At 62.7% G+C, this 57671-nt stretch carries 60 protein-coding genes and 1 other annotated feature (2 of these 61 only partly in view); of the genes, 8 read left to right on the forward strand and 52 right to left on the reverse strand.

The window, feature by feature from the left end:
- The 11 genes from mtaB to TC41_RS09735 form a co-directional block, all read right to left on the reverse strand.
- Positions 1-313: the 5' end (the start) of a tRNA (N(6)-L-threonylcarbamoyladenosine(37)-C(2))-methylthiotransferase MtaB gene (gene mtaB, locus TC41_RS09685; protein ID WP_014464859.1), read on the reverse strand. The gene continues 1103 nt to the left of window position 1, outside the view; the window shows 313 of its 1416 coding nt (coding positions 1-313); the start codon lies at positions 311-313; the stop codon falls past the left edge of the window.
- A 4-nt stretch (positions 314-317) separates the two neighbouring features.
- The gene (locus TC41_RS09690) at positions 318-1070 is read right to left on the reverse strand and encodes an RsmE family RNA methyltransferase (RefSeq protein ID WP_014464860.1); all 753 of its coding nucleotides are present in this window, start codon (positions 1068-1070) and stop codon (positions 318-320) included.
- A complete protein-coding gene (gene prmA / locus TC41_RS09695; protein ID WP_041695296.1) occupies positions 1070-2020 on the reverse strand; it encodes a 50S ribosomal protein L11 methyltransferase in 951 nt (316 codons plus the stop codon). The genes TC41_RS09690 and prmA overlap by 1 nt, the downstream gene beginning before the upstream one ends.
- Positions 2021-2065: 45 nt before the next feature.
- On the reverse strand, positions 2066-3202 hold the full coding sequence (gene dnaJ, locus TC41_RS09700; protein WP_014464862.1) for a molecular chaperone DnaJ: 1137 nt from the start codon (positions 3200-3202) through the stop codon (positions 2066-2068).
- A gap of 114 nt (positions 3203-3316) precedes the next feature.
- The gene (gene dnaK, locus TC41_RS09705; protein WP_014464863.1) at positions 3317-5167 is read right to left on the reverse strand and encodes a molecular chaperone DnaK; all 1851 of its coding nucleotides are present in this window, start codon (positions 5165-5167) and stop codon (positions 3317-3319) included.
- A 59-nt stretch (positions 5168-5226) separates the two neighbouring features.
- Positions 5227-5859, reverse strand: coding sequence for a nucleotide exchange factor GrpE (gene grpE, locus TC41_RS09710; RefSeq protein WP_014464864.1), 633 nt, complete (start codon positions 5857-5859; stop codon positions 5227-5229).
- 38 nt (positions 5860-5897) lie between these two features.
- The gene (hrcA, locus tag TC41_RS09715; protein WP_041695297.1) at positions 5898-6908 is read right to left on the reverse strand and encodes a heat-inducible transcriptional repressor HrcA; all 1011 of its coding nucleotides are present in this window, start codon (positions 6906-6908) and stop codon (positions 5898-5900) included.
- An 80-nt stretch (positions 6909-6988) separates the two neighbouring features.
- Positions 6989-8161 carry a radical SAM family heme chaperone HemW gene (gene hemW / locus TC41_RS09720; protein ID WP_014464866.1) on the reverse strand — a complete coding sequence of 391 codons (1173 nt, stop codon included), beginning with the start codon at positions 8159-8161 and terminating at the stop codon, positions 6989-6991.
- Positions 8161-9975, reverse strand: a complete 1815-nt coding sequence (lepA, locus tag TC41_RS09725) for a translation elongation factor 4 (protein WP_014464867.1) — start codon at positions 9973-9975, stop codon at positions 8161-8163. Before lepA ends, hemW begins: the two co-directional genes overlap by 1 nt.
- 147 nt (positions 9976-10122) lie before the next feature.
- Positions 10123-10770, reverse strand: a complete 648-nt coding sequence (locus TC41_RS09730) for a cation transporter (RefSeq protein WP_014464869.1) — start codon at positions 10768-10770, stop codon at positions 10123-10125.
- A gap of 12 nt (positions 10771-10782) precedes the next feature.
- Entirely contained in the window at positions 10783-11232 is a 450-nt protein-coding gene (locus TC41_RS09735; protein ID WP_014464870.1) for a hypothetical protein, read from the reverse strand.
- A 203-nt stretch (positions 11233-11435) separates the two neighbouring features.
- On the opposite strand from TC41_RS09735, the gene TC41_RS09740 reads away from it, so the two are divergent.
- The gene (locus TC41_RS09740; protein WP_014464871.1) at positions 11436-12089 is read left to right on the forward strand and encodes a lytic transglycosylase domain-containing protein; all 654 of its coding nucleotides are present in this window, start codon (positions 11436-11438) and stop codon (positions 12087-12089) included.
- A gap of 2 nt (positions 12090-12091) precedes the next feature.
- On the opposite strand, the gene gpr is transcribed toward TC41_RS09740, so the two are convergent.
- Complete coding sequence (gpr, locus tag TC41_RS09745) at positions 12092-13123, reverse strand: GPR endopeptidase (RefSeq protein WP_014464872.1); 1032 nt, start codon at positions 13121-13123, stop codon at positions 12092-12094.
- Between the two features lie 127 nt (positions 13124-13250).
- Here gpr and rpsT point away from each other — a divergent pair, with 127 nt between their 5' ends.
- Positions 13251-13538 (forward strand): 30S ribosomal protein S20, encoded by a 288-nt coding sequence (gene rpsT, locus TC41_RS09750; RefSeq protein ID WP_014464873.1) that lies wholly within the window; start codon positions 13251-13253, stop codon positions 13536-13538.
- Positions 13539-13551: 13 nt separating this feature from the next.
- Here the strand turns inward: rpsT and TC41_RS09755 are convergent, their stop codons facing one another.
- The 5 genes from TC41_RS09755 to TC41_RS09775 form a co-directional block, all read right to left on the reverse strand.
- Positions 13552-13854: a small, acid-soluble spore protein, alpha/beta type gene (locus TC41_RS09755; protein ID WP_041695298.1), complete on the reverse strand. Its 303-nt coding sequence runs from the start codon at positions 13852-13854 to the stop codon at positions 13552-13554.
- 38 nt (positions 13855-13892) lie between these two features.
- Positions 13893-14903: a DNA polymerase III subunit delta gene (gene holA, locus TC41_RS09760; protein ID WP_014464875.1), complete on the reverse strand. Its 1011-nt coding sequence runs from the start codon at positions 14901-14903 to the stop codon at positions 13893-13895.
- Between the two features lie 62 nt (positions 14904-14965).
- Positions 14966-16147, reverse strand: coding sequence for an NAD(P)/FAD-dependent oxidoreductase (locus tag TC41_RS09765; RefSeq protein WP_237699895.1), 1182 nt, complete (start codon positions 16145-16147; stop codon positions 14966-14968).
- 114 nt (positions 16148-16261) lie between these two features.
- Positions 16262-17785: a ComEC/Rec2 family competence protein gene (locus TC41_RS09770; protein WP_014464877.1), complete on the reverse strand. Its 1524-nt coding sequence runs from the start codon at positions 17783-17785 to the stop codon at positions 16262-16264.
- Positions 17782-18735, reverse strand: a complete 954-nt coding sequence (locus TC41_RS09775; RefSeq protein ID WP_237699896.1) for a ComEA family DNA-binding protein — start codon at positions 18733-18735, stop codon at positions 17782-17784. The genes TC41_RS09770 and TC41_RS09775 overlap by 4 nt, the downstream gene beginning before the upstream one ends.
- A 223-nt stretch (positions 18736-18958) precedes the next feature.
- Here TC41_RS09775 and mntR point away from each other — a divergent pair, with 223 nt between their 5' ends.
- On the forward strand, positions 18959-19375 hold the full coding sequence (gene mntR, locus TC41_RS09780) for a transcriptional regulator MntR (protein WP_014464879.1): 417 nt from the start codon (positions 18959-18961) through the stop codon (positions 19373-19375).
- Between the two features lie 20 nt (positions 19376-19395).
- Here the strand turns inward: mntR and TC41_RS09785 are convergent, their stop codons facing one another.
- The 30 genes from TC41_RS09785 to TC41_RS16565 all read right to left on the reverse strand — a co-directional run bounded on the left by TC41_RS09785 (position 19396) and on the right by TC41_RS16565 (position 45946).
- Complete coding sequence (locus TC41_RS09785) at positions 19396-20118, reverse strand: class I SAM-dependent DNA methyltransferase (protein WP_041695300.1); 723 nt, start codon at positions 20116-20118, stop codon at positions 19396-19398.
- 2 nt (positions 20119-20120) lie between these two features.
- Positions 20121-20474: a ribosome silencing factor gene (gene rsfS / locus TC41_RS09790; protein ID WP_014464881.1), complete on the reverse strand. Its 354-nt coding sequence runs from the start codon at positions 20472-20474 to the stop codon at positions 20121-20123.
- Positions 20475-20503: 29 nt separating this feature from the next.
- Entirely contained in the window at positions 20504-21091 is a 588-nt protein-coding gene (gene yqeK, locus TC41_RS09795; RefSeq protein ID WP_041695301.1) for a bis(5'-nucleosyl)-tetraphosphatase (symmetrical) YqeK, read from the reverse strand.
- Positions 21037-21756 (reverse strand): nicotinate (nicotinamide) nucleotide adenylyltransferase, encoded by a 720-nt coding sequence (gene nadD / locus TC41_RS09800; RefSeq protein ID WP_014464883.1) that lies wholly within the window; start codon positions 21754-21756, stop codon positions 21037-21039. The genes yqeK and nadD overlap by 55 nt, the downstream gene beginning before the upstream one ends.
- The gene (gene aroE, locus TC41_RS09805) at positions 21749-22600 is read right to left on the reverse strand and encodes a shikimate dehydrogenase (protein WP_014464884.1); all 852 of its coding nucleotides are present in this window, start codon (positions 22598-22600) and stop codon (positions 21749-21751) included. Before aroE ends, nadD begins: the two co-directional genes overlap by 8 nt.
- Positions 22597-23787, reverse strand: a complete 1191-nt coding sequence (gene yqeH, locus TC41_RS09810) for a ribosome biogenesis GTPase YqeH (protein ID WP_041695302.1) — start codon at positions 23785-23787, stop codon at positions 22597-22599. The genes aroE and yqeH overlap by 4 nt, the downstream gene beginning before the upstream one ends.
- On the reverse strand, positions 23780-24337 hold the full coding sequence (locus TC41_RS09815; RefSeq protein ID WP_148260270.1) for a YqeG family HAD IIIA-type phosphatase: 558 nt from the start codon (positions 24335-24337) through the stop codon (positions 23780-23782). The genes yqeH and TC41_RS09815 overlap by 8 nt, the downstream gene beginning before the upstream one ends.
- Before the next feature lie 211 nt (positions 24338-24548).
- The gene (locus TC41_RS09820; RefSeq protein WP_148260176.1) at positions 24549-24746 is read right to left on the reverse strand and encodes a hypothetical protein; all 198 of its coding nucleotides are present in this window, start codon (positions 24744-24746) and stop codon (positions 24549-24551) included.
- 85 nt (positions 24747-24831) lie between these two features.
- On the reverse strand, positions 24832-25551 hold the full coding sequence (sigK, locus tag TC41_RS09825) for an RNA polymerase sporulation sigma factor SigK (RefSeq protein ID WP_041695304.1): 720 nt from the start codon (positions 25549-25551) through the stop codon (positions 24832-24834).
- 138 nt (positions 25552-25689) lie between these two features.
- Complete coding sequence (locus tag TC41_RS09830) at positions 25690-26067, reverse strand: type 11 methyltransferase (RefSeq protein WP_014464888.1); 378 nt, start codon at positions 26065-26067, stop codon at positions 25690-25692.
- Between the two features lie 24 nt (positions 26068-26091).
- Positions 26092-27072 carry a hypothetical protein gene (locus TC41_RS09835; protein WP_014464889.1) on the reverse strand — a complete coding sequence of 327 codons (981 nt, stop codon included), beginning with the start codon at positions 27070-27072 and terminating at the stop codon, positions 26092-26094.
- 83 nt (positions 27073-27155) lie between these two features.
- Positions 27156-28247, reverse strand: a complete 1092-nt coding sequence (gene mltG / locus TC41_RS09840; RefSeq protein ID WP_014464890.1) for an endolytic transglycosylase MltG — start codon at positions 28245-28247, stop codon at positions 27156-27158.
- A gap of 18 nt (positions 28248-28265) precedes the next feature.
- On the reverse strand, positions 28266-28700 hold the full coding sequence (gene ruvX, locus TC41_RS09845) for a Holliday junction resolvase RuvX (protein ID WP_014464891.1): 435 nt from the start codon (positions 28698-28700) through the stop codon (positions 28266-28268).
- Entirely contained in the window at positions 28690-28965 is a 276-nt protein-coding gene (locus tag TC41_RS09850; protein ID WP_012811309.1) for an IreB family regulatory phosphoprotein, read from the reverse strand. Before TC41_RS09850 ends, ruvX begins: the two co-directional genes overlap by 11 nt.
- A 62-nt stretch (positions 28966-29027) precedes the next feature.
- The gene (gene alaS / locus TC41_RS09855; RefSeq protein ID WP_014464893.1) at positions 29028-31667 is read right to left on the reverse strand and encodes an alanine--tRNA ligase; all 2640 of its coding nucleotides are present in this window, start codon (positions 31665-31667) and stop codon (positions 29028-29030) included.
- Between the two features lie 69 nt (positions 31668-31736).
- Positions 31737-31946, reverse strand: a binding site (T-box leader).
- A gap of 36 nt (positions 31947-31982) precedes the next feature.
- Positions 31983-33041 (reverse strand): AI-2E family transporter, encoded by a 1059-nt coding sequence (locus TC41_RS09860; RefSeq protein ID WP_014464894.1) that lies wholly within the window; start codon positions 33039-33041, stop codon positions 31983-31985.
- Between the two features lie 207 nt (positions 33042-33248).
- Positions 33249-33440 carry a hypothetical protein gene (locus tag TC41_RS09865; protein WP_008341386.1) on the reverse strand — a complete coding sequence of 64 codons (192 nt, stop codon included), beginning with the start codon at positions 33438-33440 and terminating at the stop codon, positions 33249-33251.
- Positions 33441-33668: 228 nt separating this feature from the next.
- Positions 33669-34814: a cysteine desulfurase family protein gene (locus TC41_RS09870; RefSeq protein ID WP_014464896.1), complete on the reverse strand. Its 1146-nt coding sequence runs from the start codon at positions 34812-34814 to the stop codon at positions 33669-33671.
- Between the two features lie 17 nt (positions 34815-34831).
- Positions 34832-35242 (reverse strand): cysteine metabolism transcriptional regulator CymR, encoded by a 411-nt coding sequence (cymR, locus tag TC41_RS09875; protein WP_041695306.1) that lies wholly within the window; start codon positions 35240-35242, stop codon positions 34832-34834.
- On the reverse strand, positions 35175-36518 hold the full coding sequence (locus TC41_RS09880; RefSeq protein WP_014464898.1) for a replication-associated recombination protein A: 1344 nt from the start codon (positions 36516-36518) through the stop codon (positions 35175-35177). Before TC41_RS09880 ends, cymR begins: the two co-directional genes overlap by 68 nt.
- A 423-nt stretch (positions 36519-36941) precedes the next feature.
- Positions 36942-37112: a transposase gene (locus tag TC41_RS16880; protein WP_237699897.1), complete on the reverse strand. Its 171-nt coding sequence runs from the start codon at positions 37110-37112 to the stop codon at positions 36942-36944.
- Positions 37048-37452, reverse strand: a complete 405-nt coding sequence (locus TC41_RS09885; RefSeq protein ID WP_237699898.1) for an RNA-guided endonuclease InsQ/TnpB family protein — start codon at positions 37450-37452, stop codon at positions 37048-37050. The genes TC41_RS16880 and TC41_RS09885 overlap by 65 nt, the downstream gene beginning before the upstream one ends.
- A gap of 5 nt (positions 37453-37457) precedes the next feature.
- A complete protein-coding gene (locus tag TC41_RS17065; RefSeq protein ID WP_258165034.1) occupies positions 37458-37580 on the reverse strand; it encodes a hypothetical protein in 123 nt (40 codons plus the stop codon).
- A 123-nt stretch (positions 37581-37703) separates the two neighbouring features.
- Positions 37704-38126, reverse strand: a complete 423-nt coding sequence (gene arsC / locus TC41_RS09890) for an arsenate reductase (thioredoxin) (RefSeq protein ID WP_041695307.1) — start codon at positions 38124-38126, stop codon at positions 37704-37706.
- Positions 38127-38164: 38 nt separating this feature from the next.
- The gene (locus TC41_RS09895; RefSeq protein ID WP_014464903.1) at positions 38165-39652 is read right to left on the reverse strand and encodes an arsenic transporter; all 1488 of its coding nucleotides are present in this window, start codon (positions 39650-39652) and stop codon (positions 38165-38167) included.
- 102 nt (positions 39653-39754) lie between these two features.
- Positions 39755-40258 (reverse strand): ArsR/SmtB family transcription factor, encoded by a 504-nt coding sequence (locus TC41_RS17305; RefSeq protein WP_374952851.1) that lies wholly within the window; start codon positions 40256-40258, stop codon positions 39755-39757.
- Positions 40259-40575: 317 nt separating this feature from the next.
- Positions 40576-42171 (reverse strand): class I adenylate-forming enzyme family protein, encoded by a 1596-nt coding sequence (locus tag TC41_RS09900; RefSeq protein WP_014464906.1) that lies wholly within the window; start codon positions 42169-42171, stop codon positions 40576-40578.
- Positions 42172-42320: 149 nt separating this feature from the next.
- Positions 42321-44123 carry an aspartate--tRNA ligase gene (gene aspS, locus TC41_RS09905; RefSeq protein ID WP_014464907.1) on the reverse strand — a complete coding sequence of 601 codons (1803 nt, stop codon included), beginning with the start codon at positions 44121-44123 and terminating at the stop codon, positions 42321-42323.
- The gene (gene hisS, locus TC41_RS09910; protein ID WP_041695829.1) at positions 44124-45386 is read right to left on the reverse strand and encodes a histidine--tRNA ligase; all 1263 of its coding nucleotides are present in this window, start codon (positions 45384-45386) and stop codon (positions 44124-44126) included.
- Between the two features lie 413 nt (positions 45387-45799).
- Positions 45800-45946: a hypothetical protein gene (locus TC41_RS16565; protein ID WP_014464909.1), complete on the reverse strand. Its 147-nt coding sequence runs from the start codon at positions 45944-45946 to the stop codon at positions 45800-45802.
- A 124-nt stretch (positions 45947-46070) separates the two neighbouring features.
- Between TC41_RS16565 and TC41_RS09915 the strand changes: the two genes are divergently transcribed.
- The gene (locus TC41_RS09915) at positions 46071-47372 is read left to right on the forward strand and encodes a glutamate-1-semialdehyde 2,1-aminomutase (RefSeq protein ID WP_014464911.1); all 1302 of its coding nucleotides are present in this window, start codon (positions 46071-46073) and stop codon (positions 47370-47372) included.
- A gap of 3 nt (positions 47373-47375) precedes the next feature.
- On the opposite strand, the gene TC41_RS09920 is transcribed toward TC41_RS09915, so the two are convergent.
- The 4 genes from TC41_RS09920 to TC41_RS09935 form a co-directional block, all read right to left on the reverse strand.
- Positions 47376-48494, reverse strand: a complete 1119-nt coding sequence (locus TC41_RS09920; protein WP_014464912.1) for a sodium:calcium antiporter — start codon at positions 48492-48494, stop codon at positions 47376-47378.
- A gap of 66 nt (positions 48495-48560) precedes the next feature.
- Positions 48561-49403: an ABC transporter permease gene (locus tag TC41_RS09925; protein WP_049784357.1), complete on the reverse strand. Its 843-nt coding sequence runs from the start codon at positions 49401-49403 to the stop codon at positions 48561-48563.
- Positions 49400-50335 carry an ABC transporter ATP-binding protein gene (locus tag TC41_RS09930; RefSeq protein ID WP_014464914.1) on the reverse strand — a complete coding sequence of 312 codons (936 nt, stop codon included), beginning with the start codon at positions 50333-50335 and terminating at the stop codon, positions 49400-49402. Before TC41_RS09930 ends, TC41_RS09925 begins: the two co-directional genes overlap by 4 nt.
- Positions 50332-52302, reverse strand: coding sequence for a hypothetical protein (locus TC41_RS09935; protein WP_237699899.1), 1971 nt, complete (start codon positions 52300-52302; stop codon positions 50332-50334). The genes TC41_RS09930 and TC41_RS09935 overlap by 4 nt, the downstream gene beginning before the upstream one ends.
- Before the next feature lie 167 nt (positions 52303-52469).
- On the opposite strand from TC41_RS09935, the gene TC41_RS09940 reads away from it, so the two are divergent.
- Positions 52470-53684, forward strand: coding sequence for an MFS transporter (locus TC41_RS09940; protein ID WP_014464916.1), 1215 nt, complete (start codon positions 52470-52472; stop codon positions 53682-53684).
- Positions 53685-53717: 33 nt separating this feature from the next.
- On the opposite strand, the gene TC41_RS09945 is transcribed toward TC41_RS09940, so the two are convergent.
- A complete protein-coding gene (locus TC41_RS09945; RefSeq protein WP_374952873.1) occupies positions 53718-55037 on the reverse strand; it encodes an MBL fold metallo-hydrolase in 1320 nt (439 codons plus the stop codon).
- 197 nt (positions 55038-55234) lie between these two features.
- Between TC41_RS09945 and TC41_RS09950 the strand changes: the two genes are divergently transcribed.
- The 3 genes in view from TC41_RS09950 to TC41_RS09960 are tightly spaced (at most 29 nt apart) and all read left to right on the forward strand, a layout consistent with a single transcriptional unit that may run on beyond the window.
- Positions 55235-56119 carry a carbohydrate ABC transporter permease gene (locus tag TC41_RS09950; protein WP_014464918.1) on the forward strand — a complete coding sequence of 295 codons (885 nt, stop codon included), beginning with the start codon at positions 55235-55237 and terminating at the stop codon, positions 56117-56119.
- Between the two features lie 13 nt (positions 56120-56132).
- On the forward strand, positions 56133-56939 hold the full coding sequence (locus TC41_RS09955) for a carbohydrate ABC transporter permease (protein WP_014464919.1): 807 nt from the start codon (positions 56133-56135) through the stop codon (positions 56937-56939).
- Positions 56940-56968: 29 nt separating this feature from the next.
- On the forward strand, positions 56969-57671 hold the beginning of the coding sequence (locus TC41_RS09960) for an ABC transporter substrate-binding protein (RefSeq protein ID WP_014464920.1). It continues 713 nt past the right edge of the window; 703 of the gene's 1416 nt are visible here — the first part of the coding sequence; its start codon is at positions 56969-56971; its stop codon lies beyond the right edge, outside the window.

A 57671-nucleotide genomic window follows, 5' to 3' on the forward strand; every position in this document is an offset into this window, starting at 1 on the left:
TCTTCGACTTCTGGTCGTTCCCCACGACCAGATCCACGCCCTGAATGCGCGCGATCTCGTCAGGCGCAATCTGCGCGTAACAGCCCGTAACCACCACGACCGCGTCCGGATTCGTGCGCACGGCGCGCCGGATCATCTGCCGACTCTTCCGATCGCCCATGTGCGTGACAGTGCACGTGTTGACCACGTACACGTCTGCCACGCTGTCAAACGGCACCTGCGTATAGCCGCGCCGCTTGAACGTCTGCCATATCCCTTCGGTGTCATAGAAGTTCACCTTGCAGCCCAAGGTGTGAAATGCCACCGTCGGCACGTTTTCAACCTCCCATGTCGCCGCATTCGGCGAGCGCAATCGCGAGCGCCACCGCGCCCGCGGTCTCCGTGCGCAGGATGCGCGGACCGAGCGTGACCGTCTGGCAACGCGCGTCCTGCTTTGCATGCCGCCTTTCGCCGCTGGCAAGCCCGCCCTCCGGCCCAACCACCACGGCCGTTCGATTTCCAGCCCCGTGGGCCCGCATGGCTGAACGAATGCCGCATTCGCGCTCTTCCTCGTCGAGCACGAGGACGTGATCGACCTCGTGCTCCGCGAGCACGGCAAGGGACGCGGGAAAGTTCGGCGCCCAGACCACAAACGGCACCACGTCGCGCTGGGCCTGCATCGCCGCTTCGCGCACGACCTTGCGCCAGCGCGCGAGCTTCTGCTCCACCTTCGCGGCGCCCGAGAGCTTGACCACCGAACGCTCGGCTTCAAACACGACAAAGCCCCAGGCGCCGATTTCCGTGCACTTCTGCAGGATGGTGTCCATCTTCTCGCCTTTGGCCAGTCCTTGGACCAGGACAAAGCGCCGCTTCGGTTCACTCGAAGGCGCGCGCTCGCGCAAGTGCAGGCAGATCTCGCCCGGGCGCACATCCGCGATCTCGGCCCAGAACGGCCCGTTGACTGCGGACGCCACGAGCACCTCGCCGGGTCGGGCGCGCAGCACGCGCGAAAAGTGATGCCCGTCTTCGCCGCGCACCCACACGCGAGAGCCTTCATCCACGTGGACGTCCAAAAACAGGCGCGGCAACATCAGCGCTTCACCGCCAACACGCTGACCCAGTCGTCCTTGTGCGCCCTGCGCACCACTGAAAACCCGTGATCCGCGAGCGCCTGCTCCACCTGCTCGCGCTGGGACTCGATGTAGCCGGATGTCAACAGGAGTCCGCCAGAAACAAGGCGCGGGCGCACCTGCGGCAGGAGCGCAATGACCACGTCGCGCAGAATGTTGGCCACCGCGAGGTCAAACATCTCGTCCGGGCGAAGCGCGGCCAAAAGGTCGCCTTCGCGCACATCAACGCGATCCTCGACCCTGTTCTTGCGCGCGTTGTCTCTTGCGGCCGATACAGCGACGGGATCGAGGTCGATGGCCACCACACGGTCGGCGCCAACGAGCGCCGCGGCGATGGCGAGCACGCCTGTGCCCGTTCCGACGTCCACCACGCGCATCCCAGGGCGGACCACCTCGGCCAGAATCTCGGCACACATCTGCGTCGTCTGGTGATGGCCCGTGCCAAAAGCCATGCCGGGCTCGATGGCGATGACGCGCCGGTCGCGGTACGGTTCGAGATCCGCCGACTCGGCCCAGACAGGGGCAATAACTAGCGAATTCCCGACCGGAATGGGATGATATTCTTCCTTCCAGGCGTCCTTCCAGTCGGATTCATCCACGAGTTCCACGTGAACCTCCGAAGCCCGCGGGCCCGGATCCAGCCCCGCCTCTCGGACCCGACGAACCGCATCGCACACGCGGCGCTCAACCTCGCCTCGGTCATGCGCCTCTGGAACGTACACCGAGACCTCGACGTCCGGCGTAGGCGTCAGCTGCTCGTCAAACCACTCGCCGAACCGCGGCGGCCTCACTTCCGCCGGAGAAATGCCCTCCATTTGTACCCCCTGCACGTCCGGATAACTCTCCAGCACAGCGGACAACGCATCCGCCGCTTCGTGCGCCACGCGCACGCGCACGTGCCACCAACGCAATGCGACGCCTCCTCACGACACCATGTTCATCTCGCCTCACAGCCATCAGCCGAGAAACGCGTCCTTGACGCGCTCCATAAAGGTCCGCTGCTGCTCGTGCGTCTGCTCGCCGAGCTCCTTGGCAAGCTGGCGGAACAATTCCTTTTGCCGCTCCGTCAGGTTCGTCGGCGTGACCACGTGGACGCGAATGTGCTGATCCCCGCGCACGAGGGGCGACCCGAGCTTCGGAATCCCCTTGCCGCGCAGGCGGAACGTCGTGCCCGTCTGGGTGCCTTCCGGAATCCGCAGCTTCACCTTGCCCTCGAGCGTCGGCACCTCAATCTCGTCGCCCAGCGCCGCCTGCACAAACGAGATTGGCACGTCGACGTAAATGTTCGTGCCTTCGCGCTCGAACACCTCGTGCGGTTGGACGCGGATTACCACAAACAGATCGCCCGGCGGCCCTCCGTTCGGGCTCGGCTCGCCGTAGCCCGCCATGCGCAGACGCGTCCCAGTGTCGACACCCGGCGGAACTTTCACGTCCACACTGCGCCGCACCCGCCGCCTGCCCTGACCGCGGCAGTCCGGACACGGCTGATCGATGACCTGACCTCGCCCGTGACACACGGGACACGGGCGCCGGTTGATCATGCGGCCGAACGGCGTGTTCGTGACGGTCTGCTGCTCACCGGTGCCGTTACACGCTTGACAGACGCGCGGCTTCGTTCCCGGCCTTGCGCCGGACCCGCACGTCGAGCAGGTCTCGGTGCGGGGCACCTGGATCTCGCGGTTGGTCCCGAAGGCGGCCTCCTCGAACGAGATCTCCATCTCGTACTCAAGATCGTGCCCGCGCACAGGTCCGCGCCGCGTGCCGCCGCCAAAAAACATATCGAAGATGTCGCCAAAGCCGCCCAGGTCGAAATCCGCAAATCCAGCTCCCGGGCCCCCGGCCTGGCCCTGGAACCCGCCGAAGCCTTGCGCGGGATCTTCGTGGCCAAACTGGTCATAGCGCGCCCGTTTCTCCGGATCCGAGAGGACGGCGTACGCCTCCGCGATCTCGGCGAACTTCTGCTGCGCATTCGGGTCGTTCTTGTTGACATCCGGGTGATACTGGCGCGCGAGCTTCCGATACGCTTTTTTGATTTCTTCCTGCGTGGCGGACCGGCTGACACCGAGAACCTCGTAGTAATCTCGCTTGCTCACCGGTATCCCTCCAAACGACCACCGTCACTCCACACCATCTTACAACGAGGGCAGGGCGACGTCACGCGCATCACCCTGCCTGATTCATCCGCTCTCGCATCCTATGCGCTTGCGTTATTTCTTGTCCGGGTCCACTTCGCGGAAGTCCGCGTCCACCACGGTATCGGAAGCCTGCCCCGTGGTACCCGTGGCACCAGCAGCGCCGGCCTGCTGCCCTGCGCCCGCCGACTGAGCCGCCTGTTCGTAAAGCTTCGTCGACAACTTGTGCAGCGTCTCCTGCAGGGCCTGGGACTTCGACTTGATGGCCTCGATATCCGATCCGGCCATCGCGTCGCGCAGTTCCTTCTGCTTCGATTCCGCCTCGCTCTTGAGGGACGCGTCGACTTTATCGCCGAGATCGCGCAGCAGCTTGTCGGTCTGATACAAGAGTTGGTCTGCCTGGTTGCGCACCTCCGCCTGCTCGCGCCGCTTCTTGTCTTCCTCGGCGTACATCTGCGCTTCCTTCATCATCCGCTCGACCTCTTCCTTGGACAGGCCGCTCGACGCGGTGATGGTAATGCGCTGAGACTTGCCGGTGGCGAGATCCTTCGCCGAGACGTGCACAATGCCGTTCGCGTCGATGTCGAAGGTGACCTCGATCTGCGGGACGCCGCGCGGCGCGGGCGGGATGTCGTTCAGCGTGAAGCGGCCGAGCGTCTTGTTGTCCGCGGCCATCTCGCGCTCGCCCTGCAGCACATGGATTTCGACAGACGTCTGGTTGTCGGCCGCCGTGGTGAAGATCTGGCTCTTCGACGTCGGAATGGTCGTATTGCGCGGGATGATCCTCGTGAACACGCCGCCCATCGTCTCGATGCCAAGCGAAAGCGGCGTGACGTCGAGCAACACGATGTCCTTGACCTCGCCCGTCAAGACACCCGCCTGAATCGCGGCGCCGATGGCGACGACCTCGTCCGGGTTGACGCCCTTCGACGGCTCCTTGCCAATAAGGCGCTTGACCGCCTCCTGAACGGCCGGAATGCGCGTCGAGCCGCCCACCAGAATGACCTTGTCAATGTCAGCCGGCGTGAGTCCCGCGTCCTCCAGCGCCTGGCGGGTCGGCCCCATCGTCGCCTCGACGAGATCCGCCGTCAACTCCTCGAACTTCGCCCGCGTGAGGTTGACCTCGAGGTGCTTCGGTCCCGTCGCGTCCGCCGAGATGAACGGCAGGGAGATGGTGGTCGTCAAGGTGGACGACAACTCCTTCTTCGCCTTTTCCGCCGCGTCCTTCAGGCGCTGCATGGCCATCCGGTCGTTCGACAGATCGATGCCGGTGTCCTTCTTGAAGAGGTCAATCAAGTACTGAATGATGCGGTTATCGAAGTCGTCGCCGCCGAGGTGGTTGTTGCCGCTCGTCGCCTTGACTTCGAACACGCCATCGCCGAGCTCCAGGATGGACACGTCGAACGTGCCACCGCCGAGGTCGAACACCAGGATGGTCTGGTCTTCCTCCTTGTCCAACCCGTACGCGAGCGCGGCCGCCGTCGGCTCGTTGATGATGCGGAGCACCTCAAGGCCTGCAATCCGGCCCGCGTCGCGCGTTGCCTGGCGCTGGCTGTCGCTGAAATACGCAGGGACGGTGATGACCGCCTGTGTGACCGGCTCGCCGAGGAACGCCTCTGCATCTGCCTTCAGTTTCTGCAGAATCATGGCGGAGATCTCCGGCGGCGTGTACGACTTGCCGTCGATGGTCACCTTGTAGTCGGTGCCCATATGGCGCTTGATGGAGATGATGGTTCTGTCCGGGTTCGTGATGGCTTGGCGCTTCGCGACGTCGCCCACGAGGCGCTCTCCGTCTTTCGTGAACGCCACGACCGATGGTGTCGTGCGATTGCCTTCGGCGTTTGGGATGACGACGGGTTCGCCGCCTTCCAACACCGCGACACAAGAGTTGGTGGTACCGAGGTCAATGCCGATGACTTTCCCCACTTCGCGTCCCTCCCCAGATCATAGACGATATTTCGTCTTCCATTGCGGATTCTCGCGGCTCAGACGCTAACCTTCACCATGGCCGGGCGCAGCACCTTTCCGTGCAGCAAATACCCCTTCTGCAGCACCTCGATTACGCGCCCGGGCTCCTGGCCTTCGACCTGCTCCTGCATGACCGCTTCGTGTTGCGACGGATCGAACGGTGCGCCGATGGCGTCCATCTCGGTCACGCCGTATTGATGCATCACTTGAATGAGCTGACGGTGCACCATCTCGATCCCCTGCTTCATCTGAGGCTCATCCACGCCCTCGAGCGCCTGGAGCGCGCGGTCAAAGTTGTCGAGGACGGGCAGCAAGTCGGCGAGCAGCTTCTTGGTCGCAAACTGAACGAGTTCCTCGCGCTCCTGGCGGGTGCGCCGGCGAAAATTGTCGAAATCCGCCCGCGTCCGCAGAAGCTGCTGCGTCAATTCCTCGATCTGCGCATCGCGCGGATCGAGCTCCGGGGCGGACGCGCCCTCCTCCTCGGCTGAATCGCCGGCCTCGTACGAGAGATCTTCCTCCGCCATCTCGGCCGGATCGACGCCCTCCGAAGACCGGACGTCCCCTTCGGCATCCGCCTCCGCCGACTTCGGCTCCGCCTCTTCTTCGTTTGCGTTCGGATCCTTTACGACATCCTCCGCCACGAGCAACATCCTTTCTCCACTCCATCACCCGCTCGACGCAAATCGAGTCAAAAATCCGTAAGCGCCTGCGAGGTGAACGAGAGAATTTGCATGACGCGATTGTAATCCATGCGCGTGGGGCCCAACACTCCAATATGGCCCACCGGCACGCTACCCAAACGGTACGTCGTGGTGATGACCGTGCAGTCCTTGAGCTCCACCACTGCGTTTTCTGCGCCGATGCGCACTTCAATCCCGTCGTCTGCCTTCGGGAACCAGTTGGGGATGGACTCGTTCTGCTCCAGCAGGCTGAGAATGGGCTGCGCCTTGCCGACGTCGTGAAACTCCGGCTGCGCCAGCATGTTCGAGGCGCCGCCGATATAGACGGCCTCTTCACGCTCCGGCACTTGGCACACCTCATTCAGGACGGCGATGGCATCCTCGAACCGCTCGACGGTCCGGCGCAATTCCCCGGCCAACTCCGCGTACAGCGTACGGCGAAGCTCGGAGATGGGCACACCGACCACCTTGTCGTTGAGCACGCGGACGAGCGTTTCGACGTCGTCCGCCTCCATCTCGGACGAAAACCGCACGTGCACGGTCTCCACATGCCCGGAGTTGGTGACCAGGATGGCGATGGCGCGGCCGCCGCCAAGCGGAATGAGCTCAATCTTGCGCAATTTCTCAGTGTCCGTCTTCGGCCCAAGCACGATGACCGTCTGCTTGGTCAGCACCGACAGCACGTTCGCCACCTCGCGGGCGACCTGCTCCACCTCATCGATGCGCTTGGTGAAGACGGACTTCAAAAACTCGCCCGTCTCGCGATCCATCTGTCCCAGGCGCAACAGGTTATCGACATAGAAGCGATAGCCCTTCTGCGATGGAACGCGTCCGGCCGAGGCATGTGGCTGCGTCAAATAGCCCATTTCCTCCAGATCTGCCATCTCATTTCGGATGGTGGCAGGGCTATATTGAATCTCCTCATGTTTGGCGAGTGCCCGCGAACCGATGGGTTCCGCCATCCGGACGTAGTCCTCGATGATCGCGGACAATATCAGTTGCTGTCGGGGCGTCAACATGGTCTCGCCTCCTTGTTAGCACTCCAGGCGCTCGAGTGCTAAACCACTCTCCTTGACAATATCAATCTGGTCGCGCGTTGTCAATGGATGTCGGCCGCCCCAATCCACTGCTCAAAGATGGCGTTCGCGACGGGCCAATAAGCGTCTGGGATGCGGTAGGCCGATCCTCGCTGCTCCAGCAATCCGTCGGCCAACAGTCGCTCGACGACGCCCGGAAACACCTGCTCGATGGTTCGCCCAAATCGCCGCTCAAAGCGCTGCTTGTCCACACCTTCCGCCAGGCGCAGTCCGAGAATTACCTGATCCTCCGCGCGCTCCCGGATGGATACCCACTGCCGCTCGGACACGGGCCGTCGCCGCTCCCGCACGGCCGCCAGATAGGCGGAGAAGCGGCGGTCCATCGCGTACCGCTCGCCGCGGACGTATCCATGCGCCCCAATCCCACTCGCGCTATACGGCTCGTTTCGCCAGTACACCAGGTTGTGCCGGGCCTCTCCGCCGGGCCGAGCGAAGTTCGAAATCTCGTAATGCACAAACCCGGCGTCGCGCAGGACGTCGCGCACGAGCCGGTACATCTCCGCCTCTGCGTCTTCCCCGGGCAGATTGAGCAGGCCCATCTCATGCCACTTGGCAAACGGCGTGCCGGGTTCGATCTTGAGCCAGTAGGCGGAGACGTGATCGACGGGAAGGCGCAGGACCGCTTCGACGCTTTCCGCCACGTCGTGGAGCGTCTGATCCGGCAGCCCAAACATCAGGTCGACATTCACGTGCGGAAAACCAGCGTCGTGCGCGGCCCAGACGGCTTCTTCAATCGCATCGCGCAGATGGGCGCGTCCGATGGCCTGCAGCAGATGGTCCTGGAACGCCTGCGCGCCGAACGAGATGCGGTTGACGCCGTGATGGCGCAGCACGCGGAGCTTTTCCCGGGTGATGGAGTCTGGATTCGATTCGAACGTGATTTCCGCATCGGCGCGGAACTCGAAGCGCCGATGCAGGGCGGTCAACAAACGATCGAGGAGCGAAGCGGAGAGCAGTGTCGGCGTCCCGCCGCCAAAGTACGCTGTGGCGAGCGGAGCCTCCATCGGTTCCATCAGGTCCCACTCTGCCACCAGCGCGTCCACGTACGCCTCCATTGCGGAGGGCGACTTCACAAAGGTGGTGAAGTCGCAGTAGAAACAGCGGCTCTTACAAAAAGGAATGTGCACATACAAGGATTGAGGCGCGCGGTGCTCTTCTCGATCTTCCACAGACATCACTCCATTTTCAGCACGGCCATGAACGCCTCCTGAGGCACCTCGACGCGCCCGACCTGCTTCATCCGCTTCTTGCCTTCCTTCTGTTTCTCGAGGAGCTTCCTCTTGCGGGTGATGTCGCCGCCGTAACACTTCGCGAGCACGTTCTTGCGCATGGCGCGAATGGTCTCGCGCGCGATGACGCGGCTGCCGATGGCCGCTTGAATCGGCACCTCGAACAGCTGGCGCGGAATGATCTCCTTCAATTTTTCGCAGACGATGCGTCCGCGCTCATAGGCCTTGTCCTTGTGGACGATGAAGGACAGCGCGTCGACCACCTCGCCGTTCAGAAGGATGTCGAGCTTGACGAGGTTTGACGGTCGATACCCAATGAACTCGTAGTCGAAGGACGCGTACCCCTTCGTGGACGATTTCAACCGGTCGAAGAAATCGTACACGATCTCGGCCAGCGGCAGATCGTACACGATGGTCGTGCGCGTGTCGTCGAGATACTGCATGTCCTGGAACTGCCCGCGCTTTTCCTGGCACAGTTCCATGATGTTGCCCACGTACTCCTTCGGCGCGAAGATGGTGGCGCGCACGAATGGCTCCTCAATCCGCTCGATTCGATCCGGGCTCGGCATCTTGCTTGGATTGTCGATTTCCTCCATCGTTCCATCCGTCCGATACACGCCATACACCACGCTCGGCGCCGTTGTGATGAGCGCCAGTCCGTACTCGCGCTCCAGCCGTTCTTGCACAATCTCCATGTGCAGCATGCCGAGAAATCCGCAGCGAAAGCCGAATCCGAGTGCACTCGACGTCTCCGGCTCATAGGTCAACGCGGCGTCGTTCAACTCCAGCTTCTCGAGCGCTTCGCGCAGATCCTCATAATCCGCGGAGTCCACAGGATACAAGCCGCAGAACACCATGGGGTTGATCTTGCGGTAACCGGGCAGTGGCTCGGCCGCCGGGCGCAGGGCATCGGTGACCGTGTCGCCGACGCGCGTGTCGCGCACGTTCTTGATGCTCGCCGCAAAGTACCCGACTTCGCCGGCCTCCAGCCGGTCGACCGGCGTCATCTTCGGGCGAAACACGCCCACCTCGTCGACCTCGAACTCCTTGTCCGTCGACATCATCTTGATCCGCATGCCCTTTTGGATGGCGCCATCGAACACGCGGATATACACGATCACGCCGCGATACGAGTCGTAATGGGAGTCGAAGATGAGCGCCTTCAAGGGCGCGTCGGGATCGCCCGACGGAGCCGGGATCCGGGTGACCACCCGCTCCAGCACTTCCTCGATGCCGATGCCCGCCTTCGCCGAAGCCAAGACCGCGTCCGACGCGTCGAGGCCAATGACGTCTTCAATCTGTTGCTTCACCCGCTCCGGGTCGGCGCTCGGCAGATCGATCTTGTTGATGACCGGGATGATTTCCAGGTTGTTGTCGATTGCGAGGTAGACGTTCGCGAGCGTCTGCGCCTCCACACCCTGCGACGCATCGACGACAAGCAACGCCCCCTCGCACGCCGCGAGCGAACGAGAGACCTCATAGGTGAAGTCGACGTGGCCCGGCGTGTCGATCAGGTTCAGGACATACTCCTGCCCGTCCTTTGCGCGGTAGTTCAGCCTCACGGCCTGCAGCTTGATGGTGATCCCCCGCTCCCGCTCGAGATCCAACTGGTCAAGCAGCTGATCCTGCATCTCGCGCGGGCTGACCGCCCCCGTGAACTCCAAAATGCGATCCGCCAGTGTGGACTTGCCGTGATCGATATGCGCGATGATAGAAAAGTTCCGAATATGTTCCTGACGTTCGCCCCTTGCCACGTTCATCCTCCTCGGTGCGCCACGCGCCCGTCCGCACGATGCAGGCCGCCGTGCACAAAAGAAACCGCGCCCGGTGCGCGGCCTGCCGATATCATATAGACGAGTATAGCACGGGCCGCGGCGACTCGCCACGCCCACTCCGCTCAGGGAAGTTCAATGAGAATGAGAGTGTGTGTGTCCGTCCCCGGAGACAAAGACACCGATGGACTCAAAGCCTTCCTTCACCACGAAGTAAAGGATGCCGCAAGCAGCGAGGGGATCGACCCACCACCAGTGAAACAGGTCGTTCAAGGCCAGTCCTGCGAGCAGGGTCCAGGACATGTAACCGCAGGTGAACGAGCACATGGCGTCTCCGCACAGTGCGGGACTGTCGAGGAGTTGACCGTAGCGAAGCTTCTCGACCGCGAGCCAAGGGGTGACCAAGCTCGAAGCGAGGGCCACGGCGAGCCCCAGCCAGGTGGCGGAAGGACCTTGTTGCAGGCGAATGGCCTGGCCGGACTTCACGGCCACATACGCGGCGAGGGCGAATAGACACAGGGCGACAAATCCGCTTGTCCACCGCTCCACAGGGTGCCGGCGATCCACGCTCGCACCCGTGTGGATCTCCACGTACAATCGAACTACGAGGAGCATCGCGCTTACCAGTTCAATCGCGCTGTCGACGCTGAACGCGGACAGCGCCAAGCTGCCGGCGCGATAGGCCGCGATGGCGGAAAACACGGCTTCGCAGGTGATCCAGCCCACCGAGAACAATTCCAGTTCCAACGCGCCGCGCAGGCGCTTTTCGCGCAGAGATTGCATCGCGACCTCCGGTCAATTCGTATTGAGAAAGAGCGCGTTGAGCACACTCTTGAGCACGGAGCCAAACACATGGCTGACCTTTTCCCCGACGTACACACCCCCGGTGTCCATCGCGGCTGCGAGCGCGCTGTTCGCGGCGTCCTCGGGATCGGGTGACGGCCCATTGCCCGACGCCCCCCCGGCAGGCGCGGGATTCGAGTACTCGAGCACGGGCGCCTGGGGCGAATCCACATTGGGCGATGTGAATGCGCCCGAGTCGACCCCAGTGCCCACCCCGACCGTCGCGGGGGATGTCGAGCCACCCGTCACTTCCACCGAGGGGACCCCTGTGCCGAGATGGCTCATGAACGAAGACACGACGCTGAATACGGTGCCACTCGCGCCGAGAAGTAGAGTCAGGAAGATGGCGACGGCTAATCCCTGCTTCAGCCGCCGACGCGCGTGCTGCCATGTCGTCTTCATCTGCGCTTCCTTCCTTCGAGTAGAGTTTCTTTCCTCTACAGCCTACGCTCATTTGTCCAAACTTATGACTCGGATAGAAACTTGAGAGCGGCAGGAACCGGAGGCCGGAGTCGCGAATCGTAGGGGTGTGACACGCAACCCGCGCTTGCGCCGAAGCACATCGGCGCCGAAAACAAATTCATGAGGGAAAGGGGGCATCTCTCGTGAGCGGAGACCTGGTCATGTGGCCGATGTCCGCAAGCGGCGTTGCCTATGCGGCCACACCAAACCCAGGATCAGGTGGCCCGCCAGACGCGGAAGAGTCGTTCGCCAGTGCCCTCGCGCTGTACACCTACGCGCTGAGCGCCGAATGGCCAAATGCGACCACCACCCAGGCACAGCCGCTGGAGGCAGCAACCCCGCCGGCCGAAGCGCTCGACGGCACATCGTGGCGTAACTGGGTGACGCCGCTTTCTCCCGCGCCCACGGAGACCGAGCAGGACGGCTCGCTCGAGGCGCTCATTCGCCAGGCAGCAGACAAATACGGCCTGCCGGCGGCGTTGCTCCAAGCCGTGATCGAGCAGGAGTCAGGGGGTAACCCGAACGCCACGTCGGAGGCTGGCGCGATGGGCCTGATGCAGCTCATGCCCGCTACGGCGGCGGCGTATGGCGCCACGCAGCCCTACAATCCGGCTGAGAACATCGACGCGGGCGCCCACTACCTCGCGGACCTTTTGGCGCGGTACCAGGGCAATGTCGAGCTGGCGCTTGCCGCGTACAACGCGGGCCCGGGCGCGGTGGACGCGTATGGCGGCGTGCCTCCGTATCCCGAGACCCAGGCCTACGTGCGCGACGTCCTCGCGAAGGCCGGCCTGTGACGTCAGTGCGTCACCAGGTCGGCGTCTTCGAATGTCATCGCCGGATGAAGCGCCACGTTCATGCTCTTGGCGATGAGGTAGGCGACGTTCTCCATGAACTCGTCGACTTCCTTCGGCGCGACGACGAGGTTTTGCTCGACGGGCTCCAGCACTTCTCGCACCAACTGCCACTTCTCCTGGCCTGTCAGCTGATCCAGCAACCGATTGGCGGCGTTGCCCGGTACCTGCCGACCCAGCTCACGAAACACCAGCTCGATCGCGTCACTCGCGATGGTGGCCGCGTCCACGACGGTCGGAACGCCGATGGCAATCACGGGCACGCCCAGCGTCTCCTTGTCGATGGCTTTCCGGTGATTGCCCACGCCGGCCCCAGGCTGAATCCCCACGTCGGAAAGCTGGATGGTGCGGTGCAGACGGTCGAGGGATCGCGCGGCGAGGGCGTCCACAGCCAGCACCACGTCGGGCTTGATGCGTTCCACCACGCCGAGAACGACCTCACTCGTCTCAATGCCCGTCAGCCCAAGCACCCCGGGGGCGAGCGCTGCGATGGATCGGTAGCCCTCACCGTCGCCGAGCACCTCAGGCATGTAATGGAACAGGTGACGCGTGACAAACAGCCGGTTCACGACCATCGGCCCCAGTGCGTCGGCCGTGACATGCTCGTTCCCGAGGCCAATGACGAGCGCCGTCTTCGCCCGCTCGGGCAAAAAGCGCTTCAATTCGTCTGCCAGAATACGGGTGAGCCTGTCCTCCAGGTCAAAGTCCCGTCGGCGCATGCCGGGCGCCTCGATGGTGACATAAGTGCCCTTCCGCTTCCCGAGGCGCCTCGCGGCGACCTGCGTGGAGACGCGAACTCGCGTGATGACCACGCCTTCATGCTCTTCCCGCTCCTCTTCCACCCCTCGAATGTGACCTTCCCGAAGCGCCAGTTCTCGCGCCTCTACAGCGAGATCCGTGCGAGGAGAGGATCTCGAAATCGGCAAGTGGCACGGCTTCAGGCGCACCTTCCGCGCCGCGTTCCATGAAATGACCATTGGTCGCCCTCCCCGTGTATTGCGGTCGTCCCCCAGGATGTGTTACACTCTCTGTCGTCTGTAGATTGCCGCCCGGCCCGGTTCCCATGCCGACGCGTCGGCGAGTTGTGAGAAGTGAGGTGACATCATGGCCAATATCAAATCCGCGAAGAAGCGGGTGTTGATCACGAAGCGCAACACGTTGCGCAACCGCTCCATCAAGTCGGCGCTGCGCACGCATATCCGCAAGTTCGAAGCAGCGTTCGCGGCGCAGGACGTGGAAGAGGCGCAGGCTCGACTCCGCACGGCGCTCCGCGCTTTGGACAAAGCGGTGACCAAGGGCGTGATCCACCGCAACACCGCCGCGCGCAAGAAGTCACGCCTCGCGAAACGCTTCAACACGTTGCTGAAGGAAAAGCAGGCGCAGCAGGCGTAATGATGCGCCTACCTCAAAGGCGACTCTCGGGAGTCGCTTTTTGTTTTTGCATCAGCCGTTCCACATGGCCGTGGGCGAGATCGCGCTTCGCCAGCGCCACCAGCTTGGCGACCATGGGACCGCCGAGATGTCCCCCAATCTCCCCGGCCTCCTTGGCCGTGAGGGCGCCATTCTCCCCCTCGTCCGTATAGGACACCCCGAGCCGATCCGCCACGAGCTTGGCGGCGGATGGCTTTTCGGGCACCGTCCACGGCACCTGACGGAGCTTCCCATCTGGGCCAATCACGTTCACGGTGGGCGCATCCCTGTCGTTCAACCGAATCGCCTCCCTGACTTGTATGCAGGTCTTTTCCGCTACTGTGCCCGGATTCGCGCTGCCGTACTCGCCGCACGCGCGAGTTCCATGAGCACCAGATTCAACGCCACCTCGGGCGCCAGACGCCCGCGTTTCACGTCCCACTCCGCATCCGCAAGCACGCGCACAAGTCTCGCAAGCTTCTGCTCCGGAAACCGCGCGGACTGGCGAGCGGCCATGCGCAGGGCGTACGGATGGACACCAAGCTCCTTCGCTCGCCGTTCCAGGTTGGCAACTCCTTTCGCGAAGGCCATGAGCCGCACCTGACGGGCCAAGAGGGCGATGAGCGAGAACGCGTCGTATCCTTGGCGCGCAAGCCCATCCAATGCTTCGAAGACGGCGGCGACCTGGCCTTGAACCGCCCAATCGCCCCAGGTGAACACGCTGTCTTCGGCTTGCATTGGCACGAGTTCCAAGACGTGATCGCGCGTAATCGCGTCTCCGCCGGCATATGCCCGGAGTTTGTCGAACTCGTTCATGGCGAGTGTCAGCGACCGCGTGCGGCGCCACAGTTCCGCCAGCGCGTCCTTTTCGATGGCAACCGCCTTCGATCGCGCCAAGCGCTCGAGCATGACCACCGCATCGCGATCTCGACTCGGCACAGGACACGCGATCACGGCGTGGCGCTTTGCCAGCTTTGTCACACGGCGCCGCTCGTCCAATTTGTCAGAGGCAACCGAAAGCACAAGCGTCCGACCCGGAACTGGCTGTTCGAGGTAGGTGGCCAACCGATCCGCGTCCGGGCCGGATCGGCCGTCGGGCGTAAACGCGATCGCGTTGCGAACGTAGACGAGGGGCGTGTCTCCGAGAAGAGAGAAGGAACACAACTCCATTTCGGCCGGCTCAAAGCCGTCCTCCTGGTAGTCGAACCGGATAATGGATGGGAAATGCTGATTTCGAATCAATTCGTCGCAAAACCAGTCAAATAGCCCAATTTCGCTCCCGTACAGGAGGTAGACCGAGGCTGGACCTGCCTGTGTGACGTGATCGATGGCGTCAAAGATCTCCAAACGACATGCGCCTCCCGGATCGAGTATACCCGATCCGAGAGGCGCGACAGCGCGCGGTGATTTCAGATGCGCACGACTTCCTTCGCGTGATTGCCGGCAAGGCGCAAGCCACCCAGTTCCCAAAGGTACTTGGCCTTGCTCCCTTCCTTCGCCAACGCGCCCATGACGCCCTTGATGGGCACGCCGAGGAAGCTGCCGACGCCCACCTCCGACCCGAGCGAGCAGAGGGTGCCCCAATCCCGTGGCTTGAACGGCTGCATCTCGCGGCGACGCTCCCGCAACAAGATGTTCTTCGCCGCAAGCGGCCCCATCTGCTCCGCGTTTTGCGCGGTCGGCGCATAGGGTCTGCCGTTTTCGTCCTCCGCCCACGCGCTGTCCCCTGCCACGAAGATCTGTTCGTCGTCGACCGATTGCAGGTACGCGTTCACCTTGGCGCGGCCGCGGCGATCCACCGTGAACCCGGCCTCGCTCAGGATGGGGTTGGCGCGCACGCCGCCGGTCCACACAATGGTGCCGGCCTCGACCTTTTCCCCTCCGTCCAAGTGAATGACGCCTTCCGTGACCTCGTTGATCTTGGCATTCGTGCGGAGTTTGCCGCCGCGCTTTGTGATGGTCTCGACGACATACGGCCGCAGGTGCTCCGCGACCATGGGAAGAATGGTCGGCATCGCCTCAATGCACTGAACGTCGACTTTCTCCCACGGAATGTCCAATTCCCTACATAGTTTAGGAAGATATTCCAACAGCTCTCCCATCAGCTCGATGCCCGTAAGCCCCGCGCCGCCGAGCGCAATCCGCAAGTGGCGCTCGTCGCCATCCTGTTTATACAGCCTGAACTGCTCATCGATGTGGCGGCGAATCTCCACCGCGGAATCGAGATTCGTGATGCTTAGGCTATACTCTTTCAGCCCCTTGATCCCGAAGTACTCCGACACCCAACCCAGCGCGTAGATCAGGTAATCGTACCCAATTTCCCCCTCGGTCGTCTTCAGGACGCGCCGCTCCCGATCAATCCCGGTGACGGTCGTCACGACGAGCTCAGACGAGTCATTCCTCAGGACTTCCTTGATGGGGATCTTGTACTTGTCGCCGACGTCCCGCCCGCCAGCTACCTCGTGCAGCAGAATGGTAAGATAATGGTAATCATGGTTGTTCACGAGGGTAAACGGGATCCCCTGCCTGTCCAGATAGGCCGCCGCCATCATGCCTGCGTAACCCGCGCCAGCAATCACAATTTTGCTCATGTGCGTCCTCTCCAGTTCCCAGTTTGCTTCGTCTTTCTTTTCATGTCCGATCGCGCCATGCCGGACCGAACACTTCCATCGCACAATCATAGCACAATGGTGGTCGAAGTCCACTCATCCGCGCCTCTGCGGCAGCCGGACGTGTGCAACAGCGACCAAAGCCAGCACGAGCGCACACGCACCCGCGAACGATACGGGCTCAAGCGAACGCAGACTTCCGTGCCACGAGGCGACAAAGTGCACAAACCACATGACGGCGGACATCGCGACACAACCCAGGCGGCTCAGCCCTTCGGCACACCACAGCATGGGGGGCCACGGCCAAGCGTGCGCGACGCCCGCCATGACACCCCATAGGACGATGACGGGCATGAGCACCTCCACGGTCGGCTCGAGGATGGCGGTGGAAAGCGCCCCGTATGGGGTCCACTGCCGAAACATCCACCACAGGACGGGCACCATGTAGGCGTCGACGACCGCCGTGACGAGGAACGCGCGGGCGAGCGAAGCACCTCTTCGCCTCACCCGGTGGGCCAGAGACGCGCGCGCTTCGTCCGCGAATGTCCTCCGCCGCGAGCAGAGTTGATGCCACAGTGTGCCCGCCTCACAGACCGCGAAGGCGGCGTAGAACGACAGCAACATGCTCGGTGCCAAAAGGTCTCCCGGGTCCAACAGGCCCGCCATCCACGCAGAAGACCATAACACCGTGTAGCCGTGCACCCGGCGCCCGCACACCCCTGCCGCGATGGAATACGAGGCCCCGCACGCGGCGCGAAGGACCGCCAGTTGGAAGCCGCAGACGAGCGCGAATCCCCAGACCACCGAAAGGGCATACACACCGTACACGAGGCGCCTTTGACGCGAACAAGCGCGTCCAAACCATCGTTGCCATGGAATGGCGGCCATGTCGAGCGCGAAACCGACGTTGGATCCGCTGGCAACGAGCAGGTGCGTCACCCCGGCGGCCAGGAAGTCCGAAGAGACGCCCTGCGGCAGACTGCCCTGCGCGTCTCCAAAGATCATGGACAACGCAACATGGATGGGCCCGCGTTCGTCGCAAGAGGCCACATCTTGCATACCCGTAGCCATCCAGGAGATTACACGTTCACCGAGGCTTGGCCCGCGATGGAGCACCCGCACTCGCCCGTCGAAGAGCTCCAACGGCGAGAGACAGTCCATCGCTGTTGGCGTCCGATCCGACGCGATGAACACGCCCTGCGCTTCCACCCATTGCCCCGCGTCGACATGCGGCCCGCGTTCGACGAACACGAGCGCCTGATAGTGACACGGGTGCGCGCCCACGCCCTCGCGGCGCACTGCCAGCATGATGGCTGTCCGGTGGTGCGTCACCTTGACGCTTTGCACTTCCCCTGCGATCACGTCTCTCGCGCCCGGCGGCGCGGACGGGTGTGCGGGCCGCCACGCGGCCCAGAGGGAGCCCACGACGAGACCCAACGCGAGACTTGCGGCGGGGACCGCGAGCAGACGCCGATCCCGCTGCCAAGCCAAGCAGAATAGCGCCAAGGCCATCGCAACCCCGGCGGCGGTACCCGCGGCGCGCCACCCCCATACGTATCGCGACCACTCGCTGGTGAGAAACGCGATGATGGCGCACGCGTGGAGGCGAGTGCGGGTCACGGCGCCTGGCGGCTGACGCTCGAAGCGCTGTCAGGTGTCCCAAAGGTAATGAGGTCTTTCCACTTGGCCAACGTTTTTTCGCCGATCCCCCTCACGTGGCGAAGACTCGCGAGATCAGGAAAGGGACCATGCGCCTCGCGATAGGCGAGGATAGCAGCCGCGCGCTTGGGTCCGACACCGGGCAATGTCTCAAGCGTCTCCAGATCTGCGGTGTTGATATTGATCTTCTGCCCTGCCGTGAGCGCGTGCTTGCGAGCGCGCTCCCCTGCACCATCTCGGGACACCGGGCTCGCGTCGCGCCCCGAGGAGCTCGCAGCGGCAAGCGCCAGGCCCACGTCCTGCACGCCTGACTGACCGGATTGCGGCTGAGAGGCCGCGTCCCCCGCTGTCGCTGCGGGAATGTCGATTTCTTCGCCGTCCCAGACCAGCGCGGCCTGATTCACGTCCTCGGCATCCACAGCGTGCAGAAATCCACCCGCCGCGCGTATGGCATCGCGGACTCGGGCGCCCTCTTGGAGCGTCACGAGGCCCGGGTGCCGCACGTCCCCATGGACATCCACCTGCAACGCCGTCGCGTTTGCGCCGTCGGCGTCCATCGGTTGCACTACCGCGCTCTGCGTTTCACCAGGCGTGGAGACCGAATGCGGCGCGGAGCTCGCCGCGGTCACATGCCGAGATGCAAACCACGCCGAGCCTGCGGCCAGGCCAACGAGCAGCACGACTCGCAGATACCCCGCCCAAGCACGCAGCCGAACGAACCACGACTCGCCCACCTCGTGACGCCCGATAGCCTCCGCGTCCATCCCTTCGTCTGTCCAGACGGGCAGAGCGCCGCCACGTTCCGCCATGTACCATCTCGCGCCGTCCTCGAACCCAGGGACTTCCTGAACCGGTCTTGCGCCATCTTGTGCGCGTTCCACGCCTATCCTCTCACCCATGCAACTCGCCACAGTGCATCCCTCCCACCGGACCTTCATGCCCCAGAGATTCGATGCACGGGCGGCGAACACCTGTTTGCCCAAGGATCAGTTTCTTTCGACTTCGGAGAGCCCGGTGGAATTTGGGGCGAACGGTGAATATGTTGCCTGAGAAGAGGCGTTGCCGAGCCTTTTCGGGGTCGTGTACAATCGAGGCAACGGTATGGGGAGGTTGAACGCGTTGCTCACACCCAGCATGGAAGACTACCTGGAGAAGATTTATGAACTGATTCACGAGAAGGGGTATGCGCGCGTTTCGGACATCGCCAACTCCCTGGCCGTGCAGCCGAGTTCCGTCACAAAGATGCTGCAGAAGCTCGACGAAAACGAGTACGTGAGTTATGAGAAGTACCGGGGCATTGTGCTCACGGCGAGAGGACACAAAATGGGGCGGCTGATGAAAGAGCGGCACGCCATGTTGGCAGATTTCCTTCGCATGCTCGGCGTACAGGAGGACACGCTGCAGAAAGACGTCGAAGGCATCGAACACCACGTGAGCCCCGCAACCCTGGAGGCGCTGCAGTCGCTCGTGTTGTTCCTGCAGTCCCATCCCGACGTTTTGTCCTCGTTCCTCGCGTTTCGAGAACAGTCGAGCGAGCAATCCTCGCCGTGAATCAACGAGCGGGCGGACCGTCACCGCCGTTTGAGCACCCATACGACGCGATCCGCCTGGTCCACCGGGGATTCTCCGAAGTCCCCTTGGACCTCTACGACCTCCCATCCCGTCCGGTCCAACAGTTCGGCGAGTGTCGCCGCATCCCAGTACCGCTGCACGTGCTCCTCGTCAAACCGGCGGTAGAGCGCTCCTTCTTCGTCGATCCCGAAAAAACCGCACACGCGATGGACAATTCGTTCCCCTTCGACTTCCGTCTCGTGCACGATGACGAGATGGTCGCGCACGTCGTGCCAAGCGCCGTTGTGAAGCTGTTGTATACGCCGCGGGCCGAGGGTGTCGAGCGCCCACTTGCCTCCCGGGCGCACGCATGCCCGAACGCGCTGGAGCACCCGCTCCAACTCGTCGCGTGTCAAGATGTAGTTCAACACGTCCGTCGAGGCGAGGGCGAAATCGGCGGCCTCGGGAAGGGCGAGATCGCCCAGATCCGATTCCAACCAATGTACGTTTGCCAGGTGGCCCCAGGTGTCAAACGCGACGGCCAGCATCTCCGGCGATCGGTCCACGGCGTAGACGCGCTCGGCGCGCTCCGCGAGCCATGCGGCCATCCTGCCCGTGCCGCAGCCGAGATCGACCGCCACGCGAACGGAAGAGAGATGGGGGGCGAGCGCCTTCTGCCACGCGTGGTAGAGCGCATCGCCCATCAACTCGTCGTAAAACGCCGCAAGATCTTCGTAAGCCATCGTCAGTTGGCCTCGATAGGTATCCACTCGGCGTCGCCCCACAGGCGTTCGAGGTGATAATACTCCCGCTCCTCAGGCCGAAACACGTGCACCACGACGTCGCCAAAGTCGAGCAAGACCCAGCGCGCCTCGTCCAGCCCTTCGATGCCGCGGCAGGTGACGCCGAGTTCGGCGAGATCGTCCCGCACCGCCCGGGCCACCGCCTCCACCTGCGGGCGCGAGCTCGCGGAACAAATCACAAAGTAGTCCGCCACGGGCGTGAGTTCCTGGACGTTCATCACTACGACGTCGGTGGCCTTCTTATCCAAACAGGCCGTCGCAGCTCGGCGAGCGATGTGCTCGACGTTTGGATTCATGCACATGCCTCCCTCGGAAAGAGCGAATGTCACGCCTTCCGGCGCACTTCGTTCAACAAGTCGTTTCGCGCGTTCACGGTCGTGAGATCGATGGGGAAGCCGCGATCGAGCGCGTAGCGGACCGTGGATTCGAGGCTCGCCAAGGCAGCGGCCTTGAGATCCCGTTCGGCGAGCGCGCGAAGGTCATCCACCCCGGAATAGTCGCGCGACGGTTCAATGGCGTCCGCCACAAACAGCACCATTTCAAGTGCCCCCATACCGGGCCTGCCGGTGGTGTGGTAATACACCGCGTTCAGCACGTCGGCATCCTCCACACCGTATTCTACGCGGGCGACGTCCGCGGCAATCGGACCGTGCAGCAGGATAGGTGCCTCGAGCCAAGCCGCGGGCACCTCGAGCTTCCGGTCACGTGCGTAGGCAAGGAGTCGGTCCTGAGGCCATTCCCGCGCGAGATCGTGGAGCCAGGCCGCGAGCTCCGCCCCAAGCACAGGCGCCCCAAACCGCCGGGCCAGCGCCACGGACGTCTCCACGACGCCGAGCACGTGCTTGTAGCGCGCGGGCGTCAGCGACGCGGCGAGGCGCTGCCGAAGATGATGGATGACGTTCCCCCGCTCCATCCCGGTCCCATTCCTCCTTCCGGCCCCTGGCGCCAGATCTCGAGCACCGGATCCGGCACGAGGCCACACACGTCGAGACGCCGATCCAGCCGATCTCGCACCCACGTGGACGACACGTCGAGCATCGGCATGTCGATCACGTCCATCCGAATGTTCGGAAGGCGCGCGCGGGCGCTGGCCGCGGCCGTGTCGAAGTCGTAACCCGGTCGGCGCGCGACGACAAAGCGCACCATCTCGCAGAGTTCCTCCGCGCCGTGCCACTCCGGAAGGTGCTGCAGGCTGTCTGCGCCGAGGAGAAACAGAAACTCGACCTCCGGATGCCAACCGGTGAGCGCGCGCAGGGTATCGACGGTGTACGACGGCTTCGGCAGGCGATTCTCCACGTCCGTGACGCGCATGTGCCGCCTCGCCCCAATCAGCGCCTCCACCATGCGAAACCGCCACGCGAAGGTGTCCACGTCGATGCCGGCCTTATGGGGCGGCTTCGCGGCCGGCATCCACCACACCTCGTCGGCGCCAACCTGCTCGTAGGCAATCTGAGCCATCGTCAGGTGACCGACATGCGGTGGATCGAACGTGCCGCCGAACAGCAGAATGCACCTCTGCGCCCCATCCGATGTCCGTTCGCCGTTTGCCTCAGTATACCACACGGTCTCTTCACCCATGGCCGTTCGCCTCTTCCCGCTCGAGAGCCTTGTACACCGCGCGCTGCATGACCTCGACGGGCGCTTCGCGCTCGAGCCACCACTCGTACGCCTTGACACCCTGCCAGATGAGCATCGAGGCGCCATCCACCGTCTTCGCCCCGCGCGCCTGCGCTTGGCGAAGAAAGAGCGTGTGAAGCGGCCGATAGACGATGTCCTGCACCACCTGATGCGGCTGGAAACATTCCGGCGACTCGACCGGCGACTCGTCGCTCCGCGGCCACATGCCAATGGGCGTGCACTGGACCACTAAATCCGCCCTCGCGATGGCCTCGTGCCGATCCGACCAGGCCACGTGACGAACGGAAAGCCAGTCGCCGTATCGCGACGCGAGCGCCTCGGCTTGCTCGGGCCTGCGGCAGCAGACAAGCACCTCGCTCCCCGGGCGCTCCTTGGCGAGCGCCGTGAGGATGGCCTGCACGCTGCCGCCCGCGCCGAGAATGGTCACCTTGAGCGAGCCCTCGCCCAAAAACGGCGCCACAGACGCCCACCATCCGCTCACATCCGTGTTGTGCCCCACCGCGCCCGTCGGGGTGAAGCGAACGACGTTGACCGCCCGGGCCATCTCGGCCTCGGCGGTGCGCGCCTCCACCCAGTCGTATACGCCGAGCTTGTGGGGAATGGTCACGTTAATGCCTACCGCGCCGATGGCGCGCAGGCCGCGCAGCGCGTCGACGAGATCGCCCGGCTCCACCTGAAACGGCAGGTACACCGCATCCACGCCGTGCGCCTGAAACGCGGCGTTCATCATGGCAGGCGATAACGAATGCATGACCGGCTTGCCGATCACGCCAAACAGCTTCACGGCCCGTCACCCCCGCCCTGCGGGTGTTGCACGCGATGCGCGAGCACGCCGACGAGCCTCGGCCGTATGGAAAGGGTCAACCACGCAGGCGCCTCAATCCGCGCCAGCGTCCTGCGGCCTGTCCACGCAATCCAGCCGAGCCCCGGCAGGACGATGTCCCCGCCCCGTTTCCCAAGAGAAAAATCGGCGTCGCGCCTCGGCGGCGCCGCGACGAGCCACGAACGCCGGTCCACAAACGCGTCCGCGCACGCCTCGCACGGGACCTTCAGGATGTCATAGCGGTGCTCCGCAAAAAACGAATCTGCTCGTTCCCGCTTCGTCCGGTGCACCGGCAGCTCGTTGGAGACGTAGAGCACAATGCCCTGGCGCTCGCCCTCCAACGTCTCGAGGCGCACCAGTCCGCCGAGAAACAGCGCTTGCCCCGGGTTCAACTGGTACACGCGCGGGCGCACGCGCGACCGCGGCACCACCCACTTCAAACAGTCGCCGCACAGCCGCTCGATGACGCGCGACGTGTACATGAGCCCTGGCGTGTCGAACAGTTCCACGCGTCCGTAGGGCCCCTCAATCTCGAGCCGAGACATGGCGAGCGTCGTGCCCGGCCTGCGCGACACGGTGAAGGGCTGCTTCCGCTCCGACAGCCGCTCGACCATCGCGTTGAGAAGCGTCGACTTGCCCACATTGGCCATGCCCATCACGTACACCGGCCGCTTCGTTTCCCTCGCGACGCGATCCACGAGCCGGTCGACGCCGCGGCGCTTCTCGGCGCTGATGAAGGCCACATCGAGCGGCTCCACGCCCGTCGCGCGCACCTCACCGCGGATCCAGTCCGCAAGCGCCTCGTAGCCCACATCGGCCGGCAGAAGATCCACCTTGTTCACGACGACGATCACGTCGCTCGACGCGACGAACCGCCGCGCGCTCGGGATGAGGCTGCCGGCGAGATCGAACACGTCAACCACGTAGAGTACGAGCCCCGGATGATCGAAGATGGCCGCGACCTGTCGCTGATACGTCTCTTCATCCACGGCGACGGGCGTGAAGTCGCCGTAGTGGCGAATGCGAAAACACCGCCGGCAAAGCACATCCTCCCGCTCCAGGTGGCTCTCCGGCACGTAGCCTGGCATTCGCTCGTCCGTCGATTGAAGCGGTGCCCCACATCCCACACACACTCGGGTGTCAGTCATCCAAACGCCTCCTGTCCGCGGCGGGCTCGGGGCGCCGGAGCCCTCGCCGTTCCAGCCGCCTCAACACCAGCCGCTCGGCCATACGCGAAATCTTGGTGCCCCACCACTCCACCGGATCCTGTGGAAGCACTAAAATGGCGTACAGTCCAAGCCGCTTTGCGCCCTGAATGTCGGTGAACAGCTGATCGCCCACCATCGCAGTGGCCTCCGGCGGCATATGGAAGCGGCGGAGCGCCTCCAAAAACCCGCGCGACTTGGGCTTGCCAGCCGCCGAGACCGCCGGCACGCCGCACAGTTTGGCAAATGATCCGACGCGATCCTCGCCGTTGTTTGAGATGATGCACACGTGAAAGCCTCGCGCATGCACGCTGCGCAACCACGCGGTGAGTTCGGACGGCACGTCGGGGTGGTTCCACGGCACCAGCGTGTTGTCGAGATCCGTCAAAATCAGGCGAATCCCCCGCCGCCACAGGGCGTCGAGATCAATCTCGTAGATGGACGCCACGTACTCGTCCGGCATGAGCCGCGAGAGCCAGGCCAAGCTTCTCACCCAATTTCGTCGTTCGTTGTCCGCGCTTCGATAACAGTTGGATATGATACCATATGCGTAGATACCGACGCCAGGGATGCGCTCCCGCGCGGACCCAACGTTTTCAGGCGGCGGCTTGTCCGCTTCACTCGCGGAGCTGGAGAAGATGTCCACGTGGACTGTGACCTACGCGTTTCCCGCCAATCTGAATTTCATCCTGTATGTATGGCGGCTACGCGCACATTCCCAGAGCTCTGAATGGAAAGACGCACGCGATGCCCATTCGGATGCGCAAGGGCGATTTGCGCGCGTTTGGCAACAGGAACTCGAGGAGATTCGCCGCCTGGGCGCGGCCGAGGTGGATGGCCGCTGTCTCGCGGGATTGGAAGGTCCGCTGCGCCTTCTGTTCGCCGAGTCGCCGATGGGGCATGACGCCTTCGAATCCGCGTGGCCCCTGTTCGCGGAGTGGCGGCAACCGGCGCGCGTGAGACCCGCCGAAGCTTGGCGGGCCTCCTCTACGCGTCTGCGCCAGAGCCGGCAGGTTTGCGCTGGCGCATGTTTTCGTACAATTTCACAATGGCCTTTTGCTCAATGCGCGAAACATAGCTGCGCGAAATGCCGAGTTCCTTCGCGATTTCCCGCTGCGTCCGCTCCTCCCCGTCCGGCAGCCCAAACCGCTTGCACAGCACCTCCCGCTCGCGCGGGGCGAGAAGCGGCAGGCACTCGAACATCTTCTGCTTCTCCCACGACATATCCACGGCGTCGATCACGTCGTCCGGATCGGAACCCAACAGGTCCGCGAGCGTCATCTCGTTGCCGTCCTTGTCGGTGCCGACGGGATCGGACAACAAGGCGTCGCGCCGATGCTTCTTGCTGCTGCGCAGGTACATGAGAATTTCGTTTTCGATGCAGCGGGCGGCGTAGGTCGCGAGCTTCGTGCCCTTGTCGGGCCGATAGCTCTCGACCGCCTTGATGAGCCCGATGGTGCCGATGGAGATGAGATCGTCCATCTCCTCGCCAGAGGATTCGTACTTCTTGGCCAGGTGCGCGACGAGGCGTAGGTTATGTTCGATGAGGCGATTACGCGCATCGGCGTCGCCCGCGAGGTAGTCGCGAATCGCGCGCTCTTCCTCCTCGGGGCTCAGCGGGTGAGGAAAAGCGCCTTGCTTGACATACGAGACAAACAGCGAGACGTCCTTGAACACGAGCGCCAGCAGCGTGAGCAAGCCGGGCACTTGGTCCACCTCCAGCCTGGATGCGTTGCATCTAAAGCTTTATGCGGAGGGGACAGGAAAACTGCTACGACAAACCCCATCAGAATCCGGACCAACTCTTTCAACGGCTCATTGAGGACACGTGAACATCAAAAAGAATCAAAAAGATAGATCCCTTCTCCCAGGCGTTTGGCCGTCCGCCCCCAGCGGCTTTCGGAAAGTCAAGCCGTACAGGTTTCCCCCATCGAGCTCCTGCACGCGAACATCCTCAGCCATCTTCGGCACCGCGTGGATGGGGATGCCCACGAGCGCGCCGCGGTCTCGGAACCAACGCCTCACGAATGGAACCCGCTCGTACGTGCTTCTCACCTTCCGCTCCGTTTCGTCCACCACCACAACCTTCGTGCCCGGCTTGGCAATGCGCATCATCTCCTGCATGGCGCGCGCGGGATCGGTGAAGAAGTTGATTCCCCCCACGAACTCGAGCGGCCCGCCGAGCACGGGATCGCGCAGGAGCGCGAGAATTTCACGCTTCATGAAGCACCGCCTTTCGCAAGACTCTCATGGTCCGCCTTCGACGGGATCACGGCACGGGATGCCCATGACCGCGCGCATCGCGTCGCCCTCGCTCCCACATCGCAGGCGTTCGCCCCACACGGTCAACCACTCAAACGCCTCGAGCAGCCGTTCGGGATCTGGGCCGCCACGTTCATAGACGAGGTGGAATTCAAGCTCGCCACCCACACCCCGGATCTCCGTTCGATCCGGCTTTGGCTCCATCGCCAGAGCCGAGCGGCACACGAAGCGCACCACGGCGCGCGTCCGGGCCCAGTCCCGTGCAGAAAGCGCGGGAACATCCCGCACGTGACAGGGGACGCCTGGAAGGATGGATTCCGCCTCTCGCCGGAGCGCATCCGCGAGCGCGTCGCCGGGCCCCGCCTCTCCCGTATGCTCCGTGCTCTGCACGAGCCCCTCGACCGACTGTCGCCAGCTCAGCACCGCGAGCTGTTTCCACGCCTTTTCACAGCGCCGAGATTCGGCGAGCAGGCGCGCGGCGCGCACGCCGAAATAGAGCATCACGATGGCGAACCCGGCGATGGCGCCCTCCATCGGCGTCAGCCGCGTGGTCAACACCAACGACAGCCCGAGGATCACGTATAGAACCGTGTTCGCCACGTCGTGCGGCCGCAGCACGGCGGCCACATAACCCAGAATGGGCCACAACAGATCCGTCGCGTGGTTCGGCGGCGTGTCGCCGGCAAACAGGAGTCCGAGGCACGCCAGCATGGCGGCGATGCTCACGTACGGCGCGAGACGATGCCCCGCGCGCCCGCTGAGCACAAGCACTACGGCAGCCTCCGCGAGCACCATGGCCTCGTAGTACAGGCGAATGAAGAAAGGACCGTGCGCAAGCGGTAGGTAGACCACCAAAATCGCCAGCGCCGCAATGGTTCGCGGCACCCAATGCGTCCAGTCCGCCCACGTCCGGCGGATGTCCGCCCGGACCTGTCGATACACGCCCAGAAGTTTCTTCCTCTTCATGCGCCTATCATAGCAAACGCGAAAGAGGTCGGCCACTGACATCCCGCGGCTGAGGCGCGAAGCGCCCCCTCTCGCCCCGCGGCTCACTTGCCGCTCGACTGCTCCGACCGCTTCTTCAAATTCTCTTCCCGCAGCATCTCATTGTGCAATTGCTGGCTGTACGTCTCCGCGAAGTAGTGTTCGCCGGTTCCGTTGCCCTTGGCGACGTAGTACAGATACTTCGTGTGGGCGGGGTGAAGCACCGCCTCAATGCTCGCAAGGCTCGGACTGCAAATGGGTCCGGGCGGCAATCCACCGTACAAGTACGTGTTGTAGGGATTTCGCGCGTCCAGGATGTCCGCATCCGTCACGACCGTCAAGTGTCGGCCGATGGCGTAATCCACCGTGGCGTCGATCTGTAGGCGCATACGGAGCTTCAGCCGGTTGTCGATCACGCTCGCGATGATGGGCCGCTCGGAAGGCACCTGCGCCTCGTTTTCGATGAGCGACGCCTCCGTGATGGTCTCGTTCAGCGTGAGCTTGTCTGCCCGCATCGCCGCTTCGTTCGCGGACGTGAGCACGCGCGCCGCAAAGTCGTTCAGCATTTCATTGACGACGTCCACCGGGTTTTCATTCCGATAGAACTGGTACGTGTCTGGAAACAAGTACCCCTCGAGCCGGTAGCGAACATCGCGCCGCCCCGCAAGCTGCTTCAAAAACGCCTGATGGTAGTTGTCGGCTTGCACCGCTTTGAGAAACGCCGCCTCGCTGCAAACTCCATCTTGTGCGAGCCGCGCCGCGATGTCCACAACGTCATATCCCGGCGGAATGGTCACATTGACCACATCGGGGACGATCTCGCCCGCGGTCATCTGCCGATAGATCTGTGGCGCCGACTCATCCGCGGACAGCGCGTACGTGCCGGCCAAAATCGGCCTGCCCCCGCTGAGGCGCCCGTACAGCTCAAACGCGGTGGCGCTGCGGATGAGCCTCATCGCCTTCAATCGCTCGGCGACCGTGGCGACCGTGTCGCCGGCCTTCACCTTGAATCGCTCGAGCGGAGCCTTGGCCGACACGGGCCGCAGCGCCGCGCGAAACCACGCGCCGAAGACGAGTGCGACCACGACCACAAGCGCCAAGGCGACAAGGATCATCCATCGCGCGCGCCGCCTCGCGCTTGCTGGCTGGTTCGACATACGTTCACCTTCCAACGTTCAACCTTCGAATTCCGCGCCCTCACCGTCCGCCCGCTGACGCGATCGCAGGTAGTCTTCGAGCAGGACCTGCGCGGCGGCCGCGTCGACCGTCGCGCGGCGCTCTCTGCGCCGCACGTTCTGCTCGATGAGGAAGCGCTCCGCGCTCACGGTGGTCAACCGCTCATCGTACAGATGGACCGGCAGGCCCGTGCGCGCCGCGAGCATCCGGGCGAACTTCTCCGCGCGCGACGTCATCTCGGACGGCTGGCCCGACATGTGGAGCGGTCGCCCGACGACAATCCGCCCCACCTCTTCTCGCCGCGCCAACTCCGCGACTTCGTCCGCCGCCTGCCGGTCCGATTGGCGCTCGATCACGCCATACGGCTGCGCGATGAGCCCCATGGGGTCCGACAAGGCGACACCAATCCGCCGCTCGCCGAAATCAATCGCCATCGTCCGCATCGCCATACAGTGCGGCGTAGGCCCGCACGAGCTCCTCGATGAGATCATCCCGCTCGATGCGCCGGATGGTGTTGCGCGCGTCCATGTGGCTTGTGATGTACGCCGGATCGCCCGAAATCAGGTACCCCGCAATCTGGTACACGGGATTGTACCCTTTTTCCTTCAGGGCGCGGTATGCGATTTGAAACGCGCGCCGAACCTCGGGATTGCCTGACTTCGACGCAAATCGCATCGTGCTGTCAAACTCTTGTCCCAATGCCCGCACCTCGCTCGGGCGTCTGCCGACGCCAAAAAGTCGCTCGTCCCCTTACTTTCGAGTCAGCGCGCGCGATTTCCTGCGATCTCGCCGAGAATTTCTCCGACCTTTTGGATGGCCTCGGAGAGCTTCGCCGCGTCTCGGCCTCCTGCCTGAGCCAGATCCGGCCTGCCGCCGCCACCACCGCCGGTCACCGCGGCCACCTGTTTGACAATCTCACCCGCATGGAGGCCCCGCGACTGCCAGTCCTTCGACACGTACGCGACAAACTGCACCTTGCCGCGGTGAGCGGATCCCAGCACCACCACGACGGAGTCCACCCGGGCCTTGATCTCGTCCACCAGCTGGCGCAGCCCGTCCATGTCGAGATCGGACAGCGCAGCGCGAATGACGGGGACACCCGCCAACGTCTCGACGTTTGCGACGAGCTCGTCCACGCGCGCATGCGCCAGACGCGCCTTCGCCGACTCCAGCTCGCGCTCCAGCTCGCGCATTTCCTGGACCACGCGATGCGCGCGCTCCACCACCGTGCTGACATTCGTCTTCAGCGCGTCCGCCACCTGGCGCAGCCGCTCTTCGCGCTCCCGGGCGACGCGATACGCGTGCCGACCGGTGACCGCTTCAATGCGGCGCGTGCCGCTCGCGATGCCCGTCTCGGACGTAATGAGAAATTGCCCAATGACGCCCGTCCGCGGCACGTGACAGCCGCCGCAAAGCTCGATGCTCTCGCCCGCCTGGACGACGCGCACCCGCTGGCCGTACTTCTCGCCGAAGAGCGCCATGGCGCCCATGGCCTTGGCCTCGTCCAAGTCCATCTCGCGGATGTGAACGGTGTGATCGCGCCAGATCTCGTCGTTCACGCGCCGCTCCACCTCGGCCAATTCCTCGTCCGTGAGTGGCCCGAAGTGAGAGAAATCAAACCGCAGGCGCTCCGGCTCGACAAGCGATCCCGCCTGCGCCACGTGCGTCCCAAGCACGTCCCGCAGCGCCTTGTGCAAGAGGTGCGTCGCCGTGTGGTTTTTCACGATGTCGCGCCGGAAGTCCTCGTCGACGTGCGCGCGCACGCTGTCACCCTGAAGCAGCGAGCCGTCGACGACGCGCACTCGCATGACGTGCTGCCCGTGTGGCGCCTTCTGGACGTCGAGCACCTCCGCCTTGCCGTTTGTGCCGACGATTTCGCCGCGATCGCCCACCTGCCCGCCGCTCTCCGCGTAAAACGGCGTCACGTCGAGGATGACCTGGCCTTCCTCGCCGATGGCGAGCCCGTCGACGCGATCGCCATCCTTGAAGATGCCAAGGATGGTCGCGTCCACCGTGAGCTCGTCGTAGCCAACAAACCGCGACGGCTCCGTGAAGGTCTCCAGGGCTCCGCGCTGGCTCTGCATGCCCTCGGCCACCTGACGGGCCTCGCGCGCCCGCGCGCGCTGTTCCTCGAGCTCTCGCTCAAACCCTTCCCGGTCCACCGCGATCCCTTTCTCGCGCGCGATCTCGACGGTGAGATCGATGGGGAAGCCGTACGTGTCGTAGAGGCGAAACGCCGCTTCACCGGACAGGACGGTCTCGCCGCGCGCCTTGACCTCTTCAATGGTCCGATTCAAGAGCTCCTCGCCGGCGGCTAGCGTCTGCAGGAAGCGCTCCTCCTCCGTGCGAACCACGCGCTCGATGAGCGGTCGCTTCTCGCGCACCTCGGGATAGTCGTCGCCCATGATTCTATCCACCACGGCCACGAGTTCGTACAAGAACGGCCGCTCGACGCCGAGCTTCCGGCCGCTGCGCACCGCGCGCCGCAGCAGGCGGCGGATGACGTACCCGCGGCCCTCGTTGGACGGGAGCACGCCGTCGCCAATCGCGAACGTCACCGTGCGGACGTGATCGGCGATGATCTTGAGATGGACGTCGTCCTCAGCCGATTGACCGTACGGGCGCCCCGAAAGTTCAGCGGCGCGATCGATGATGGGCCGGAACAGGTCCGTCTCGAAGTTGTTCGGCACGTCCTGCAGGATACTGGCCAGGCGCTCCAGGCCAGACCCCGTGTCGATGTTCTTCTTCGGCAGCGGTGAATACGATCCGTCCGCGTTCTTATTGAACTGCGTGAACACGAGGTTCCAGATCTCGAGGAACCGATCGCAGTCGCAGCCCGGTTTGCAGTCCGGCGAACCGCAGCCGTAGGCCTCGCCGCGATCGTAGAAGATCTCCGAACACGGACCACAGGGTCCTTCGCCAATCTCCCAGAAGTTGTCTTCCTTGCCGCGGTAGATGCGCGACGCCGGTAGCCCGACTCGGTGATGCCACACCTCGAACGCCTCGTCGTCCTCCTCGTGAATGGTGACGGAGATGCGATCCGGGTCCAGTTCGAGGACCTGAGTCAAAAACTCCCACGCCCAGGTGATGGCCTCGAGCTTGAAGTAGTCGCCGAACGAGAAATTGCCGAGCATTTCAAAGAACGTCTGGTGTCGCGCGGTGTGGCCAACTTCCTCGATGTCGTTGGTGCGAATGCACTTCTGCGCGTCCACGATGCGCGGCACTTCGGGGATCTCCCGGCCGTCGAAATACGGCTTCAGGGGCGCCATCCCCGCGTTGATCCAAAGCAGCGTCGGATCGTCCTTCGGCACGAGCGGAAAGCTCGGCAACACCATGTGACCGCGCTCCGCGAAAAATTGCTTGAACGCGCGGCGAATTTCTTGTCCAGTGAGCGATTTCATGCGCAACCTCCTCCTCCGACGCATCGCACTTCGGCTGTGTCCTCCTGCACGAAAAACCCCCGCCCCACATTCAGGGACGGGAGTTTCCCGCGGTACCACCCTGCTTACAGGCTCGTCCGAGCCTGTCGCCTCTGGCGCTGTAACGGGCACACCCGGCGTGCTTTGCCACACGCGCTTGGAAGGGGCTTCGAACCGGTTGCCTTGAGGCAGCTCGCAGCCGAAGGCCGCCCTCTCTGAGCAAGGCGCCCCGATTCTACTTGTCTTCCGCATCGCTTTGTCGTCGATTTTTGATTGTATCGGGCAGGACAGGCCCTGTCAATGCGAGGCATGGGAGCGCGCTTCTCGCCACTGCGTCCACACCACTTTGCACACCGCGAGCGCCGGGACTGCGAGAATGAGGCCCAGGATGCCAGCCGCCTCACCGCCGACAATCAGGGCCGCTACAATCGCCATCGGGTGCAGATGAAGCGTCCTCCCCATGATTTGCGGAGACAGGATGTTCCCCTCGATCTGCTGCACCGCAATGTTGACAATCACGACCTTGACGAGCATCGGCCAGCCGGAGGTGGTGAGCGCGATGATCACCGCCGGCGCGATGCCGATGATGGGCCCCAGATACGGAATGATGTCCGCGAAACCGAGGAAGGCACCCAAGAGGAGCGCATACGGAAGGCGGATGATGAGATAGCCGATGAACGACAACAGCCCGACCGCCAGCATGATAAGAAACTGACCGCGCACGTAACCGCCGAGCGTGTCATCGATGGCCCGGAGGACCAGATGCACGCGGTGCTTGATTTTCGCAGGCGCAATGCGCACCACGCCGCGCCCAATGGCCTTCGCATCTTTCAACATATAAAAGACGAGGAACGGCACGACAAATGCCATGAAGATCGCATTGATGGTGCTCGTCACCACCGAGAACAGCCCCGTCGGTGCCACCTCGACGCGGTGCTCCAGTTGGTTGAGTGCATTCTCGATGCCCGTCCGCACCGCGTTCGGCAGGTACGTCTTCCGGCTGTTCACCATGTCGATCCAGCGGCTTAATTCCGCCGTGATGGCCGGCAGGCTGCTCGACAGCTGCGCGATTTGCCGTGAGATCACCGGGATGAGGTTCAACACCACCACGGCCAGGATGGCTGCGATCACGGCGTACACAATGAGGATGGCCGCCGAGCGAGGGACGCGCCGCCGATGCAAAACGTCCACCGCCGGCTGTAGGATGTAGGTAATGATGAGCGACGCCAGAAACGTGTAAAAGAGGCTCGACAGCACGCCCCAGATGTCCAGAAACAGGCTGCGCAGGAGCCCGACGAGATAGATACACGTCAGCGTCAGGGCGATGGACATCATGGTGCGGGCGTAACGCCCCATCGGCACGGCGATCTCCTCCCTCTGCGGCGGCGCCGGACAAGGGTCTACCACAGAGTATATGCAGAATCGCATGCCATTATTTTCATCACACTGTACCAGACACCCGCATCGCGCTGTTTCGACAAAAAAAGAGCGGGCCGAGCCGCTCCCGCTCGACAACCGCCCGTTCTTTTTAGTGGACAACGCGCTATCTTTGAGCCTCGACCCTCAGGCCCCCGTGCCAAACTCGACGTCCGCGTGATTCGTCTGATCCACGACGATGAGCGATCCGTCCTCGGCCACTTCGTAGATCCGCACCTCGTCGCCGGATACGTTGAACTCGGCGAAGCAGTTCCAACAATAGTATTGGTTGGCACCAATTTTACCGACGTCTCGGCTTGTGCAACTCGGACACCGCATGACGTTGGTCCTCCCTTCTCGCCCTTGGAAGGCGCACTGCGGCACGCCCCATCTCTCTGGATGAACTTTCGAAACCTGCCAACAGTCTATCCACGGACAATAAAGCCAAAACCAAATTTCAGGTTCCGAAATATCCATCCACCGAGATTCCGTGACCCATGCTACGCCTATCCAACGCGCATTGCAATGCAGAAAAAGGAAAAGAAGCCTTGGCTGACGCGGCAAATGTCACGAATTTGTGAAACGTGATCGCAGGGACCCGACGACTTTCGACAGCACGGCAGCCGATTCACCAATCTCTTCCATGGTGTTTTGCCAGGCGAAACTGAGACGAATCGACTCCCGCGCTTCTCTCGCTCTCCCCATGGCCCTAAGCACGTGGCTTGGCTCCAGGCTTCCCGCGCTGCACGCCGCGCCGGCACTCGCCGCCACCCCCTCGAGGTCCAGCCGCATGAGGAGGATGTCGTTGCGAATCCCCCGAAAACCGACGTTGAGAATCGAAGGCACCGCGTCGGCCGGGCTGTTGCGATACGCGCCGTCGAGCGATTCGATGGCGCGCCACATCGCGTCCCGGAGCGCGGCCAAATGGGCCGCATGCGCGTCGAAGTGCTCCGCAATCTCGGCCATGGCGGCGTGAAAGCCCGCGATGCCGGCGACCGGTTCAGTTCCCGCGCGAAGCCTGTGTTGCTGCTCACCCCCGGCGGCAAGCGCCACAAAGGGCGTGCCGGATCGGACGTACAGGAGGCCCACGCCCTTCGGCCCGTGCACCTTGTGCGCGGAGAACGAGGCGAGATCGACGCCCAAGTCCTTGAGGGACAGGCGCATCACGGGCAGCGCCTGCACCATGTCGCTGTGTACCAGAATCCCAGGGTCCACGTCTTTGATGCGGCGCACAATCTCGGCGACCGGCTCGACGGTCCCGACCTCGTTGTTGACGAGCATGACGCTCACGAGCGCCGTATCCGGGCGTAGGGCGCGCACTACATCGTCCGGATCGACGCGCCCTTCCGAATCCACCGGGACGACCGTCACGTCCGCGCCGAGAAGGCGCAGCCTGTCCACGGCCTCGAGCACCGCGTGATGTTCCACCGCTGTCGTCACGACGTGCGTCCGGTTGGGGCGCTGCGCGAGATACGCGCCGTAGAGGGCGAGATTGTTCGACTCGGTGCCGCCGCTTGTGAAGGCGAGATCGCGGGGAGAGACGCCCAGCCAGTCGGCGAAGAAGCGGCGCGCTTCTTCGACGGCTTGCCGGGCCTCCCGCCCCGGCCGGTGCAGACTCGACGGGTTGCCGTACGCGTCACCGAGATAACGGTCCATGGCCGCGCGGGCCGCAGGCAGCAGAGGGGTCGTCGCGGCGTTGTCTAGGTAGATCATCGCTGACCCCCCACGGTTCAGATGTAGTACATGTAGCCCTGCGACGACCCCTGGCGCAGCTCGACGAGATCCTGCAGCGTCATGGACGACAACACGTCGTGGATGGCCTCCCTCAGCCTGTCCCACAGCACCTGCAGGCCGTCATCCATCTCCTCGTCCACAATGGTGATGGGCCCCTCGAGCGCGAGAAGCACGTCCTCAATGACAATCTCGCGCGGATGCCTCGCCAGCACGTACCCACCGTAGGCGCCCCGGATGCTCCGCACGAAGCCGCCGTTGCGAAGCGGCGCAATGAGCTGTTCGAGGTAGTGCTCCGATAGGTTGTTTCGCTCCGCAATGGACTTCAGAGAAATGGGCTGGTCACTCTGCTGTTCGGCGAGATCGACCAGAAGCATCAGGCCGTAGCGGCCCTTTGTCGAGATCTTCACGGTCATCGTCTCCTTCCCGGTAGTACACGCGCGGCTCGACGCCGATGGGCCAGTAGTTCTGCTCGACGTAATGGCCCGGGTAATCGTGTGGATACAGGTAGCCTTCCCCATGCCCGAGGGCCTTGGCCCCTTTGTACGCCGTGCTCCGGAGATGCAGCGGCACCTCGAGCGGCAAACCAGACCTGACGTCCTCCATCGCGAGGTTGATAGCCCTGTACGCGCTGTTCGACTTCGGCGCCTTTGCGAGGTACGCGGTCACCTCCGCCAGCACAATCCGCGCCTCCGGCATACCGATGGCCATGGCCGCCTGCCAGCCGCTCACGGCGATAGGCAGCGCGTTCGGATCCGCCATACCCACGTCTTCGGCCGCCAGAATCATCAGCCGGCGCGCGATGAACGCGGGATCTTCGCCGCCCTCGAGCATCTTCGCGAGCCACAGCATCGCTGCATTCACGTCCGATCCGCGCACCGATTTGATGAACGCAGAGATGGTGTCGTAGTGATCGTCGCCTGCGCGATCGTAGCGAGGCCCACCGCTCGCCTCGAGCGCCACCTCAACCTCGCGCATGCCAATCTCGGTGGCACCGTCGGGCCCAACTCTCGCCGCGAAGGCAGCGAGCTCGAGCAAATTGAGCGCCCGCCGGGCGTCGCCCCGCGCCTGCAGGGTGAGCACACGTCTCGCATCCGGGTGAAGCCGCACCCGCATGCGGCCAAGTCCGCGCTCCTCGTCCGCAATGGCCATGTCCACCAGGCGCCCGATGTCATCCGGGGAAAGCGGCTCGAGGCGAAACACGTGCGATCGCGACAACAGCGCCGCGTTCACGTCGAAGTAGGGATTCTCCGTCGTCGCGCCCACGAGCGAGAGGAGCCCCGCCTCCACGTGCGGCAGCAGCGCGTCCTGCTGACTTTTGTTGAAGCGGTGAATTTCGTCGAGAAACACTACGGTGCGCCGCCCGTACAGATCCCGCTCCTCTCGCGCGATCTCGACGGCCTTCCGCACATCGGCGATGCCCGACGTCACGGCGTTCAGCGGGATGAAGCGCGCCTTGGTGTGGCGCGCAACGACTTCGGCAATGGCGGTTTTCCCAGTGCCGGGCGGCCCATACAAAATGATGGACATCAGGCGATCCCGCTCGATCATCCTCCGCAGGATTCCATCTCGGCCCACGAGATTCTGGTGTCCCACCATCTCGTCGAGCGATCTCGGCCGCATCCGGTAGGCGAGCGGAGCCTCGCGCTCCGCTTCGTGTTCCGAAGCAAGTGAAAAGAGATCCATTCGCATTCGCCTCACACGGCTGCGCAATTCCTAGTCGTCCACTCAACTTTTAACGATTATACACGCTTTGCGGACGGAGGAAAAGGAGGGGCAGTGTCGCGTTCCCGAAGGGGGATGTCACCGCGCCGACATGTCACAGAGCGCTGTCATCGAAGTCCTTCTCGGCTTATGCGCCGCATCGCGGAAACCATGAGGATTGTTTGCGGCCAATTCGGTATGTTTCCCTTTGTACCTTGAATTTTTCTATGAAAGCAAACCCTGGCCAACCCCTGTACGCATGGAGTTCCGTAAGGAACCTTGGCGAACACAATTTGGGCAGAGCACTAAACCGCTGCATAGAAAGCGACCTCAGGAAGCTCGCTCGGGGAAACATGGGTCTCGGCATGTCGACGCGAAGCTCTCACGCGCTACACGAACCCATGGCTAGCAACCCAAGGCCGCCCCGCCAGAGGGATCTCCACAGGCGTCACTTCCCGCGGAACTCGCGGTACTGATTCTCAAAAGATTTTTCGCTGCGTTGATGTCGCGGTCATGCCGCGTGCTGCACGCCGGGCACGTCCACTCCCGCGCCGACAATGGTAGCTCGCTTATCACGTACCCGCACGCCGAGCACGTCTTGCTGCTCGCGTAAAAACCGTGGTGCCACGATGAGTTCCGAGCCATACCACGCACACTTGTACGTCAACATTCGCCGAAAACTCGCCAAAAACCCACGTCCGAAAATGGCTCGCGCCAACGCTCGATTCTGCACCATGCCTCGCACATGCAGGTCTTCGATGACGATCACTCGCTTGGTTTTCGCGAGCTCCGTCGTCACTTTGTGCAAAAAGTCCTGCCGTATGTTGCGGATCTTCCGGTGCAGCCGGGCAAGCGCCAGCGCCGACTTCCGCCGATTTCGCGAGCCTGGTCTCTTTCGGCTATGCCGCTTCGACAACCGCCTTAAGCGGCGAAGGTGTCGGACGAGCGGCTTTGCGAGTACGGATGCAGATCCGCACAACCGACGATGTTCGAACCTACGGTCGCCACAAAGACCGGATATCGGCTGTTGTGTTGAGAAACCACGATTCCAAGTAGGACATATCCTTGAAATCCGGCTCCAACGTCGCAATTCGATCTTCAATGCCTTGGTTGTAAATCGACAAATCGCCGTTATGTCTTATCGTGTCGCGATTCGCACATCGACATTCATAGCAGTTCCTTCTCAAGAAACGCCCGGATCTGCGCGCCGATGGCATCGCGAACCTGGCGAAATTGGTTCAGAATCTCTTCCTCCGATCCCGTCGCCTTAGCTGGATCGGGAAATCCCCAGTGGAGGCGTTTCACGTGCGGCGGTGTCACGGGACAGCGATCGTTCGCGTCACCGCACAAGGTGATGACATAATCCGCCTGTTCGAGAAAGTCCGGATCGATGAGCTTCGACCGATGATGCGAAATGTCAATCCCCACCTCCTGCATCACCTGCACGGCGCGGGGATTCAATCCGTGCGCCTCGATGCCCGCACTCTGAACTTCGATCCGCTCTCCTCCCAAATGGCGAGCCCATCCTTCAGCCATTTGACTTCTGCATGAGTTCCCAGTGCAAAGAAAATAAATTCGCTTGCGTGACATACAGCTACACTCCTCTCCCATATTTGCGACAGCGAACACTAGTTCACAATCGCCAACCACCCATATAACCCCATCAGGGTGAGTAACAGCGTCGGCATCGTCAGGATGACACCCGTGCGAATGTAGGTGCCCCAGGTGACGTTGACACCCTTTTGACGAAGGACGTGCAACCAAAGAAGTGTCGCCAACGATCCGATGGGCGTCAGTTTCGGACCCAAGTCACAGCCTATGACATTGGCATACACGAGCGACGTCTTGACCAGATGTGAAACATGCACGCCGTGAATGGCGAGCGCGTCGATCATCACGGTCGGCATATTGTTCATCACGCTCGACAGCACGGCCGCGAGAAAGCCCATCCCAAGCGTGCCTGCCAGCAGACCGTGATCGGCGAGGACTTGAATGAGCCCCCCAAGGAGGCTCGTCAGACCCACGTTTCGCAGTCCATACACCACGACGTACATGCCGACGGAAAAAAACACAATCGCCCACGGCGCGCCCCGAATGACGGACCAGGGCTGAATCACCCGGACTCGGCCACCATACACCAGTAAGGCGATGGCGATGGTCCCAGCCACGAGCGACACAGGCACATGCGCGATCTCCGTCACCATGTAGCCTGCCATGAGCGCAACGAGGAGAATCCAGGACGCGCGAAATAGTCCTCGGTGTACAACAGCTTGGGATGGACGAGGAAGGAAATTTGGTTCGTAACGCTCAGGGATATCCCTTCGGAAATAGAAGTACAGGACCCCGGTGCTCGCCAGAAGGGAGACGAGATCGGGCACAACCATCTTCGCAAAATAGGTCAGAAAACCAATGTGAAAATAATCCGCCGACACGATATTCACAAGATTGCTCACCACAAGCGGAAGCGACGTGGTGTCCGCGATGAAGCCGCTCGCGATGACGAACGGAAACATGCGACGGGCATCGAGTTGGAGGAGCTTCATCTTCTCCAGAACGATGGGCGTGAGGATCAAGGCTGCGCCATCGTTGGCGAACACGGCAGCCACAAGGGCCCCGAGAAGGATCACATACACGAAGACCTTCTTCCCATCTCCGCGCGCGGCTTTCGCCATCTTCAAGGCTGCCCACTCGAAAAATCCGACTTGGTCAAGCACCGTGGAAATCACAATGATGGCCACGAAAGCAAGGGTCGCGTCCCACACGATTTGCGTTACAGACCACACATCGCGCCAGGTAACCACGTGCAACAGAAGCGCGAGCGCCGCCCCTCCCATCGCGCTCCAGCCAATCGACAAGCCTCTTGGTTGCCAGATGACGAAGGTGAGCGTGACCAAAAACAACGAAACTGCGACGTACGTCATGAGTTCTCTCCTTGTTGTGAACGTGCCCAAACCAACATGACCGTGGATTTGGATGCTTCTTTCATTCCGACGACGAGGAACCTGTCGGACAGGTCGTACAACATGTCTCTGTGGACTTTTCGACCAAAATCCTTGACCCAGGTACACGGTCGTCTTCTTGGTCAAGGACCGCGAAAACTTCCCAACGAACCCCATTTGGATCTGTTGCCCAAATCTTGTCCTGCAGCGCGTAACAACACGTAGTATTCATCTCGTCAAAGGTCGCGAGCCACGCTTCTTCCAATCGTGTCTTAGCAGCTAGGACTTCTTCCGTAGACGACACTTGCAATCCAAGGTTTCGCACGTTGATGGCGACGTGGGGCTTCCAGGCGAACATGGACAACACGCTCCTTTCTCATTTTGGTGAGAATCAACTGGCGTGATGAGTTCAGTCGTCAGCGCGTGAACCACCTCCTGTAGCGCTTCAGGATTTGGAAAGTAACAAGTCCAAGGACCGCGGGATTCTCTGCGAACCAATCCCACCCTCTCGAGAACTTTGAGATGGTGAGACACAGTTGGTTGTGATAGTCCAGTGACAGCCACCACATCTGCGACGCAGCACCCATTTTCATACGCCTCAATACGATCGCAGCACGTTGCGATTGTGCCTTTGGCCATCAGTTGAAGAATATGAAATCGGCTCTTGTCCGCCAAGGCGTGAAGACGGTCGAGGAGGATATCATTTTTCATATCGATCACCATCAATATCGATATTGATAAATGTACTATACAACAGACACCGGGCCCGATCAAGTGTGCCATTTCACATCCCCATCGACCGATGCACGCGTGCTCCCATCGACGAATTCATGGCGAACTCCGCATTGATTGTATGGTCGGCAGGAGGATGCGAAACATCATGGTCGCCGCGCTCATGCCCCATCTGGACAGCGTGCGCGGCGACTCGCTTCACAGCCGGCCTTTCATTTCCTCAGGATGGTCCGTTCCAGAGCCTAAGACCCGCCCTAACGTTGGCCATTGCGTTCGTTCCACACCGTCGCACAAGAACTTTGTTTCATCAGCGACCACGTGGTATCTGGTGCGCGACGGTCACTTCACCGCGCGCCAACCATCCCCCGTCAGGTCGCTTGTCTCCGCTTCACAGCTTCCTCTTCCGCAAGGACGCGCCGCAGAATTTTCCCGGTGCCTGTGGCAGGCAGCGCGTCGCGAAACTCGACGTGACGTGGACACTTGTAGTGCGCAATCTTCTCGCGGCTCCACGCGATGATATCCGTCTCCGTCACTTTGCCGACGTATGACGGGTTGAGCACCACAAACGCCTTGACCACTTCGCCCTTTTGCGCGTCCAGGACACCAATGACGGCCACCTGACGAATCGCCTCGTGCCGCGACAGCCAATGCTCGACCTCTTCGGGAAACACGCTGTACCCCGAGCACTTGATCATCTCCTTCTTGCGGCCGCGGAAGACGAGATATCCGTCCTGATCTAGGAAGCCGATGTCGCCGGTTCTCAGCCATCCGTCCTGAATCGCCTCCCGCGTCGCGTCGTCCCGGCGGAGATAACCCTTCATCACGCCCGGGCTGCGAATCCAAATCTCGCCTGCTTCCCCAGGAGAGAGAGCTCCCGTGGGATCGTCCAACGGCGCGATGCGAATCCGCGTGCCTGGAATCGGCTTGCCGTGGGTACCGTAGCGAATCGCGTCGAGCGGCATCTGCGTATCCGCCGTGTGGGTCTCGGTCAGGCCATACGCGGCCTCGTAGAGCGGCGCGCCCGTAAGCGCTTTCCACTCGGCCGCCACGCGGTCCGTCACGAGAACGCCGAAGCTCGTGCACGGATTCAAACGGAGGCTCGAAAAATCCACGTCGCCCGATCGCGGGTGTTCCATGATGGCCAGATTCATCGGCGTGACCGTGTACATCACCGTCACGCGATGGCGTTGAATGGCGTCCATGGCCAGTTCCGGATCGAACTTGGGAAGCAGGGCGAGCGTGGCTCCGGCGCGCACGGTTGCACAAGCACCCATGAGGAGCCCTGCGATATGACACAGCGGCATCACGCCGAGCACGACGTCGGCCTCCGTCAACTTCGACGCCGCCACCACCGCCTCGGCTTTGTACGCCGCGTTTGCGCACGTCAGCATCGCGCCCTTCGGCATCCCGGTGGATCCCGACGTGTACATGATGAGGCACGTGTCGTTTCCGTCTACGGGCGCCTGCGCGGACCTGCCGAGCCTATCGCGCAGCGCACACACAAGCGCGTTGCGGTCGTCTTTCGACTTCCCTGTGGCTTCGCCCAAGTCGCAGGATTCGCGCGAGAAATCCGACATGGACGCAGAGAATAGATGCCGGATGCCGAGCCGCTCGCAGACCGCGCTCGCCACCGCCATCCGTTCGTCGTCACAGATGACAAGCTTCGCACCCAGGTCCTGCAATTGATATTCGAGTTCCCACTCCTTGGCGAGAGGACTCACGGGGGAAACGGGGACGCCGACCCGCTCGGCACCAAGCTTCGCAATGAGGAAATGCGGCATGTTCGGCAAAAAGAGCGCGATGGGATCGCCTCGCCGCAGTCCTAAATCCGCGAGCAGCGCCGCCATGGCCGAGGCGTAGGCGTCAAGCTCTGCATAGGAAAGGTGGGTTCCCAAAAAATGCACCGCGGGATGCGACGGGCGCTCAAGCGCGTGAAGGCGGAGCCACTCGTGCAGAAACGGCATGGATATACACCCTCATTCCGTGATGTGGAAGGCTCGTGTCTGTGTCATGTGAGCCTCCTCTATCCACGGATGTATTCCATCCGTTCTCGCGCCATCCCTGCTTCCCGCCAAGAAACGAGCCGCGCGGCCCACTGAGCCGCGCCCATCCTTCAATCCTTCGTCTTTCGAATGCGCAGATGAAGCACTTCGAGCTGCGCCTCCGACACCTCGCTCGGCGCGCCAACCATGAGGTCCGTGCCGCTCGCCGTCTTTGGGAACGCGATGACGTCGCGCAGCGACTTGGCCCCGGTGAGCAGCATCACAATGCGGTCCAGCCCAAACGCGATGCCCCCGTGCGGCGGCGTGCCGTACTCGAACGCATTTAAGAGAAAGCCGAACTTCTCCTGCGCCTCTTCCCGCGAAAAGCCAAGCGCCGCAAACATCTTCTCCTGCACGTCGCGCCGATAGATGCGCATGGACCCGCCGCCGATTTCATATCCGTTCAGCACCATGTCGTACGCCTGCGCACGCACCCGGCCGGGATCGGTGTCGAGCAGCGGAATATCTTCCTCCTGCGGCATGGTGAACGGATGGTGTTCCGCCACCCAGCGCTTTTCCTCCTCGTCCCACGAGAGGAGCGGGAAATCCGTCACCCACAGGAACCGGTACTGCGACTCGTCGACGAGGCCCAGCTCCTGTCCGAGGTGCAGCCGGAGCGCGCCCATGGCCGGCAGCACCGTATCTCGCGGCCCGGCGCCGATGAGCACCAGATCGCCCACTTTGGCGCCGGCGCGCTCGGCGATTCGGCGAAAGTCGTCGTCCGTGAAGAACTTCGCGATGGACGACTTGAACCCGTCCTCTTGCACCGCGACGTACGCGAGCCCGCCAAGGCCGTACGGCTTGACGAACGCGACGAGATCGTCCGTCTGCTTGCGGCTGTAGGAGGCGCAGCCGGGCGCCACGAGCGCCTTAATGACCCCGCCTTTCTCCAGGACGTCTGCGAAGACGCGGAAGCTCGTGCCCGCGAAGAGATCGGCGAGATCCGCCATCTCCATGCCGAAGCGGAGATCCGGCTTGTCCGACCCGTACTTGTCCATGGCCTCCTGGTATGGCAGGCGCAGAAACGGCCGCGGCACCTCGATGCCCGCCACTTCCTTGAAGACGGAGGCCATCATGTCCTCCATCATCGACATGAGTTCGTCCTTCGGGAGAAACGACGTCTCGATGTCGAGCTGGGTGAACTCGGGTTGCCGATCCGCCCGCAGGTCCTCGTCGCGGAAGCAGCGCGCCACCTGATAGTACCGCTCAAAGCCCGCGACCATGAGCAGCTGCTTGAAGATCTGCGGCGACTGCGGCAGGGCGTAGAACTCCCCGGGCTGCAGGCGGCTCGGAACCAGGTAATCGCGCGCGCCCTCCGGCGTGGACTTGGTCAACATGGGCGTCTCAATCTCGAGAAAGCCGTGATCGTCGAGATACCGGCGAAACGCCCGGACGGCCTGGTGGCGAAGCGCGAAGATGCGCTGCATCTCCGGGCGGCGGAGATCGAGGTATCGATAGCGGAGCTTCACGGGTTCCTCGACCTGGATGCCGTCCTCGATGTAAAACGGCGGCGTCTTGGCCGCGCTCTCGATGCGCGCGCCTTTCACCACGACCTCAATCTCGCCCGTCTCGATCTTCGGATTGACAGTATCGGGATCGCGCCTCTCCACGGTGCCATCCACGACGATCACGTACTCGCTTCGCAGCCGGTCCGCGATCTCCATCGCCTCATCGGACGTGCCGCGGCCGCGATCGAACACGAGCTGCACGATCCCGGTGCGATCGCGCAGATCGACAAACACGACGCTGCCGAGATCGCGCCGGCGCTGCACCCAGCCGGCGAGGCGCACCTCGGACTTGGGTTCTACGCGCACTGTGTCGGCCACCCAGTGGGTGCGCCAGCGCGATGCCACGACTTGCTTCTCCTCCACCACTTATGCCCATCCTCCTTCGCGAATCCGATCCGCCAACTGCCCAAACGGCACGTCGCGCTGCTCACCGGTCGCCAGGTGCTTGACGGTGGCAGCTCCCTTGGCGAGCTCGCTCTCGCCGATCACGACGGCGAAGTTCGCCCCAAGGCGGTCCGCCTGTTTAAACTGCGACTTGAGGCTGCGACCCTGGTAGTCGCGATCGCATCGAATGCCGAGCCGCCTGAGCGACGTGAGGACCGCCATGGCGGTGTGCTCGGCGGTTTCGTCCGCGACGCAGATGAACGCGTCGAGCGGCGGTCTCTCGCCCAGTGACACGCCCTGCGCCTCGAGCACGGCAAGGACGCGGTCCATCCCCGCGGCGAAGCCAATCCCTGGCACGTCGGGTCCGCCGAGTTCCGCGACCAGCCGGTTATAGCGCCCGCCACCGAGCACGGTCGAGAAGTTCGGAACGGTGATCTCCCACGCCGTCCGCGTGTAGTAATCCAGGCCGCGGACGAGCGACTTCTCGAGGCGGTAGGGCACGTCCATGGCCCGGAGGTACCCTTCCACCGCGTCGAGGTGCTTGCGGCAATCGTCACACAGCTCGTCGACGATGTACGGCACGTTCGCTTCGCGCAAAACCTGTTGGCACGACTCGTTCTTGCAGTCGAACAAGCGAAGCGGGTTCTTCTCGAGGCGCACCTGGCAGTCCGCGCACAGTTCCTCCTTGTGCGGCAACAGGCGCTCGATCATCTTCTCGCGGTGACGAGGCCGGCAGACGCTGCAGCCCACGGAATTCAGTTCCACGGTCATGTCGCGCATGCCGACCTTTTTCAGAAGCGAATAGCCGAGCTCGATCACCTCGGCGTCGATGGCCGGCAACTCGGACCCGAGCACCTCCACACCCACCTGATGGAGTTGGCGCAGCCGGCCTCGCTGCGGCTTCTCATAGCGGAACATCGGCCCTAGGTAATACACCTTGGTCAATCCGCCTTGGCCGTACAGCTTGTTTTCCACGTAAGCTCGCACGACGCCGGCCGTTCCTTCCGGGCGCAGGGTCACGCTCCGCCCGCCGCGGTCCAGAAAGGTGTACATCTCCTTGGACACGATGTCCGTGGTCTCGCCCACGCCACGCTCGAACAGCTCCGTGTGTTCGAAGATGGGTGTGCGGATCTCCTCGTAGTTCGCTCGTTCGAATACGTCCCGCACGACTGCCTCAAGCGCCTGCCACGCCTCCACGGCGCCCGGCAAAATGTCCTGCGTGCCTCTCGGCCGCCGAATCTCCACGCGCGCTCCCTCCTTTTTCTGTCCGCCGAAGGGGATCCCATGCGCGGTTCCGTCTGTCTGCGCGAAAAAGCGCCCTTTCGTCGATGCCGATCCACATCGGCAGGGACGAAAGAGCGCTTCCGCGGTGCCACCCTGCTTGAACCTTGTTGGGTTCCCCTCTTCGGCGTAACGCGCCGTCCACGCGCGCCCACCGTGTGACACGGCAAGCGCGATATCCGAAGCCGTCTTTCCAAACGCAGGCTGGAGTCGCTTGCAGCCACGGCGCACTCTCTCTGGAACAGCCCAAACCGCTTGTACTCTGCTTCTTCATCTACGATGGCGATATCCAACATGTCGCATGGTGCTATCGCGAATTATAAGGAAGGCGCAAACGGTGTGTCAAATCGCTCAAGGCGACCCAACCCCAACATTCATCACCGATGGTACGGCTTATCTGGCGAGGATTTCTCCGTCGGGATCCCGCGTTCCAGGCCGAGCGCCCGCACCTCCTGCGCATTGCCAACCGCCATGTGCATCTGTTGCATCGATCTTCGCGCCACGTCAAGGGGCGACAGCCGCATGATCCATCTCCTCCGCAGGCCTTTTCCCTACGATGCCCCGTGAGCGCACCGACGATGCCATCGCCGCTTCCCTTGACGGCGCCTCGCGCAGTTGAAACAATGGTGCGCGAAGGAGGAACGTGGCATGGAACGACCGCAATCCGAAGTTTGGTTCAAACGAGCTGAACAGGTCATCTTGGGTGGCGTAAACAGTCCGTCGCGATCGTACAAATCCGTGGGCGGAGGCACGCCCGTGGTCATGGTCCGCGGCGAAGGGCCTTACCTGTACGACGTGGACGGCAACCGCTACATCGACTACCTCGCCGGCTACGGCCCGTCCATCCTCGGCCACGCGCATCCAGCCATCACGCGCGCAATTCAGGAAGCGGCGGAGGACGGTGTGCTCTACGGCACCCCCACCCCATACGAGGTAGAGTTTGCGGAGATGCTGCGCGCCGCCATCCCGGACCTTGAGCGCATTCGATTTGTCAACTCCGGGACGGAGGCCGTGATGACCACGGTCCGCGTCGCGCGCGCTTACACGGGGCGTACGAAGGTGCTGAAGTTCGCCGGATGTTACCATGGCCATTCCGACGCGATGCTCGTGGCGGCTGGGAGCGGCCCCTCGTCCATCGGCGTGCCGGACAGCGCGGGCGTCACGCGCAACGTCGCAAGTGAGATGGTCACCGTCCCCTTCAACCATCGCGACGCATTGAAGGAAGCGCTCGCCGCGCACGGCCCGGAACTCGCAGCCGTGCTCGTCGAGCCCATTGTGGGCAATTTCGGCATTGTGCCGCCCGTGGACGACCGGTACTTGGCCGACGTGATTGATCTCGCCCATGAAGTCGGGGCGCTCGTCATCTTCGACGAGGTGATCACGGCATTTCGCTTTCACTACGGAAGCGCGGCGCAGCTGTACGGCGTGCATCCAGACCTGTACGTGCTCGGCAAGATCATCGGCGGAGGATTGCCCATCGGCGCCTACGGCGGACGGCGGGACATCATGGAACAGGTGGCGCCGCTCGGGCCAGCGTACCAGGCCGGCACAATGGCCGGCAACCCGCTCTCGATGCGCACCGGCATGGCGTGCCTGCGCGTGCTGTCCGATCCTCGGCTGTACGACGAAATGGCGCGCCGCGCGGCGTTTCTCGTGGACGTGGCCGAGTCGGCGGCCCGCGCAAACGGGGTGGACATCGTCGTCAACCGCGTCGGTGGCGCGTTCACCATCTATTTTGGCCGCGAACCGGTGCGCGATTACGACGCGGCCACGAGAACAGACAGCCGACGATTCGCGCGCTTCTTCCACCTGCTGTCCGATCGCGGCATCCTCATCGCGCCGTCCAAATATGAGGCCTGGTTTGTCTCGGCGGTGCACAGCGACGCCGACATCGAGGAGACAGCGGAGGCTCTCGAGGCGGTATTTCGCGATCTCGCGCGGGAAGTGTAAAGCTTAGCGGCGAGAGGGCAGGCTGCGTCTACGCACGAGCAGGAAGGCGCCGAGCGCTGACGCGGCCGACATGGCCGCCCAAAGCGCGAAGCGCACAGACGGCGGGAGCGCGTTCGGATGGAGCGCGGCGAGAGGAAACGCAAAGTACGCGATGGAGACAAAGGCGAGCGCCCACGGTTCGACGCGCGACGTCAGGCGCACCGCGACCAGCAGAAACAGGGCGGCGGCGATCGTGAGGCAAGCGGTCCACCACGCGGCGCGCGTGAACGCCCAGTCCGTGAGCAGCATGCCGATGGCGGGCACGAGCGTCCCCTGAAACACCATGGCGCCTGTGATGTTGCCGACCGCGAGGCCGTCCTTTCCATCTCGCATCCAGACGACGCTGTTCAGCGTCTCGGGCAATTCTGTCGCAAGGGGAATGATGAGGGCGGAAAGGAGAAACGTGGGCATTTGCATCTGCGCCGCGAGGGTTTCGACGCCCTTCGTGAGCAGATGTGCGCCGCCCACCACGAGGACAAGCGCGACAGCGAGCTGGAGAAGAACCGCGACCGAGGCCGGCTGGCCGCCGCGAAGGTTCAGGTACAGAGGTCTCAGGTCGGACGCGGACCCTGTCGTTGTGCCATCTCGCAAGTGCGCGCCAACGAACACGGCGTACCACGTGACAAGCAGACACACGACCGACACCTTGACCGCCGGCACTGGCCACGCCGCGGGCGCGAGAGAAAGCGAAAAACCGACGAGGAAAAAGGCGAGATCGCGCAGAAAGGCCCGACTGCTGACCCCCATTCCATGCGGATGCCGGCCTGCGCGAAACAGCGCAGCAGCGAGCGCGAGGACCAGGCCGCCCAGAGTCACCAAGAGAAAAGGCGCTCCCAGAATCCCTCCCATGCCAACCTGCTGCGCATCGTGCCCGCCGCCGAGCACCATCGCCGTCATGGGGACCGCTGTCTCGGGCAAGGCGGTTCCAAGGGCCGCGAGCACGCTCCCTACTGCCCCCTCGCCCAGGCCGAGCTTGACGCCGAGCCACTCCACGGCGTTGGTGAAGAGCTCCGCGCCGAACAACACCATGCAGAGCCCGAAGGCCATCCCGACGGCCGTCACCTCGTCCACCCCCACGCGCACAGGTCCTTACACCTGTACGCGCATCCCGCCCTCGCTATGACAAGCACCCACCGACGAGTCCCGCTCTCACTGGTATTGCTTCTCGGTGCCACTCACGAAGGGCAACCACGAGAACCACTGCGGCCTGAGCCGCCAGAGGCTCGGGATCAACAGGATGGCGATCACGGCCGCGTAAAACTCCACAAATGGCACCCACGCATGAGGTCTCGCGGACACCACACCCAGGAACGCAGCTTCGACGTAGAGGGGATCCAGCGCGTAGAAAAAGTGGGACCACACGAGCGCCGAGTAGTCGATGGGATTCTGTTCGTACAGCGATTTCAGCCCGTAGCCGAGCGCCCCGAAGATCACCGTCATGAGGCCCACGCTGCCGTACGCAAACACCGTGCTCCACGTGGACCGGAGCGCGATGGTCGAAAACAGCACACAGACCGCTGAGATGACCACAATGGTCACCAGTTGAAACCCGAGCACGGACGCGACCTGGGCCGGGACAGCACCGCCATACAGGAACACAAGGCTGTACACGGGCAAGGTCAGCACCACGAGCAGCACCAACAGCGCGCTCGAAGACACGACCTTCCCAAACAGGATGCCAAAAGGGCCGACCGGCGTGGTCAGAAGGACCGCCAGCGTCTTTCGTTCGCGTTCGCCGCTCACCGAGCCGGACGCAAAAGCCGGCGCCAAAAACACCACCACCACCATCTGCAAGAGGCTGACCAGGGCAAAGACCTGCTGACTCTTCGTGGGCTGGACCAAATACAGTTGCCCCTGCACGTTTTCATACAGAAGAAACACGGTAAGCGCACTCATCGCAAACAGATACGCCGTGATGACGAGCGGCGCCCGAATGGTGCGCATGCGCTGGCGGAACTCCTTGAGGAGCAAGGGGTTCAAGTGCACCCTCACGACATCACCCCCTCCTGGATGGCGGCGAGGCGCAAAAACAGCTGCTCGATGTCCGTCGGTTGCTCGCGGAACTGCGTGATGAGAAACCCTTCTGCGACGAGACGGCTCAAAAGCTCCGCCTGTTGCGCCAACGTGCCCGCGTAGAGCACCTCCCACCCGGGCGAAACCGGGCGAACCTCGGCGACGTGCGGATCAGCAAAGAGCGCCTTGACGAAGCGATCGCCGAGATCGCGGCCGTCGATCACAATGGTGCGGTAGGCGCTCGAATGCTGGACCATGACCTGAACCGCGGCCACGGCCACGAGCTCGCCCCGCAGCAGAATGCCCACCTCGTCGGCCACCTCGGCCAGCTCGTTAAGAATGTGCGTGCTGATGATCACGGTCTTGCCCAACTCGCGAAGCCCTGCGAGCACCGCCCGCATCTCGAGCCGCGACTTCGGATCGAGGCCGCTCGACGGCTCGTCCAAAATGAGCACGTCCGGATCGTGCATCAGGCAACGGGCGACCTCGAGGCGCTGCTGCATCCCGCGCGACAGGTGATTGACGTAGACGTCCCGCTTGTCCGCGAGGCGAACCCGTTCCAAGAGTTCGTCCGCTCGACGCGAGATGGTCCGCCGGTCTACGCCGTAGCACTGGGCGAAGAAACGCAGGTATTCCATCACGGTCAGGTCGTCGTACACGCCGAACGCGTCCGGCATGTAGCCGATGGCTCGGCGGACCGCCTGCGGTTCCCTCGTCACCTCGTGGCCGCAGACATAAGCCCGCCCAGACGATGGCAACGTCAGCGTCGCGAGCATCGACAACGCCGTCGTTTTCCCAGCCCCATTTTCGCCCACGAGCCCGAAGATGACTCCACGCTCGATGTTGAGATTGAGGTTATTCACCGCGAGCGTCTTGCCATACCGCTTGGTGAGATTTTGCGTGAGAATCACGATCCCGCCTCCACCACCGGCATCACCGGTGCGTACTCGCGCACGAGCACCAGCGTCTTCTCGCTCGCCAGCGCGCGCGGATTGGATGGCGCCGACAACTCGGGAAGGCCGCGATTGGCCGTGGCGAGCACAAGCGCTGTCGCAGAGCTCGGACGCCATCCAGCAGCCAAACCGGACAAATAGGCCCCGAGCGTCCGACCCAATCCGTGCGTGAGTTGGCGATTGTACACTCCATAGTCGGAGATCCAGGACGAGGTCGCCACCTCCTGGCTCGCGTTGAGCGATCTCATCTGGCCCGGCGCGAGCGTACCCACCTTGACCAGCATCCCGTTGTATACCACGGCCACATCGGTCAGCGTCATCTGCGTCTCATTCGTCACCGTGCCGAACAGAAGCCCATAGGCTTCCTTCAAATTGCATTGGATCCGACCGGCGCCTGCGGCGAACCCGGACGCGAACACATAGCGCACGTGCCAGCGCGGCACATCGGTCAGCGAAACCGAGGTAGCATCGCCGCCGTGCTCCACCAGGGCGTTGGCGACAGGTTGATTATCGCTCTGCAGCGTCAAGACGTCGTCCGAAGGCGGCAGCCGAAGCACGTCATTCCCGCTGTCCGGCGACATGATGGCGAGCGCTCCGTACTCGAATGCGCGCCCGTCCCCGAAGAGCTCCATCACGCCGACGCCGTTCATCAGGAGTCCCGCAGGCCGCGACGAACCGCCGAGTGCGAAAATGCCCACCGTAGTGAGGCCGCTCAAAGCAGGCAGAATGACCCACGCGAGCGTCGCCCGGCGAACGCGCCGCAGCACGTAAAACGTGACCGGCCCCGCCGCCAGCAAATAGCCCAGCAGAACCAGCGCAAACGTGGACAGCCCCGGCATGCGCAGCGGCTCGAGCGCGTCACCCACGCTCGTCAAGTTGAGGCCACCCGTTGGGCGAAGCAGGCCCGAGACAGCCGCATCCGCGGCCTGCGCCAGACCGGCGTCGTGAAACAGGGCCGTCCACATCTGCGCGTTCCCCGGCCAAGCCAACAGATCAGGGTCCAGCGGGGAAAAGGACGTCTGCCAGATCTGCCCCCGGCCGAACGATTCGCTAGCAACGAGCGGTTCCGCATTCGATCCAGCCCAGAGCCGGGCCTCGGCCGCGACCTGCCCAGCGGTGGACTCGATTTGCCCAGGTCCGCCGGTCGTGCCCGCGAAACGCGCGAGCGGATCCCCATCCACCACCTGGAACGCGCCAGGAGCAATCGGAAGCGTGCCGAGCGCTGAAGGTAAGGTGCCCGTGCCCGTCACGACGAGCAGCCCGCCTTCATCCACCCATGTGGCGAGCGATTCCGCCTGCGCCTTGGACAGCGCCTCCAGCTCGTCCACGTTGGCTACAAGCGCGCTCAGATCGCAGAGCGCCTGCGCGGACGTCGGCAGGTCCTGCGGTCTGAGCGCAACCGGCAACACGGGAGTGCCGTCTGCACTCGTGCCCGCGAGGAACTGCGTGGCCTGCGAACTGTCGCTCACGACGCCGACGAGATCGACATGAGAAACGCTGTTGCCTCCGAGCCACGAAGTGGAGACAACCCGTCCATCCAGGACAAGATTCAACTCGGCGCCCTGCGACAGCGCAAATCCCGGCACGTCGATAAAGGTGGACGTCGTCCCTCCCTTCGTGAGCCAAAGCGGCCACGTCAACGCGCCCGCAACGTGACGATCCCCGATGGATGGCCCGCTCACGCGAAGCACCAGCTTCCCCATGACGGCAGAGCCGTCGTTACGCACCCACACGTGCACGGGCACCCACTCGTCCGCCACGTAGTATCCGCCGTAGCCCACAGCCGTCGCCATGGACACAGACGCGCTCGCGAAGGTTTTGGGCGCCGGAACGGTCCAAAATCCGAGACACGCCGCGGCGATGGCGGCGAACGCCACCATCGGCTTGCAATCGAGTTCCCGAAGGCAGCGCGAGACGAACCTCATGCCACCGTCCCTTTCGAAAGGCATCCATATCACGCCTCGTGAGATGGCCATGCGGTTCCATTGTACCGCCATCCGAATCTCGCTGCGAATGTCACGCGCTGGCCTTGCGGGCGAGATCGTCGTATCCTCAAATGGTGAACTTGGCTTCGAGGAAGAGGGTTTGTCTCGTGCTCCCATCGCGTCCACCTGGAGATCATGGCTATATCGCGCGAGGCACGTCGGTCTATCGGCGCGTAAGCATCGCCTTTTTGGCTGCAGGACTTGTGATCTTCGCCAATCTGTACGCCGTGCAGCCGCTTATCCCTGCGTTCAGTTTGGCGTTCGGGCGCTCGCCGGCGGCCGCGAGTCTCGCGCTCTCCGCGTCGACCTTCACGCTCGCCCTTTCCCTGCCCATCTTTGCATCGTTGTCCGACCGATTCGGCCGCAAGCCCATCATGCTGTTCTCCCTGTTCTCGTCGTGCGTCCTTCAATTCGCGGTGGGTATGGCGCCAACGTTCTGGGAGATCGTTGCCGCGCGGGCCTTGGAGGGATTGACGCTGGCGGGACTGCCCGCCGTGGCCATGACGTACTTGAGCGAGGAAGTGGAGGCATCTAGCCTCGGCTTGGCCATGGGCCTCTACATCAGCGGGAACACGCTCGGAGGCCTACTGGGGCGCGTGCTCATGAGCGTCGCAGCCGATCACGCCTCGTGGCGGATGGGCATGCTCATCTTCGGGGGCGTCAGCTTGGCACTCAGCGCCTACGTGGCGTGGTCGTTGCCCGCCTCGCGTCACTTTGTCCCAAGAAGGGACGGCGTCTCGGACATCGTGTCCCGCTTCGCGCACGCGGTGAAGCGTCCGGAACTGGACGCCTTGTATCTCCTAGGCGGGCTGCTCATGGGCGGATTCGTGTCCCTCTACACCTACATGGGTTTTCGCCTCGCTCGCGCGCCTTATCACCTCTCGACTTCCGTCATCGGCCTTCTCTTCTTTGCCTATCTAGCAGGCACGTTCAGCTCATCGTTCATGGGGAGCCTGGCGGATCGAATCGGACGTCATCGCGTGCTGCCGCTGAACATCGCGATCATGGCGGCAGGCGCGATCATCACGTGCGCGCGGGGTCTCGCCGAGGTGATCATCGGTATGGTGATTTTTACCTTCGGATTCTTTGGGGCGCACTCCATCGCCTCGTCGAGCGTCGGGAGGCTCGGCGGCGCGCAGCGAGCGCAGGCATCGGCTTTGTACCTCTTTTGCTATTACACCGGATCCAGCGTCATCGGTTCCTTGGGCGGCTTGTTCTGGACGGACATGGGCTGGCGCGGCGTGATTGGCATGATCCTGAGCGCCCAAGGATTCGCAAGCGCTGCTTTCCTTTTCGCAAGACGAAAATTGCGCGCGGCGTGATGGGCCAGGTGAGTGAATCACCTGGCCCGCCCTCTACGCGCGGGTTGCCACGGACGCAGCGGCGAGAAGATCCGACAGCGTGTATTCCACGCGCTCCTCGGGCAGAACGCGCGGGATGCCCTCCGCCACCACGCACTCCGGATGAAACGAGTGAATCGGCAGGTAGACGCGTGGTCGGATTTCCTCGACAGCCTGTTCGATCTCGGAGAGCGAAGCGTGGCCGCTCGTGCCCAGCGCACGGAAGGTCACGCCGAAGTGAGCCAACCACCGTTGGAGATTGTCCCAGGCCGGATCGAACGGGCCAAGGGGAGCGCCGTTGGAGTGGATGTACAGGCCGTTGGCGGCGGAGCCGAGATCGATCAGGCGCCACAGTTTGTCGTACGCGAGTTCCGCCGCGAACCCGCTCGGCGCGTCTCGGAGGTCCTCCGGGCGAACGAGCGGAAGTTTCAAAGAGGCAAGCCATTCCCTTACAGGGTCTGTGAGTGAATCGTCCGCCCAGACATGCACGCTCTCTGGCACTCCGCCCGCGAAATGGGAGGCCACGTAGAGCGTTCTCGCCTCGAACACGGGCGTGCGTCCCGCCTCCTGGGCACAACGAGCAAACGCGAGAACGCGCTCGGGGTGGCGCGGGTACGCGTTGAAGTACACCATTCGCTCCTCGCCCGCCATGGCTTCCACCATGTGACGGACGAGCTCCTGCTCCGTCACTTGCGGGCGCGCCTCGTCCCCGGCTCGCGTTCCCTCCACCAGCAGCACGTCTGGCTCGAACGTGCGCGCCTTTTCGACAAACGCGCGCGATAGCTCGGGCCGCCATCCGTGAAACCTGAGATCCCCGCTGTATACGAGCCGCAGATCGGGCGCAGCGATGAAGATGGCAGCCGCGCCAGGCGTGTCGTGATCGACGGGAACGAACTGAAATCGCAGGTCGCCGACGCTGTGCCACGTCTCGGCGTCGACGCCGGTCAACTGGAGTGGAGGTTGATCTTCGATTCCGGCTTCCGAGATAAGCTTCAAGATCTTACAGGTCTCTTTCGTCGAAAAAACCGAGATTTCGTTTGCCATATACGGCAAAAGCGCGGTATGATCCAAGTGGTTATGACTTATGCAGATCGCCATAGACTCCGGCTTCTCGATTTGATAAAGCTCAGGAATATCCGGAAGAATGCCGACGGCTCGCAGGTCAGCCGTCGAGCGCGGGCGCAACGAGCCGGAAAACATCGGCGATTCTGGGCGAACCACGTGCCCCATGTCGAACACGATTTGGCTGGAGGACGTCTTCACGCGACAGATGGTTCCACCGATAGTGCGCGTCCCCCCGAAGAATGTGATGCGCGTCGACTTGTCCACACTCATCACTCCCTTATGTAAGCTCGGTCGCGGCCGAGCATTTCAGAATATCACACGAGAGGAGCTGAGAACATACTTCGATTTTGAATTTATGTGAAGTTCCCTTTACTCAATCTTCACTTGATCTGTCTGACCGATGCTGTGACAATGTCGGTGGAGTGGAAGCCAAGGCACGACATGCTTCTTTTGAGAGGGATTCCGCAATGACGTTGAAGGCCCGAAGAACCATCACGGCCTATATGATGCTGCTGCCAACACTCATCCTCTTGGCCGTGTTCACCCTGTATCCCATCTTTGAGTCCTTCGTGATCAGCTTTTTTCATTGGGACATGATTAGCCCCCACAAGCAATTCGTAGGCTTGCAAAACTACGTCCAAATTTTTGAGGATCCCCTGTTTCACCGAGCAGTCGTCAACACGCTCCTCTTCGTCGTCTTGTATGTGCCCATCGTGATGGCCTTGGGGCTGGCCGTGGCGCTTCTGCTGAACGCGAGGATTCGCTTCAGGGCGTTTTTCAGAACCGCCATCTTCCTTCCCTACGTGACGTCCATCGCAGCGACCGGGATTGTATGGCAGTGGATCTTTAACGGCCAATACGGCCTGTTGAACGATCTCCTGCGCCAAATCGGGATTCAAGGTCCGGACTGGCTCAACACGCCCCAGGACACCATGATCTGCCTGGTGACGCTCAGCGTGTGGCAAAGCTTGGGCTATGTATCGGTCCTCTTTCTGGCAGGCTTGCAGAACATCAGCCGCGAATACTACGAAGCCGCACGCGTCGACGGCGCGCACGGCTGGCACCTCTTTCGTCACGTCACATGGCCACTTCTTTCCCCGACGACGTTCTTCGTCCTTCTGATGAGCACCATCGAGGCCTTCAAGGTGTTTCTACCCGTCTACGTCCTGTACGGCGCGACCGACGGGCCGAACGACAGCGGTCTAACCATGCTGTACTACATGTTTACCGAAGGCTTTAGTGACTATCGGATGGGCTACGCAAGCGCATCCGCCTACATTCTGTTTGTCATCATTCTCGCGTGCACGCTTCTGCAGATGACGCTGCAGCGACGCGTCCATTACGAGTCCTGATGGAGGAGCAAGCATGCGAAAGCTATTCATTTATGCGGCGCTGATTGTGGTCACGCTGTTCGTCCTTGGGCCGTTCACCTGGATGATATCGACGTCGCTCAAACCGGCCGGCGAAGTGCTCACGGCGACGCCTTCCCTGTGGCCACACCCGTTTGAGTGGAACAATTACTCGACCGCGTGGAAATCCGCGCCCTTCGGTCGCTATTTTTTGAACAGCCTCTTCATTTCTGGCGTGGAAACTGCGTTTGACCTGACGCTTGGGGCGATGGCTGCGTACGCATTTGCGCGGCTTGATTTTGCTGGTAAGCGAACGCTCTTCCTCGCGCTCCTGGCGACGTTGATGGTGCCTGGCGAGCTGCTGCTCATACCGAATTACATCACGGTCGCCAAGCTCCATTGGATGAGCACCTACCAGGGCATCATCGTCCCGTGGCTCGTGAGCGTGTTCACCATCTTTCTCATGCGCCAATTCTTTTTGTCCATGCCAAGCGAGATTTTCGAGGCAGCTGAGTTGGACGGACTGCATCCCGTACGCACACTTTTTCAAATCGTCATGCCACTCACGAAGCCTGTCTGGATCACGGCAGGGCTGATTAAGTTCATTGGCAGTTGGAACTCGTTCCTCTGGGTGGTCGTCGTATCGAACTCCCAGTCCTTGGACACGGTACCCGTCGGTCTGATGAACTTCACGTCGGACGTCGGGACCGAGTACAACCAGCTAATGGCCGCTGCGACTTTCTGCATGGTTCCACTGGCCATTGTGTTCCTCCTAGGACAGCGGTACTTTGTGGAGGGCATTGCGCGCAGCGGCATTAGATAAAATTTTGTTCATCGAAAGGAGAGGTCAGTGTGAATTCCAAAAAGAGGATTATCACGGCGACGGCGACTGCGGTGGTGATGTGCACCTTCATGGCCACCGGCTGTGGCGATGAGGAGACAGGAGGCGGAGGAGGCATCCCCATGACGAAGTCTGCCAATTCCGCTGGACAAGCCGCAAGTACCGCGCAACCCGTGACCATCACCTTTGAGGAATCCATGCCGGGAAAGCTCGGTGTAGAGCTTCAGAAGCTGACGAATGAGTTTGAGAAGCAAAATCCGAACATCCATGTCCAGCTCATCTTCAATGGCTCGTATAGCACATTGGAGCAGAAGTTGACGGCCGCCATCGCCTCCAACACTGAGCCGACCGTGGCCCAGGTTGAAGAGACGTGGGAGACGAATTACGTTCAGAACGGGCTGATTCAGCCCTTGGACTCCGTCATTCCGAAGTCCACGCAGAATGACCTGATTCCGATTTGGCGACAGGACTCGTCGTACAACGGCAAGTTGATGTCCGTACCCTTCAACAAATCTGCCTACGTCTTGTACTACAATGTGGACGACTTGAAGAAAGCCGGGATCTCTTCGCCTCCAAAAACGTGGAGTGAACTCGAACAGGATGCCATCAAAATTCAAAAGGAAGGTATCCCTGGCCTCGGCCTGCAGGGCAACTATTACACCTTTGAGATGCTTTTAAAACAGGCAGGAGGCCAGATCCTCAATGCTTCGAACA

The sequence above is a fragment of the Alicyclobacillus acidocaldarius subsp. acidocaldarius Tc-4-1 genome (genome assembly GCF_000219875.1).
In the GTDB taxonomy this organism is placed as follows: Bacteria; Bacillota; Bacilli; order Alicyclobacillales; family Alicyclobacillaceae; genus Alicyclobacillus; species Alicyclobacillus acidocaldarius_A.

What these genes read in the sequence shown, in the direction of transcription:
- TC41_RS09785 (WP_041695300.1), bottom strand. Translation starts at nt 20,118, where the DNA reads ATGGCTTACGAAGATCTTGCGGCGTTTTACGACGAGTTGATGGGCGAT.
- lepA (WP_014464867.1), bottom strand. Translation starts at nt 9,975, where the DNA reads ATGAACGTGGCAAGGGGCGAACGTCAGGAACATATTCGGAACTTTTCT.
- TC41_RS17305 (WP_374952851.1), bottom strand. Translation starts at nt 40,258, where the DNA reads ATGGCACACTTGATCGGGCCCGGTGTCTGTTGTATAGTACATTTATCA.
- gpr (WP_014464872.1), bottom strand. Translation starts at nt 13,123, where the DNA reads ATGGTCATTTCATGGAACGCGGCGCGGAAGGTGCGCCTGAAGCCGTGC.
- TC41_RS09860 (WP_014464894.1), bottom strand. Translation starts at nt 33,041, where the DNA reads ATGGGGCGTTACGCCCGCACCATGATGTCCATCGCCCTGACGCTGACG.
- mntR (WP_014464879.1), top strand. Translation starts at nt 18,959, where the DNA reads ATGGAAGACTACCTGGAGAAGATTTATGAACTGATTCACGAGAAGGGG.
- mltG (WP_014464890.1), bottom strand. Translation starts at nt 28,247, where the DNA reads ATGTCGAACCAGCCAGCAAGCGCGAGGCGGCGCGCGCGATGGATGATC.
- TC41_RS09690 (WP_014464860.1), bottom strand. Translation starts at nt 1,070, where the DNA reads ATGTTGCCGCGCCTGTTTTTGGACGTCCACGTGGATGAAGGCTCTCGC.
- TC41_RS09950 (WP_014464918.1), top strand. Translation starts at nt 55,235, where the DNA reads ATGACGTTGAAGGCCCGAAGAACCATCACGGCCTATATGATGCTGCTG.
- TC41_RS09870 (WP_014464896.1), bottom strand. Translation starts at nt 34,814, where the DNA reads ATGATCTACCTAGACAACGCCGCGACGACCCCTCTGCTGCCTGCGGCC.
- TC41_RS16565 (WP_014464909.1), bottom strand. Translation starts at nt 45,946, where the DNA reads ATGCGGCTGTCGCCCCTTGACGTGGCGCGAAGATCGATGCAACAGATG.
- TC41_RS09895 (WP_014464903.1), bottom strand. Translation starts at nt 39,652, where the DNA reads ATGGGGTTCGTTGGGAAGTTTTCGCGGTCCTTGACCAAGAAGACGACC.
- hrcA (WP_041695297.1), bottom strand. Translation starts at nt 6,908, where the DNA reads ATGTTGACGCCCCGACAGCAACTGATATTGTCCGCGATCATCGAGGAC.
- alaS (WP_014464893.1), bottom strand. Translation starts at nt 31,667, where the DNA reads ATGAAATCGCTCACTGGACAAGAAATTCGCCGCGCGTTCAAGCAATTT.
- hemW (WP_014464866.1), bottom strand. Translation starts at nt 8,161, where the DNA reads ATGTCTGTGGAAGATCGAGAAGAGCACCGCGCGCCTCAATCCTTGTAT.
- TC41_RS09835 (WP_014464889.1), bottom strand. Translation starts at nt 27,072, where the DNA reads ATGAAGAGGAAGAAACTTCTGGGCGTGTATCGACAGGTCCGGGCGGAC.
- rpsT (WP_014464873.1), top strand. Translation starts at nt 13,251, where the DNA reads ATGGCCAATATCAAATCCGCGAAGAAGCGGGTGTTGATCACGAAGCGC.
- TC41_RS09945 (WP_374952873.1), bottom strand. Translation starts at nt 55,037, where the DNA reads ATGAGTGTGGACAAGTCGACGCGCATCACATTCTTCGGGGGGACGCGC.
- rsfS (WP_014464881.1), bottom strand. Translation starts at nt 20,474, where the DNA reads ATGAATCCAAACGTCGAGCACATCGCTCGCCGAGCTGCGACGGCCTGT.
- nadD (WP_014464883.1), bottom strand. Translation starts at nt 21,756, where the DNA reads ATGGGTGAAGAGACCGTGTGGTATACTGAGGCAAACGGCGAACGGACA.
- TC41_RS09935 (WP_237699899.1), bottom strand. Translation starts at nt 52,302, where the DNA reads ATGAGGTTCGTCTCGCGCTGCCTTCGGGAACTCGATTGCAAGCCGATG.
- TC41_RS09955 (WP_014464919.1), top strand. Translation starts at nt 56,133, where the DNA reads ATGCGAAAGCTATTCATTTATGCGGCGCTGATTGTGGTCACGCTGTTC.
- TC41_RS09765 (WP_237699895.1), bottom strand. Translation starts at nt 16,147, where the DNA reads ATGAGCAAAATTGTGATTGCTGGCGCGGGTTACGCAGGCATGATGGCG.
- yqeH (WP_041695302.1), bottom strand. Translation starts at nt 23,787, where the DNA reads ATGACTGACACCCGAGTGTGTGTGGGATGTGGGGCACCGCTTCAATCG.
- TC41_RS09735 (WP_014464870.1), bottom strand. Translation starts at nt 11,232, where the DNA reads ATGAAGACGACATGGCAGCACGCGCGTCGGCGGCTGAAGCAGGGATTA.
- TC41_RS09820 (WP_148260176.1), bottom strand. Translation starts at nt 24,746, where the DNA reads ATGCCCCATCGGCGACTCGGCGAACAGAAGGCGCAGCGGACCTTCCAA.
- TC41_RS09830 (WP_014464888.1), bottom strand. Translation starts at nt 26,067, where the DNA reads ATGAAGCGTGAAATTCTCGCGCTCCTGCGCGATCCCGTGCTCGGCGGG.
- grpE (WP_014464864.1), bottom strand. Translation starts at nt 5,859, where the DNA reads ATGTTGCTCGTGGCGGAGGATGTCGTAAAGGATCCGAACGCAAACGAA.
- yqeK (WP_041695301.1), bottom strand. Translation starts at nt 21,091, where the DNA reads ATGGAGCGGGGGAACGTCATCCATCATCTTCGGCAGCGCCTCGCCGCG.
- TC41_RS09915 (WP_014464911.1), top strand. Translation starts at nt 46,071, where the DNA reads ATGGAACGACCGCAATCCGAAGTTTGGTTCAAACGAGCTGAACAGGTC.
- TC41_RS09900 (WP_014464906.1), bottom strand. Translation starts at nt 42,171, where the DNA reads ATGCCGTTTCTGCACGAGTGGCTCCGCCTTCACGCGCTTGAGCGCCCG.
- TC41_RS09865 (WP_008341386.1), bottom strand. Translation starts at nt 33,440, where the DNA reads ATGCGGTGTCCGAGTTGCACAAGCCGAGACGTCGGTAAAATTGGTGCC.
- ruvX (WP_014464891.1), bottom strand. Translation starts at nt 28,700, where the DNA reads ATGGCGATTGATTTCGGCGAGCGGCGGATTGGTGTCGCCTTGTCGGAC.
- arsC (WP_041695307.1), bottom strand. Translation starts at nt 38,126, where the DNA reads ATGTCACGCAAGCGAATTTATTTTCTTTGCACTGGGAACTCATGCAGA.
- TC41_RS09730 (WP_014464869.1), bottom strand. Translation starts at nt 10,770, where the DNA reads ATGCAATCTCTGCGCGAAAAGCGCCTGCGCGGCGCGTTGGAACTGGAA.
- TC41_RS09880 (WP_014464898.1), bottom strand. Translation starts at nt 36,518, where the DNA reads ATGGATCTCTTTTCACTTGCTTCGGAACACGAAGCGGAGCGCGAGGCT.